This window comes from Paenibacillus sp. FSL H7-0918 (assembly GCF_038007025.1).
Taxonomy (GTDB): domain Bacteria; phylum Bacillota; class Bacilli; order Paenibacillales; family Paenibacillaceae; genus Paenibacillus_AQ; species Paenibacillus_AQ odorifer.
Genome location: NZ_JBBOWJ010000006.1, coordinates 230,158 through 287,068, shown reverse-complemented (window position 1 = coordinate 287,068; position 56,911 = coordinate 230,158). Strand labels below are relative to the sequence as shown.

44 protein-coding genes and 1 pseudogene (1 of these 45 cut by a window edge) are annotated in these 56,911 nt (G+C 45.8%); 10 read left to right on the top strand and 35 right to left on the bottom strand.

What is annotated here, in order from left to right:
* Nucleotides 1-775: 775 nt before the first annotated feature.
* Nucleotides 776-1,519, bottom strand: coding sequence for an IclR family transcriptional regulator (locus tag MHI15_RS30040; protein ID WP_341165224.1), 744 nt, complete (start codon nt 1,517-1,519; stop codon nt 776-778).
* Between the two features lie 295 nt (nt 1,520-1,814).
* On the opposite strand from MHI15_RS30040, the gene MHI15_RS30035 reads away from it, so the two are divergent.
* Nucleotides 1,815-2,855, top strand: a complete 1,041-nt coding sequence (locus MHI15_RS30035; protein WP_341165223.1) for an alpha/beta hydrolase — start codon at nt 1,815-1,817, stop codon at nt 2,853-2,855.
* Here the strand turns inward: MHI15_RS30035 and MHI15_RS30030 are convergent, their stop codons facing one another.
* Entirely contained in the window at nt 2,856-4,232 is a 1,377-nt protein-coding gene (locus tag MHI15_RS30030; protein WP_076279664.1) for an MATE family efflux transporter, read from the bottom strand. It abuts the gene before it with no gap.
* Between the two features lie 256 nt (nt 4,233-4,488).
* On the opposite strand from MHI15_RS30030, the gene MHI15_RS30025 reads away from it, so the two are divergent.
* Entirely contained in the window at nt 4,489-5,667 is a 1,179-nt protein-coding gene (locus tag MHI15_RS30025; RefSeq protein ID WP_076138416.1) for a Fe-Mn family superoxide dismutase, read from the top strand.
* Between the two features lie 118 nt (nt 5,668-5,785).
* Here the strand turns inward: MHI15_RS30025 and folE are convergent, their stop codons facing one another.
* The 5 genes and pseudogenes from folE to MHI15_RS30000 all read right to left on the bottom strand — a co-directional run bounded on the left by folE (nt 5,786) and on the right by MHI15_RS30000 (nt 9,256).
* Entirely contained in the window at nt 5,786-6,379 is a 594-nt protein-coding gene (gene folE / locus MHI15_RS30020) for a GTP cyclohydrolase I FolE (RefSeq protein ID WP_036676830.1), read from the bottom strand.
* Between the two features lie 45 nt (nt 6,380-6,424).
* Nucleotides 6,425-6,676 carry a YneF family protein gene (locus MHI15_RS30015; RefSeq protein WP_036676828.1) on the bottom strand — a complete coding sequence of 84 codons (252 nt, stop codon included), beginning with the start codon at nt 6,674-6,676 and terminating at the stop codon, nt 6,425-6,427.
* A gap of 129 nt (nt 6,677-6,805) precedes the next feature.
* Nucleotides 6,806-8,002 (bottom strand): annotated as a pseudogene (gene queG / locus MHI15_RS30010) (tRNA epoxyqueuosine(34) reductase QueG); the annotation flags it as partial.
* 35 nt (nt 8,003-8,037) lie between these two features.
* Nucleotides 8,038-8,646, bottom strand: coding sequence for a signal peptidase I (gene lepB / locus MHI15_RS30005; protein ID WP_076101394.1), 609 nt, complete (start codon nt 8,644-8,646; stop codon nt 8,038-8,040).
* Nucleotides 8,647-8,836: 190 nt separating this feature from the next.
* On the bottom strand, nt 8,837-9,256 hold the full coding sequence (locus MHI15_RS30000; protein WP_036676822.1) for a GNAT family N-acetyltransferase: 420 nt from the start codon (nt 9,254-9,256) through the stop codon (nt 8,837-8,839).
* 482 nt (nt 9,257-9,738) lie between these two features.
* On the opposite strand from MHI15_RS30000, the gene MHI15_RS29995 reads away from it, so the two are divergent.
* The gene (locus tag MHI15_RS29995; protein ID WP_036676820.1) at nt 9,739-10,347 is read left to right on the top strand and encodes a superoxide dismutase; all 609 of its coding nucleotides are present in this window, start codon (nt 9,739-9,741) and stop codon (nt 10,345-10,347) included.
* Between the two features lie 835 nt (nt 10,348-11,182).
* Here MHI15_RS29995 and mutY read toward each other — a convergent pair.
* Together mutY and acpS are read right to left on the bottom strand one after the other, a co-directional pair.
* Complete coding sequence (gene mutY / locus MHI15_RS29990; RefSeq protein ID WP_341165222.1) at nt 11,183-12,466, bottom strand: A/G-specific adenine glycosylase; 1,284 nt, start codon at nt 12,464-12,466, stop codon at nt 11,183-11,185.
* Between the two features lie 37 nt (nt 12,467-12,503).
* On the bottom strand, nt 12,504-12,902 hold the full coding sequence (gene acpS, locus MHI15_RS29985) for a holo-ACP synthase (RefSeq protein ID WP_076124398.1): 399 nt from the start codon (nt 12,900-12,902) through the stop codon (nt 12,504-12,506).
* Between the two features lie 209 nt (nt 12,903-13,111).
* Between acpS and MHI15_RS29980 the strand changes: the two genes are divergently transcribed.
* Complete coding sequence (locus MHI15_RS29980; protein ID WP_076193769.1) at nt 13,112-13,939, top strand: alpha/beta hydrolase; 828 nt, start codon at nt 13,112-13,114, stop codon at nt 13,937-13,939.
* A 95-nt stretch (nt 13,940-14,034) separates the two neighbouring features.
* Here the strand turns inward: MHI15_RS29980 and nadE are convergent, their stop codons facing one another.
* The 3 genes from nadE to MHI15_RS29965 form a co-directional block, all read right to left on the bottom strand.
* Nucleotides 14,035-14,844 carry an ammonia-dependent NAD(+) synthetase gene (gene nadE / locus MHI15_RS29975; RefSeq protein ID WP_076124401.1) on the bottom strand — a complete coding sequence of 270 codons (810 nt, stop codon included), beginning with the start codon at nt 14,842-14,844 and terminating at the stop codon, nt 14,035-14,037.
* 168 nt (nt 14,845-15,012) lie between these two features.
* Nucleotides 15,013-15,447: a BrxA/BrxB family bacilliredoxin gene (locus tag MHI15_RS29970; protein WP_036676813.1), complete on the bottom strand. Its 435-nt coding sequence runs from the start codon at nt 15,445-15,447 to the stop codon at nt 15,013-15,015.
* A gap of 120 nt (nt 15,448-15,567) precedes the next feature.
* A complete protein-coding gene (locus MHI15_RS29965; protein ID WP_179089472.1) occupies nt 15,568-17,136 on the bottom strand; it encodes an ATP-binding protein in 1,569 nt (522 codons plus the stop codon).
* A gap of 328 nt (nt 17,137-17,464) precedes the next feature.
* Here MHI15_RS29965 and MHI15_RS29960 point away from each other — a divergent pair, with 328 nt between their 5' ends.
* Nucleotides 17,465-18,733: a BaiN/RdsA family NAD(P)/FAD-dependent oxidoreductase gene (locus MHI15_RS29960; protein ID WP_076279660.1), complete on the top strand. Its 1,269-nt coding sequence runs from the start codon at nt 17,465-17,467 to the stop codon at nt 18,731-18,733.
* A gap of 449 nt (nt 18,734-19,182) precedes the next feature.
* Here MHI15_RS29960 and MHI15_RS29955 read toward each other — a convergent pair whose 3' ends face one another.
* From MHI15_RS29955 to MHI15_RS29945, 3 genes are all read right to left on the bottom strand, one after another.
* Nucleotides 19,183-20,442 carry an ABC transporter permease gene (locus MHI15_RS29955; protein ID WP_076279659.1) on the bottom strand — a complete coding sequence of 420 codons (1,260 nt, stop codon included), beginning with the start codon at nt 20,440-20,442 and terminating at the stop codon, nt 19,183-19,185.
* Nucleotides 20,439-21,179: an ABC transporter ATP-binding protein gene (locus tag MHI15_RS29950; protein WP_036676805.1), complete on the bottom strand. Its 741-nt coding sequence runs from the start codon at nt 21,177-21,179 to the stop codon at nt 20,439-20,441. Before MHI15_RS29950 ends, MHI15_RS29955 begins: the two co-directional genes overlap by 4 nt.
* A 160-nt stretch (nt 21,180-21,339) precedes the next feature.
* Complete coding sequence (locus MHI15_RS29945; protein ID WP_076193757.1) at nt 21,340-22,683, bottom strand: MFS transporter; 1,344 nt, start codon at nt 22,681-22,683, stop codon at nt 21,340-21,342.
* A 349-nt stretch (nt 22,684-23,032) separates the two neighbouring features.
* Here MHI15_RS29945 and MHI15_RS29940 point away from each other — a divergent pair, with 349 nt between their 5' ends.
* Nucleotides 23,033-23,500, top strand: a complete 468-nt coding sequence (locus MHI15_RS29940) for a MarR family winged helix-turn-helix transcriptional regulator (protein ID WP_036676802.1) — start codon at nt 23,033-23,035, stop codon at nt 23,498-23,500.
* A 726-nt stretch (nt 23,501-24,226) separates the two neighbouring features.
* Here the strand turns inward: MHI15_RS29940 and MHI15_RS29935 are convergent.
* From MHI15_RS29935 to MHI15_RS29920, 4 genes are all read right to left on the bottom strand, one after another.
* Nucleotides 24,227-24,403 carry a hypothetical protein gene (locus MHI15_RS29935; RefSeq protein ID WP_341165221.1) on the bottom strand — a complete coding sequence of 59 codons (177 nt, stop codon included), beginning with the start codon at nt 24,401-24,403 and terminating at the stop codon, nt 24,227-24,229.
* A 68-nt stretch (nt 24,404-24,471) separates the two neighbouring features.
* Complete coding sequence (locus MHI15_RS29930) at nt 24,472-25,980, bottom strand: MDR family MFS transporter (RefSeq protein WP_076124409.1); 1,509 nt, start codon at nt 25,978-25,980, stop codon at nt 24,472-24,474.
* Between the two features lie 30 nt (nt 25,981-26,010).
* Nucleotides 26,011-26,565: a GNAT family N-acetyltransferase gene (locus MHI15_RS29925; RefSeq protein WP_076279657.1), complete on the bottom strand. Its 555-nt coding sequence runs from the start codon at nt 26,563-26,565 to the stop codon at nt 26,011-26,013.
* A 185-nt stretch (nt 26,566-26,750) separates the two neighbouring features.
* Complete coding sequence (locus MHI15_RS29920) at nt 26,751-27,032, bottom strand: hypothetical protein (RefSeq protein ID WP_036676794.1); 282 nt, start codon at nt 27,030-27,032, stop codon at nt 26,751-26,753.
* A gap of 228 nt (nt 27,033-27,260) precedes the next feature.
* Between MHI15_RS29920 and MHI15_RS29915 the strand changes: the two genes are divergently transcribed.
* The gene (locus tag MHI15_RS29915; RefSeq protein WP_341165220.1) at nt 27,261-27,740 is read left to right on the top strand and encodes a GAF domain-containing protein; all 480 of its coding nucleotides are present in this window, start codon (nt 27,261-27,263) and stop codon (nt 27,738-27,740) included.
* Between the two features lie 81 nt (nt 27,741-27,821).
* On the opposite strand, the gene MHI15_RS29910 is transcribed toward MHI15_RS29915, so the two are convergent.
* From MHI15_RS29910 to MHI15_RS29900, 3 genes are all read right to left on the bottom strand, one after another.
* Nucleotides 27,822-30,254, bottom strand: a complete 2,433-nt coding sequence (locus MHI15_RS29910; RefSeq protein WP_341165219.1) for a glycogen/starch/alpha-glucan phosphorylase — start codon at nt 30,252-30,254, stop codon at nt 27,822-27,824.
* 100 nt (nt 30,255-30,354) lie between these two features.
* Complete coding sequence (gene glgD / locus MHI15_RS29905) at nt 30,355-31,458, bottom strand: glucose-1-phosphate adenylyltransferase subunit GlgD (RefSeq protein ID WP_036676786.1); 1,104 nt, start codon at nt 31,456-31,458, stop codon at nt 30,355-30,357.
* Between the two features lie 122 nt (nt 31,459-31,580).
* Nucleotides 31,581-32,744 (bottom strand): glucose-1-phosphate adenylyltransferase, encoded by a 1,164-nt coding sequence (locus MHI15_RS29900; protein ID WP_038568594.1) that lies wholly within the window; start codon nt 32,742-32,744, stop codon nt 31,581-31,583.
* Nucleotides 32,745-33,219: 475 nt separating this feature from the next.
* Between MHI15_RS29900 and MHI15_RS29895 the strand changes: the two genes are divergently transcribed.
* The 3 genes from MHI15_RS29895 to MHI15_RS29885 all read left to right on the top strand — a co-directional run bounded on the left by MHI15_RS29895 (nt 33,220) and on the right by MHI15_RS29885 (nt 36,178).
* Nucleotides 33,220-33,903 carry a response regulator transcription factor gene (locus tag MHI15_RS29895; RefSeq protein ID WP_038568592.1) on the top strand — a complete coding sequence of 228 codons (684 nt, stop codon included), beginning with the start codon at nt 33,220-33,222 and terminating at the stop codon, nt 33,901-33,903.
* Entirely contained in the window at nt 33,900-35,483 is a 1,584-nt protein-coding gene (locus MHI15_RS29890) for a sensor histidine kinase (protein ID WP_076124414.1), read from the top strand. The genes MHI15_RS29895 and MHI15_RS29890 overlap by 4 nt, the downstream gene beginning before the upstream one ends.
* Before the next feature lie 128 nt (nt 35,484-35,611).
* The gene (locus MHI15_RS29885; protein ID WP_076124415.1) at nt 35,612-36,178 is read left to right on the top strand and encodes an FAD-dependent oxidoreductase; all 567 of its coding nucleotides are present in this window, start codon (nt 35,612-35,614) and stop codon (nt 36,176-36,178) included.
* 390 nt (nt 36,179-36,568) lie between these two features.
* On the opposite strand, the gene galU is transcribed toward MHI15_RS29885, so the two are convergent.
* From galU to MHI15_RS29820, 13 genes are all read right to left on the bottom strand, one after another.
* Nucleotides 36,569-37,489 (bottom strand): UTP--glucose-1-phosphate uridylyltransferase GalU, encoded by a 921-nt coding sequence (galU, locus tag MHI15_RS29880; protein ID WP_175617382.1) that lies wholly within the window; start codon nt 37,487-37,489, stop codon nt 36,569-36,571.
* Between the two features lie 18 nt (nt 37,490-37,507).
* Nucleotides 37,508-38,494, bottom strand: coding sequence for a glycosyltransferase family 2 protein (locus MHI15_RS29875; RefSeq protein WP_076138397.1), 987 nt, complete (start codon nt 38,492-38,494; stop codon nt 37,508-37,510).
* A 78-nt stretch (nt 38,495-38,572) separates the two neighbouring features.
* Nucleotides 38,573-40,702 carry a glycosyltransferase family 39 protein gene (locus MHI15_RS29870; RefSeq protein WP_340033913.1) on the bottom strand — a complete coding sequence of 710 codons (2,130 nt, stop codon included), beginning with the start codon at nt 40,700-40,702 and terminating at the stop codon, nt 38,573-38,575.
* A gap of 206 nt (nt 40,703-40,908) precedes the next feature.
* On the bottom strand, nt 40,909-41,454 hold the full coding sequence (locus MHI15_RS29865; RefSeq protein WP_340033912.1) for a DUF1697 domain-containing protein: 546 nt from the start codon (nt 41,452-41,454) through the stop codon (nt 40,909-40,911).
* 28 nt (nt 41,455-41,482) lie between these two features.
* Complete coding sequence (locus tag MHI15_RS29860; protein ID WP_341165218.1) at nt 41,483-42,301, bottom strand: phosphotransferase family protein; 819 nt, start codon at nt 42,299-42,301, stop codon at nt 41,483-41,485.
* Between the two features lie 14 nt (nt 42,302-42,315).
* A complete protein-coding gene (locus MHI15_RS29855; RefSeq protein ID WP_036676767.1) occupies nt 42,316-42,612 on the bottom strand; it encodes an antibiotic biosynthesis monooxygenase family protein in 297 nt (98 codons plus the stop codon).
* A gap of 18 nt (nt 42,613-42,630) precedes the next feature.
* Entirely contained in the window at nt 42,631-43,257 is a 627-nt protein-coding gene (locus MHI15_RS29850) for a hypothetical protein (protein WP_076279653.1), read from the bottom strand.
* Nucleotides 43,258-43,280: 23 nt separating this feature from the next.
* The gene (locus MHI15_RS29845; RefSeq protein WP_076124426.1) at nt 43,281-43,799 is read right to left on the bottom strand and encodes a DJ-1/PfpI family protein; all 519 of its coding nucleotides are present in this window, start codon (nt 43,797-43,799) and stop codon (nt 43,281-43,283) included.
* Between the two features lie 241 nt (nt 43,800-44,040).
* Complete coding sequence (locus MHI15_RS29840) at nt 44,041-45,153, bottom strand: GerAB/ArcD/ProY family transporter (RefSeq protein WP_076124427.1); 1,113 nt, start codon at nt 45,151-45,153, stop codon at nt 44,041-44,043.
* 239 nt (nt 45,154-45,392) lie between these two features.
* Entirely contained in the window at nt 45,393-46,550 is a 1,158-nt protein-coding gene (locus MHI15_RS29835; RefSeq protein ID WP_076278130.1) for a Ger(x)C family spore germination protein, read from the bottom strand.
* Complete coding sequence (locus MHI15_RS29830) at nt 46,547-48,097, bottom strand: spore germination protein (protein WP_139330151.1); 1,551 nt, start codon at nt 48,095-48,097, stop codon at nt 46,547-46,549. The genes MHI15_RS29835 and MHI15_RS29830 overlap by 4 nt, the downstream gene beginning before the upstream one ends.
* Nucleotides 48,098-50,105: 2,008 nt before the next feature.
* Nucleotides 50,106-56,570 (bottom strand): S-layer homology domain-containing protein, encoded by a 6,465-nt coding sequence (locus tag MHI15_RS29825; RefSeq protein ID WP_341165217.1) that lies wholly within the window; start codon nt 56,568-56,570, stop codon nt 50,106-50,108.
* 19 nt (nt 56,571-56,589) lie between these two features.
* A protein-coding gene (locus MHI15_RS29820) for a carbohydrate ABC transporter permease (protein WP_081386388.1) crosses the window boundary here: on the bottom strand, nt 56,590-56,911 show its final stretch. 557 nt of this gene lie beyond the right edge of the window; the window shows 322 of its 879 coding nt (coding positions 558-879); the start codon falls outside the window, past its right edge — the gene reads right to left on this strand; the stop codon is at nt 56,590-56,592.

Sequence of the window (56,911 nt, the reverse complement as noted above, 5' to 3'; positions counted from 1 at the left end):
GTGTTCCTAGGTTCGGTGAGTTCGTGGGTTTCTGCGTTCCTGGGTTCATGAGTTCGTGGGTTTCTGTGTTCCTAGGTTCGCGGGTTTGCACGTTCGCGGGAACCCGGGTTCCTGGGCTCGTGAGTTCGTGGGTTTCTGTGTTCCTGGGTTCGGTGAGTTCGTGGGTTTCTGCATTCCTAGGTTCCTGGGTTCGTGCATTCGTGGATTCTAGCCTCCCCTCTCTGTGGCTCTGCCTTTCCGCCTATCTAGACCCGGGGTTCAAACGCTCGAGCCTCAGCATTACGAGTTACTGAGGATTCCAAAGAAACGTATATTCACTGAAGCTCACCAAACCAACGCAAGGTAGGGGAGCCGTTAGCCATTAGCTAGCCGTCAGTTAGCTGTTGATTACCCATCAGTTAGCCGTTAATTACCCATCAGTCAGCCGTCAGTTACCCATAAGTCACTCATCAGTCACTCATCATTCACTCATCAGCCACTCGTCAGTCACTCATCATTCACTCATCAGCCACTCGTCAGTCAGTCATCATTCACTCATCATTCACCCATCAGTCACTCATCAGTTACCCATCATTCACCCATCAGTCACTCATCAGTTACCCATCATTCACCCATCAGTCACTCATCAGTTACCCATCATTCACCCATCAGCCATCAGTTTTCAGCCACTTACCCACAATAGGCTAGTCCCTCCCCAAAACAGCAAAGCAGCGATCCTCCAATAACGGAGAGATCGCTGCTTCGCTGTTTAACAAGGTATGTCTCAGCCAGCGAATTAAGGAATCATCATGCCCATTTCACTAGCCGCTTCCTTCAGTACCGCGGCATATTCCACTAGCGTATCTCGGGATAGGCGACTAACTGGGCCGGACAGTGATAACGCCGCAATCACATTTCCACTGCGGCCCGTAACAGGCACCGCCACCGCGGCCGCGCCGGGCTCGCGTTCCTCGAAACTAGTGGCATATCCGAGCCGGATAATGTCATTAAGCTGCTCTTGATAGACACCCTTCTCAACGTAGTCCGGCCATCCCGAACTCTCCAGCAATTCTTTCAGCACCTCTGGAGGAGCATAGGCTGCCAGCACTTTGCTTGATGCCCCCACAGATAAAGGCAATCTCGCACCGATCTGCGCCACTCGCCGGATGGCCTGCTGGCTCTGAACCGCCTGAATCCGCACACGTTCTATGCCGTCGCGTAAGTATAAACTAACGGTCTCCCCTAGCCGATCCCGCAGCCGTTCCATTGACGGCAATAATACCGCGGCCGACTCATCAAAAGCAGGCAAATGCGTAGACAATTCCCAAATTCGTATACCCAAGCTGTATTTCTCAGTGGCCGGATTACGAATGAGGAAGCCCTTTTCCTCCAAGGTTGCCAGTAGCCGATGGACGGTACTTTTATGTAAATCAATCTTTGAAGCGATCTCCGTCAACCCTAAATCTCTGTCCTGCGTAAAACAAAGCAATATATCAAGCGCACGTTCTACCGCACGCACTGTAAGCTTTCGGTCCTCCATGATAATCTCCCCCTCGTGTTTCATCAAATGAAACTCGGTTACATTATAACTAACTCTATCTTAGTGCAAAACTCTATGGTAAGTCCAGTATATTCACTCCGCCGGAGTTGTGCCAAAAATGTGCCGGAAAAGGTTGGGCCGCACTTTACAGTTACATTACAAAAGCGTCTAATTCATTGACTTTGTAAGGGCTTTTTCATACGATTAACATATTAAATTATCTACTGATGCTTTAGAATCATTTTTACAAATTCTTCTAGGCACTAGTACTCACATCATTCTAGGAGGGGACCATATGGATCTGGCAACTCGCCAAACCGGCACAACCGTCTCCCGTCGACCTAAACTACCTAAACAAGGCAGTTCGTCCCGGCTATCGCTGCGGATGATTCGTGTGAAGCATATTATCGTTGCACTGCTATTATCTATTTTTTTCTTCTTAGCCTTCTGCTTTGTCTCACTTCATGGCTATATCGCCTGGGTATTATCTAATCCAACGGTCGCACCTCTGTATTCCAATCCCATGCAGGCCAAAGGTCTCGCATACGAGGATGTGACGTTTCCAGCTAAAGATGGAAGTCGGATGATGAGCGGCTGGTATATTCCCTCCGAAGGGGCTACCAAAACTATCGTGTTCAGCCATGGCTATGGCGCCAACCGGGAAGAATCTTGGGTACCTATGTACGATCTCGCTCACTATGCACACAGTCTGAATTTCAATGTCGTGATGTTTGATTACGGCTTTGCTGCCCAAGGCAACAAGGATATTGCAACCGGAGGTAAAAAAGAATCCCAGCAGCTTCTAGGCGCTATTGATTTTGCTAAGGAACGTGGAGCTGAGGAGTTAGTGGTATGGGGCTTCTCCATGGGAGCAGGCACAGCACTGCAAACAGGATTAGTATCAGAGGACATTGACGCGATGATTCTGGACAGCACCTTTTTGTTAGAGCCAGATACGCTGTATCATAATATTAAGCAAAATATTGATCTGCCCCGCCAGCCTTCCCTGGCGATTATGGAAATGCTGTTCCCAGTTCTAAACGGTACGGGGCTGAATCAAATTCCTTATGCGAAGGTCAAATCCGAAGATTATCCTTTCCCTATTCTACTCATGCATGGAACCGAAGATGATAAAGCTCCTTATCCTATTGCCGAAAAGCTGGCCGCGAACCAAAGCAATCCGTTCTCAGATTCCTGGGTCGTAGAGGGCAGCCATCATGAATTGCTATTCCGTGAGCACCCGCGTGAGTATTTGCGGCGAGTCTCTGCTTTCTTAGGAAATGTTCAACTAGCCAAAACCTACAATGGCAACCAGCCGGCGATCGCAAGTAACTAGTTAAGCACTACAATCCGCCTCTGTCCCCTGATGGGTCAGCTGCTTCAACCATTTACCACGGCGAAAACGCACGTAACCTATAACCAATCGAACAGCCTCTTCCAGGGACAGAAAGAAGTATACCCAGGGAAGAGGCTGTTTCCATCCCCATGACAACAGTAGCCCTAGAGGCACCCCAAGTAACCAAGTTGTGGAGCCTTCCATAATAAAGACGAATTTACTATCGCCACCACTCTGCAGGATCCCTCCCGCAATCATCATATTGCCCACCTTTATCCATAAAAAAAGAGCAAAAAAACAGATAACGGAAGTGGCCATTCGGCGTTCTTCCACTGTTAAGTTAAAGGCTGAGACGTAGAGCGGGGCAAGAACAGCAATAAGAACACCAAGCAGCAATGAAATCCCTACTCCTATTCGAACAAAAAAACGAGCATACTGAAAAGCACCTGCATTATTATTCTCTCCCAGCTTATGTCCGACCATAATGCCAGCTGCACCAGAAAGCCCTGCCAGAAGCCCAATCGTCAACCCCTGCAGCGGAAAGGTCACTGTCATAGCGGTCATCTCTGCTGTGCCCATACGGCTATATATTACGGAATAACAAGCCTCCCCTAAGACCCAAACCAATTCCGTTAAAACAATAGGTGCTATCGTTCTTAAAAAAGGTATGCACAGCGCTTTCGAAAACGAACTGAGTTCCTTAATACCCCCGGCACCCGGCAGCTTTCCACGATATATGGCTCCGACAATCAAAGCACTTTCGACTATACGTGAGATTAACGTTGCATATGCCGCACCTGCAAGTCCAAGCTCTGGAAATCCCCAATGCCCAAAAATAAGCGCATAGTTTAAAATAATATTCATTCCTACAGCAGCTATGCTAACAATCATTGGATACTTTACATGTCCTGAACTTCGTAGAACCGCCGAATAGAGCATCGTCAACATCGTTGGAATATAACTGAGGGCAACGATTTTCAGAAAAATGTACCCATTCTCCAACACTTCTTTATCCGTTGTAAAAATAGACAGACATAGCCGAGGGTTGAAAAAAACAAATATCGTAAATGAACCCGACAAGATCAGGCCAATTCCAAGACTTAATCCCAGTAGTGGTGTGATGCTCTTTCGGTCTTTACTCCCCCAATATTGAGCCGCGTATATAGCAAGACCCGTAGCAAGACCCGCCAGTACCACTGAAATCACGCTATAGATTTTACTAGCCATCCCAACCGAAGCGATTGCTACACCCCCAAGCTGCCCTACCATCAATTGATCTACTAAATACAGCACCGCCATGACTAGACTTTGGAGGGATATCGGTACCGCTAATTTTAACAGCTGATTATAAAATTGCTTCTTCTCAAGCTTGTTCATACCCTCATCTCATTTCTCAAAGTTTTTCTACTACCCCATAGGATTTCATTAATCGGTCCACACGACAAAAAAAAGGTACACCCTCCTTTTCGCGAGGTTGTACCTTTCGGTATCATTGCCTTTATTTTCCTGTATTATTTCACCATATCAAACGGTTGTCAACGATATTATTATCGCGTTCTTATGCTCTTCATAAGCTATCATGAGCACACATATAATGGACTGATGAAGACATATCACGGGAGGTTTTCTTGGAATGTTATATGTATACGGGCCGATGCTGCCAGTACGTATTTTAGAAGAAATCGTATTCTGGAAAACACAAGAGAAAGAGCATACCGAGGTTATCAAAGCAATCGTACCTAACCTGGAGGAACCCTATGTTAAACTGCTGGATGAATGGGCAGTGGTCTTCGGTGCCACAGAGATGGCCGCTCAGCAGTTATTGAATTCTGCCCTCTCTGCTTCTCCACCAAGTCAGGCTGAACTCACTGCGGAAACAGAAAAACTGCTGCATATCTCCTGTACCCAATCCCAAGAATTTGTTCGGCAGCTTTTTGCCATTATGGAAAGTAGCGCAGCCGTCAAAGCCGTCCCCCTTGCTACCACTGTGATCCTGCATATTATTCGCGAATCAGAGTATTTCCTTGCCGTACTGCACACTCTGAGCTCGCCCGGACAGCTCACGCAAATTATGAGAGATTATACAGCAGCCGACTATGTCGTAAGAACAGAAGAGGACAATGTCACGCGGAATGAGGGACTTATTCCTTCTACAGATACTATCCTAGATATTCGTGAAATGAGTGCTGTGCCAATTGGCGGACATACGCTGCCTCCATTGCCTTATGCTTATAATGCGCTGGAACCATACATCGATGAGAAAACCATGCGGATTCATCACGATAAACACCATCAAAGTTATGTAGATGGACTAAATAAAGCGGAGAACAAGCTAGCTGAGGCTCGCAAGAAAGGAGATTTCGATCTCGTTAAGCATTGGGAGCGGGAGCTAGCCTTTAATGGGGCAGGCCACTATCTCCATACAATCTTCTGGAACGTAATGTCTCCACAAGGTGGCGGGCGTCCAACTGGAGCCTTACTGGAAGCCATTGAACAAAGCTTCGGCAGCTATGACAGCTTCAAGAAACAGTTCACAGAAGCTGCGAATAAGGTTGAAGGTGGCGGCTGGGCTATTCTCGTCTGGAGTCCACGCAGTCATAGACTGGAGATTTTGACTGCGGAGAAACATCAGAACCTGTCACAATGGGACGTGGTTCCGTTACTGGCTCTGGATGTATGGGAGCATGCCTATTACCTTAAACATCAGAATAATCGGGCCGATTATATTGAGGATTGGTGGAAGGTCGTTAACTGGCCTTACGTCTCAGAACGTTATGCTGCTGCCAGTAAACTGGCCTGGAAGCCTTTTTGATATTATTTCAATTCACAGTGAACATCACTCTTATTCCCACACCCTGACCAAAAAGGACCCATCATTCACATTACGTGAACGATGGGTCCTTCCAATTTCGAGGTATGCACCCCGATATTTATTCCTTAATCAAGCTTAGAAACTCCGCACGAGCGGCGGCATCCTCACGGAAGACCCCTCTAGTAGCCATAGTTACCGTTTTGCTGCCTGGCTTCTTCACTCCGCGTGCACACATACACAGATGTTCTCCCTCCACAACAACCATAACACCGTGGGGGCCTAGCACCTCCGTCATAATATCAGCAATTTGCGCCGTAATGCGTTCTTGAACCTGTAGACGCCGGCTTACTGCTTCAACAAGCCGAGCTAATTTGCTGAGTCCAGCAATACGTCCGCTCGGAATGTATCCTATATGCACTTTACCAAAGAAAGGAGCCATGTGGTGTTCACATTGGCTGTAATAGACGATATCCTTAACAATCACTAGCTCTTCATGAGACTCATCAAAAGTAACGCCGAGCGCCTCGCGGGGATCTATCGAATAACCGCCGAATATCTCCTCGTACATCCGCGTAACACGTGCCGGTGTTTCCAGCAGTCCCTCGCGGCCGGTATCTTCACCGATTAATTCTAATATTTTCTCAACGTGATACTCGATTTGCTCACGGTTCTCTGCAACTTTACCGTTCACATATTCCTTGATGTTCCCCATGATGTCTCCCCCTTCCGCACCCGTATACATGTTATCCGGACCCGGTTACTTACTTCTACGTTTATTCCCTTTAGCTGCTCCTGGGCGCGCACCTGGCTGTCCCTGAGTCTTCATCATTTGCTGGGCACGCTGCATTTGCTTCCCGTTCAGGTTATAACCCATTTGCTTTGCAACCTTTTGCAGCATTTCAGGATCATTCTGCATGTTTGTCATTTGTTTGCGCAGATAATATACACCGATGAAAAAACCACCGATGAGACCTACGACCAATGTAATAATAGGTAATGCGATACTCATCTAAAGCCCACCTCTACACTCTATTGTCTGCATCGCCATATGGCACGCGAATCTATCATAGCATTTCAGGAACTGGACAGCAATTGGCAATATGCAACCTGTCTATGAACTTTTTCCTCCATTAATATCGCTGTCCTCTCGTGCCTTCTTCCCAGTAAGGAGCACATCCTGCGCCCGGCTTAGCATTTCCCTCACCGTGCTATCCTCCTCGCGCTCTAAACCCGCTTCTACAGCCGCTAGAGCCTCATCACCGCCAATACGTCCAAGCGCCCAAGCAGCAGTGCCCCGCATCTCTGGCCGCGGCTCCTTCAGAACAATCTCTGATAGCTTTGGCACAGCCCCGGCTTCCTTAAAATTGCCTAGGGCAATGATCGCATTTCGCTGCATCGGCTTTTTGCCTCTCCAGGCTGCTGAGCTATTGCCGAATTTCTCTTTGAACTCACGATTGCTAAGATCAAGGATCGGCAGCAGCAGCGGCTTCACAATTTCAGGATCAGGTTGCATCTGAGGGCGATGATTCCAGTTCTTACCTCTATTCTTGGGACATACAATCTGGCAAGTATCACAGCCGTATAGACGATTGCCGATCTTGGTCATATACTCCTCGCTGAGGAACCCTTTAGTCTGCGTCAAAAAAGAAATACACGCCTGTGCGTTAAGCTGACCCGGACCCACAAGCGCTCCGGTCGGACAAGCATCAATGCACTTAGTACACTCCCCGCATCCTTCTTCAACAGGTTCATCCGGAGCAAAAGGAATGTTCGTAACCATTTCCCCAAGATAAATCCATGATCCCCATTTGGGTGAGATGATAGAACAGTTTTTGCCGCTGAAGCCTATTCCCGCTCTTTCCGCTACCGCTCTATCTACTAGAACACCAGTGTCCACCATACTTTCCAGCACAGCCTCTGGTACACGCTCGTGAATAAATTCCTCTAGCTTACTTAAGGCTTCCCTCAGCACATGGTGATAATCCCTGCCCCAAGATGCCCGGGCGAGGATGCCTCTACGTGCACCCGGCTCAGATTTAGGAGGGTTCTCCATTTTAGAAGGGTAAGCCACTGCAATCGAAATAATAGATAACGGCTTGTCTCCAGAAGACAATGCTGGAACAGTCCTTTTATCCAGATCAGGTTCCTCGAAGCCAGATTCATATCCTTTGTCCCGGTGGTCTTGCAGTATATTTTTTAAATATAAAAAAGGTTCTGCTGTTGTAAACCCGATATCATCAATACCGAGTGATGTCGCAGCCTCCTGAATCTCTGCTTTAAGCTGTGCCCACCTGGAAGGCGGGGGAGCATACGATGACTGAAATGTATTGGTCATTTCCGCCTTCTCCTTTCATATCTTCGCTGACTTTCTTATAATCTATTCAGTTTTGACAGAGGCCACCATATATAATCAGCCCTGCCGACAATCATATCCTGTGAAATAGAGCCGAAGTAACGGCTGTCCTTGCTGGCTGAAGCATGACGGTTATCGCCCATTACAAAATAATTGCCACTTTCCACGGTTAACGCTGCAAAATCCGGATCTTCAATCTCAGTATCGATATAGGGCTCATTCACTATTTTTCCATTCACGTATAACTGATGATTCCGTACCTCTATGATATCTCCAGGTATGCCAATCACTCGCTTCACTAAATACTCCTTATGACTAGGTCCAGTACTTGGATCATGAAGAATGACAACATCACCATGTTTTGGATTTACGAAGAGCAATGAAATTTTATTAATGAAGAGCCTCTCACCCTCCCAGAGCGTTGGCTGCATAGACTGACCTTTAACCGTTGATATATTGAACACAAAAACATTAAGAACAGACATCACAGCAAAAACAATCACAGCTGTAAGCAGCCAATCCTTCATTTCCGAGACCAAACGACCGCCCAGGGTAGTCTTGGATCTGGAGGATCTATGTCTTTGTTTCCTATTTCTCGTGTAATCTACTTGGGGCTCCTGATTCAATATGTCACCTCTGTTCTCAATAATTGAAGTCTATACTTGCAGATATTATAACAATAAAAAAGCATATCTCCCAGCCATTAGCAATGGACTTCTGGAAAATACGCTCGAGTATGAATGAAACAGACTATATCGTCAGCTATAGTTCTTTTTTCTAGAAAATGTTTCCGCTTTCGCAGCTGAGTGATCAAAATTACCCAACAATGCTCAGCTTCCGGACAGATTTGAAGATTTGATTCTCGCTATATCCCATAGCTTCATACAATGGCAAAGCAAAAGAATTATGCTCATCGACGGCTACATAGATACCACTGACTTTACGAGCTTGAAACCTGGATTCCATAGCTGATACCAGACTTCTACCGACTCCTCTGCGGCGATAATCAGGATGTACAGCAATCCGGAAATAACAACCGTGGTTTTTCTCAATTGTACCAATCAGTGCTCCAACAATTTCTTCTTCATCTTCCGCAACTACAATGAGATCTGAATCCCAAGAAAGCTGCCTGGAGAAAGGCTCGATAGTGTTCTCGAAACACTCTTCCGATAATGCGGTTTGCAGCAAATCAGTCACAGGGCTAACGTCGCTTAATTGAAAGGAACGAACGTGCATTCTTTAAAATCTCCCTTGTCTATGGCTTATGAATTTAACAAAAAGAAGGGGTTCCCTTAACATAGAGAAAATAAAAAAAAGCATCAAATATCGAGGAATACCTGCTTTTAAATCTATTAAAGCACACTTTTCTCGTGATATCATCATTTTTCTTTTGAAAGCGCTTAATATCAAGCGTTTACATTTCGGATGGGGTTCATTTCTTCATTAAAAGGGTATTAATAAGGATATATGTCTATAGGTTAGGGACTATTTATTTTAACATTCTAAATACAATTGTAAAACCCTTTCCCTCTCCAATTATACTTTATAAACATTTATGTTTGTTTAGTGTTGCATTATTGGTCTAGATACGGTTTAATTAAAGTATCCTATTGGGCGAAACCCTATAGTACATATTTACAATAAAGGATTTTGACGTTAGTTCGCCAGAATTCTTTATCTATAACAAAATTCTAATATAACTCAGGAGGGATTTTTCCATGGCATTTCAATTACCGGCACTTCCTTATCCGAACAACGCACTCGAACCACACATCGACGCATTGACGATGGAAATTCACCATGACAGACACCATAACACATATGTAACTAATCTGAATGCAGCTTTGGAAAAAGCACCTGAATTGCAAAGCAAAAGCATTGAAGAGCTTCTTACAGATCTGAACGCTGTACCTGAAGCTATCCGTACTGCTGTTCGCAACAATGGTGGCGGACACGCTAACCACACTTTGTTCTGGGAAGTTATCGGACCAAACGGCGGCGGCGCACCAACTGGCGCATTGGCTGAAGCTATCGATAAAGAACTGGGCGGATTCGAAAAATTCAAAGAAGATTTCGCAGCAGCAGCAACTACTCGTTTCGGCAGCGGCTGGGCTTGGCTAGTTGTTAAAGATGGCAAACTGGCAGTAACAAGCACACCTAACCAAGACAACCCAATCAGCGAAGGCGCTACTCCAATCCTCGGACTGGATGTATGGGAGCACGCTTACTACCTGAACTACCAAAACAAACGCCCTGATTACATCAAAGCGTTCTGGAACGTAGTAAACTGGGAAGAAGTTGGCAAACGTTACGAAAGCGCAAAATAAGAAATTCCATTTGGCTTATGCCATTTAACTAAAAAAGAAGGTATCTCAGAGCCGAATAGGCTAAGGGATACCTTCTTTGTTTAGGTTGGAGATATAGAGAGATAAAGATAAAGACAGAGATTGACTGATTGATTGGTTGAGATCCTCCCAGACACCGCATTTCACGCCGCTTGCGTCGCTTAAATGGATGCAACTGGATCGGTATAGATCAGAATAGATCGGTATAGATCAGAATAAATCGGTATAGATCAGAATAAATCGGAATAAATCGCAATAAATCTATACTCGGCTTACGAGAATCTGCGTTTGGAGTAGCTGAGCAATAGATTAGGGAATAACTCCCTAAAATTCTGCGATATACTCCATAAACACGAGTAATTAGGGAAATACTCCCTAAAAATCATCCTTTTTGGGCATAAAACTGATATTTCCCCAATTATTAAGGAGGTTTTCCCTAAAATGATCAATTACAAGCCAAATCGACCTATTTTCAGGGAAGAATTCCCTAATTAAATCTTTACCACTCTCGTAGCCATAGAACACCAGAAGAATTTAGTTGGAACAAGACTGAACTAATCTGAACCAAATAAACAAATATTTGCTACGAAGAGACTGAAGCATACGACCCTACTTAGGCGCATACGACCATACTTAGGTGCATATGACCCTATTTAGGCGCATATGACCATACTTAGGTGCATTTGACCATACTTAGGTGCATACGACCCTACTTAAGTGCATACGACCCTACTTAGGTGCATATGACCATACTTAGGTTACACCAAACTCAGGTTTTGTACATTTAGTACTTTAGCAACGCAACACGGCGAATCTCCTACTTCTCTAGCTTCGCCCGCTCTTCCTGCTCATCAAAATAAAGGTTCAGTAGCTTCAGAAAAACGTTAGGGAACGCATAGTTAGCCATGTCTTCGCGGCTGATCCAGCGCACTGCTCCGCCATCCTCTGGACTAGCGGTCCCGTCCTCAAATCTCTCGATAGGCATGCTGCTGTCGATCCCCGAGAATAAGTCCGCATCCGCGTTGTACACCGCCCGTCCTTCTGCCGCTATCGGCAGCGGAAGGGCGTCCTCTTCGCTGCAGCGGTACACCTGCAGCGTCCACACGATATGGCTGAAGATATGCTCAGCAGCCATCCAGTGCTTCTCAGGCCGGGCAGAGATCCCGGCCTCCCGCAGTGACCGGCGCAGCCGGTCCAGCGCCGCCGCTTCCGGCAGCCGCGCGCCTTTGGCGCCGCCTTCCACAGGCGGCGCCTGCCAGTGCGGCAGCTCCCACATGCGGGCTAACAGCCCGCTTTGTGGCCGCTGCCGGATGAGCACTTGGCCCGCGTGGGCACCGCGGCCCTCGATTAAGGCCGCCAGCCGCTCCTCAGGGCGCGGCGGCTTGGCCTTGGTCTTGACGGGCAGCGAGGTCTCGCAGCCCGCCAGGCGCGCGGCGCAATGCTCCATCACCGGGCAGGTTAAGCAGCGCGGTGATTTAGGAGTGCATACGAGCGCCCCGAGCTCCATCAGCGCCTGATTAAAAGATGCCGCTTCCCCCTCCGGGATCAGTTCAGCTGCCAGGCGCTCCATTTTTACGCGGGTGGGTCCCTTGGCGATATCATCCTCTATCAGGAAGTATCGGGACAACACCCGCATCACATTGCCGTCGACCGCTGGCTCCGGCCGATTGAACGCAATGCTAAGGATAGCCCCTGCCGTATAAGGTCCCACTCCCTTTAAACTGAACACAGCCTCGCGATCATTCGGCACCTGCCCGCCATACAGCTCTTTGACCTGTTTGGCCGCATGCTGTATATTGCGAGCACGAGAATAATAACCTAAGCCTTCCCAGCACTTAAGCACGTCCTCTTCTGGTGCATCGGCGAGCGACTCCACGGTAGGAAACCTTTCGATAAACCGATTGAAATACGGGATTACCGTATCCACCCTTGTCTGCTGCAGCATTATTTCAGAAATCCAAATATAATAAGGATTGCGGTGCCGACGCCAAGGCAAATCCCGTTTCTGCCCTTGATACCACTCCAGCAAATGATAGCTGAAATATTGCTTAGCCTCCCGCAGCTCCTGTTCGTCTTGAACTTGTATATCTTGTTGTGTCATTATAACGCTCCTTGCCCTTCTATAATCAGGGTTCAATTTATGAACCTGGCCCTTCCACGACAGCAAAAGCCGAAGCCAAATCACGACCATGTGTTATCGTAAGATGAATGGTGTACCTCTGTCCATTTGGCAGATCTAGTCTGCTCCAAGCTTCACACGATAAAGTTACCTCTGGTTTTCCTTTAGCATCAGGCAATATCTCAATATCCTGAAACCCAACTACATTGCCGATGCCACAGCCTAAAGCCTTCACAACTGCTTCCTTGGCAGCAAAACGTCCGGCTACGAACTCAGCCAACCTCCCGCTTCGCTCTTCAGCAAGTTGATATTCTTGCTCTGTTAAGACCCGCTGGTTAAATTTCTTACCCAGTCCTCTATTTATTACCTCTGAGATTCGTTCAATTTCTAACACATCATGTCCGATTCCGTAAATCAACACTTCACGCTCCTTATGGACGTGTATCCCATTTTGCTTCAATAATGGTATGATCAATCATATGAAGTATTATTAAAAGTAATAGTCCTGCAAGATTCTTTCTGCTATCTTAAAAGAAAATGCGCTCTAAGTCTAATAAGACTATCCAGCGACTTCACGATAGACTAGCTGATTTACTTCATTTTTATATATGGAGAGGGGATTACCCTATGAATCATCGTAATTTTGAAATACCTGCCGGAGACGGAGCTGTTCTCCGCTGCTCACACTTCCCAGCCCAAGGCAAAGCCAAAAGCGTTATAGTTATAGCCCATGGCTACAAAGGTTTTAAAGATTGGGGAATGTTTCCTTACATAGCCACAACTCTCAGCCAAGAGCATGAAGTAATTACTTTTAACTTCTCTCATGCTGGCATCGGGGAAGATCTGCTGCATTTCACTGAACTTGAGAAGTTCGCCCGCAACACCTATCGCCGCAGCTTGAAGGACATGGAAATCCTGTTGTCCTATCTTAGTCAACACCCGAAATTCGGCAGCCTGCCGTTATTCCTTCTCGGCCACAGTCTCGGAGGGGGAATTTGTTTGGTCTACACGCTTGATCATCCCAATGAGATCAGCGGAGTAATCTCCTGGAACGGGGTTACGAAACTCGATTTGCTGACGGAAGAACAAAAGCAGCAGATGAAGGAAACAGGAAGAACCTATGTCCTTAATGGACGTACTGGCCAACAAATGCCGCTGGATGCTGTAATTTTAGAAGATATGGAGAACAACAAAGAACGCTATAACATCCTTGAACGCATACAGAAAGCGTCCTTCCCAGTTGTCCTTATTCAAGGCAGTCAAGATGGAGTACATCTCCGCCAAGGATCTGAGCATCTCATCAAACTTCGGCCAGATATTAGCTGGGTGCAGGTTCCTGAGGGTAATCATACGTTCAACACTGTGCATCCTTTTGCTGGCACGACTCATCAATTAGAGTTCGCGATTGCTGCGACAACTAATTTTATCGATCAGACACTTACGCTTACAGAATAATTATTCTTCTTAGTCTATCCAGCTATCCAACTCACAAAAACCGCCACGAGCTCTGCTGCTACGCAGACCCGTGGCGATTTCTAGTTCAACCTATTCTAAATCCCCGGAATAACATTACGCTTATGTGCCGTTCTCCGGTAATAATTCTCAAGCTTTTCAGCTACTTCAGGGTTAACCTGTTTACCTTCCAGATAGTCGCTGTTATCGTCATAAGTAATGCCCAGCTCGGTTTCATCCGTCTGACCCGGCCATAAGCCCGCCGTAGGTGCTTTTGTGACAATATCCGCAGGCACACCGATATGTGCAGCCAATTGACGTACCTGACGTTTATTAAGTGTGGATAGTGGTGTAATATCTACAGCGCCATCGCCCCACTTCGTGTAGAAGCCGGTAATCGCTTCAGAAGCATGATCCGTTCCTACTACAATCAGATTGTTCTCAAAAGCGAGTGCATATTGCATAACCATACGTGTTCTGGCTTTAACATTTCCTTTGCCTTGATGCGTCATATGGCGGTGTTGGCCTATTGATTTCAGACCATGCTCAACTTCAAGGGCAATTTCATTTACCGCTTCCTCAATGTTGGTCTCCACAGTATGAGTCAGATTAAAAGCTTTGGCAACATCGTAGCTGTGCTGAATATCTTCCTGAACCCCATAAGGCTGGAATACTCCAAGCGTCATATACTCTGTGCCTTTTTCTGCCGACAGCTCGTCCGTAGCCTGTTTACAAAGACCCGCGGCTACCGCACTGTCCACTCCACCACTAATGGCGATCAATAATCCTTTAGCCCCTGCGTTCAGCACGTACGACTTTAAGAAATCAACCCGTTTTCGTGCCTCAACCTCTACATCAATCGTTGGCTTCACGCCAAGATCAGCAATAATTTCTTTCTGTAAACTCACCAAACACACCTCGTTCCATCAGAAATGGTTCCATATCCATCAAAATATCCACCCAAACGAAGCTCATGCTTCTAAGCATATTCTATCCCATTATTGCTCTTATATTTTGAAAAATCCCGCATGCAGCCGATTTGCCGGCTGATGCGAGATTATATGGAATAACTGTTTTTACTGGCACAAACGATTGAAGACTTCTTTCAATTCAGCAGCAATTTCAGCAGCCGAACGATCTTCTACGCCATGACGTTCAATAAAGTGAACGAGTTCTCCATCCTTCATCAGTGCGATGGAAGGTGAGGATGGCGGATAAGGAGCAAAATATTCACGTGCTTTAGCAGTAGCTTCTTTCTCTTGACCTGCAAACACTGTGAACAAGTGATCCGGAGTGATTTCATTTTGCAAAGCCTGAGCTACACCTGGACGACATTGTCCAGCAGCACAACCACAGACCGAATTTACGACTACAAGCGATGTTCCTTTTGCGGTTGGAAGAGTAGCTTCCACCTCTTCTGGAGTCATAAGCTCCTGAAACCCGATACTTGTCAGGTCATCACGCATAGGCTGAATTGAATCTCTCATATATTGATTAAAAGACATGGACATTTCTCTGCACTCTCCTTCACTTTTCAACTGTTTGTCAGATAATATTACAGCAGTACTTACTAACTTTATTATACATTCATACTCTGTGAAAGCAAGAGATGCTGTAGAGGGTGATTCAATCTAAGAGCGAACCTCGCTGGGTTCCTCCTTATTCAATGGGAAGGAGATCGTAAATACCGTGCCCTCTCCTTCTACAGACTCTACATTTATTTTACCGTTATGCCGCTCCACAATACTAAGACACAAGGATAAGCCTAGACCTGTTCCCTGAATTTTCGTCGTAAAAAAGGGTAAAAACAGCTTCTCGCGTTGACTCTCTGACATACCAACACCGCTATCGGTGACAATCAACTCCACTTTATCATGAGTACTGCGTGTCTCCAGCGTCAGCACCCCCTTGGGTCCCATAGCCTCCATACCATTACGTCCTAAATTGAGAATAAGCTGCTTGATTTCCCGGACATTTAGCTCCAATTCATGCAGTGATGGGCTCAGCTTCAGTTCCACACTTTGACCGCGAAGATTAGCATCAGCCCACAGCAATGGACTAACTTCTTCTATAATATGGTGCAGCAGCACCTTCTCTTTATCAGAAACCCGGCTCTGTGCCAAGGATAAAAAATCATTAATAATACTATTAGCGCGGTCCAGCTCTTCCATCACAATCTGATAATAAGAATCCAATTCTTGAGCACTCTTTTCTCTCATCAGCTGCAAAAAACCCCGAACTACCGCCATAGGATTACGAATCTCATGGGTAATTCCAGCAGCCATCTGCCCGACCAAGCTCAAACGTTCCACATGATCCAGCTCTACACGTAGTTTTTCCTCATTGGTCATATCCTGCACAATAATTACAGCACCACTTGTTACCCCTGAGCTCTTATGCATTAACGGCGCTGAATAAATCTGATAGATGCGCGACTCATGAATCATTTTTTCACTGGAACGCCGTTTAGAGCGGATATTATCACTTACCCGCATATATGCCTGTGTATCCACTGAGCTGTGAAAAAACTTTTTTACCGGTTCGTCAATAATATCCTCTTTTCGCAAATTGGGATAATGAGTCCTCATCATTCCTAACATACAATCATTAAGATCAGTTACAACTCCGTGTTCATCCAGAGACATAATACTCAGAGGGACTACATTGGTAATCTGCTGCAGCTTCTCGGACTCCCACTGGAAACTTTCACTGATACTCTCCATTTGTACTTTATCCCGCAATCTACTTCTAACCATCTCAACAAAATATACAAAAACACCACCTAGCGCGATGGTAAAAAACAGATACACCGTAATCAGAAATGCTTGTACGGAATTTGATTCATATATATTTTCCCCGCCTATAATCGGGACTAACGCAATAAATAGCATGCTTGGACAAAGAATCATCCATAACATACCGATCTTCTCAACTACTGTACCTTTCTTAAAAGGTTTGGCCAGTCCAAACAGTAGCGGATATAATAAAACCCCTGAATTCAATATCACGTTACTGATTCCTGTAGGCTCCGCAATGATTACATTGCAGATAAGCAAGAAAATGGACAGCAAAATGCCCGAACGGGTAGTTCCATATAAAATACCAATATACGCAGGGATTAATCCTAAATTCAAATAGGCTACACCAAACAGAGTTGTCGAAAGAAGAGAGCACAGGATAAGACTAAACGTACATGCCAAAATTAAAAAGGTCTGATCATTTGGGAGCTTCCCCTTTTTCCGAGTCACAAATCTACGGTCCACCCACCATTGAAAAAGAAAAAGAAAGGAGCATGCTGCCGATATTTGCAATAAGATATCCTTAACCGCACCAATAATTACAATCACACCCCAAAATGGACAAATTACCCTACATGCTTAGATTAAAGCACAGGATTACTCTCCTGACAACGATAATCACCTAATGATTGGACAAGACTGGTTACATGTGAATCAGAATGGTATGATTCCGTTAGGAATACCCGCGGAAATCGCTTCCGTGTCTTAACATGTAAAGGAGTAAAATTTCATGAGCAATTACGATGTGATCGTCATTGGAGGCGGCCCTTCGGGTCTAATGGCAAGCGTGGCCGCTGCAGAACACGGGGCATCCGTTCTGCTAATCGACAAGGGAGCAAAACTAGGCCGAAAGCTCGGAATATCTGGTGGCGGACGCTGCAATGTTACCAACGTCAAGGAAAGAGACGAGCTAATCGCCCATATTCCAGGAAACGGGCGTTTTTTGTATAGTGCCTTCGACCATTTTAATAACCAGGATATCATCGCCTTTTTTGAAGGTTTAGGCATTGCATTAAAAGAAGAAGATAACGGGCGGATGTTTCCCGTTTCCGATAAGGCCTCTAGTGTCGTATCTGCCTTAATTAGCAAAGTACGGAGTCTAGGCGTGCAGATTATGACCGACAGTCCCGTCTCAAGAATAATCTATAACGAAGGGGCTGTTAAGGGAGTCCAGCTGAGCTCGGGCAAGACGATCGCCTGCACTGCTGTTATCATCGCCACCGGAGGCAAGTCTGTACCACAGACCGGCTCCACTGGAGATGGCTACCCTTGGGCAGAAGCCGCAGGGCACACGATCACCGAGCTGTTTCCGACAGAGGTGCCGATTCTTTCACGGGAAGAATGGATTAAGTCCGGCGAGCTGCAAGGCCTGTCGCTACGTGATGTAGCCCTCACTGTGTGGAATCCTAAAGGAAAGAAGGTCATCTCTCATCGAGGAGATATGATATTCACCCATTTTGGATTATCAGGGCCCATTGCACTGCGGTGCAGCCAATTTCTGAGACAAGTCCAACGTAAATCCGGCACAGATACGGTGGAGATGTCCATTGATCTCTTCCCTGATCTGAACACACAGGAAGTAGAATCTATGTTGCAGGATAAGCTGGATCAGGAACCTAAGAAAGCGATCCGCAATTCGCTGAAAGGACTGTTGCCAGAACGTCTCATCCCCCTCTTGCTGACTAAAGCTGACTTAGATGGGGATACAACTGGCCATCACGTCTCCAAGAATGGGTTGCTTCTATTAGCTGGGATTTTGAAACGCATGCCGGTTTATGTGCATGGCACCCGTTCCCTATCCGAGGCCTTTGTTACCGGGGGCGGGGTAAACCTGAAGGAGATCGATCCCAAAAGAATGGAATCGAAGCTTATGCCGGGGTTATTCTTCTGCGGCGAGGTACTCGATATCCATGGCTATACAGGAGGCTACAATATAACAGCGGCCTTCTCAACAGGATATACAGCAGGCAAGCACGCTGCTGACATTCGACTGGAATAATCTCTAATGCAACGTGAATATCCTCCAAGCAGCTTACTACTTTGAAAATGGCGGTCTGCGCGATTCTCTCATTAATTGGAGAATCGCTCCTCTGTTTTGGGTTCCTCAGCTGCTATGTGGAGCGTCTGTCCTAATCAGCTACTGCGGCTTCGGACCCAGATGACGTTATTTGCGAATTTATCACCTTATGGGCAGTGTTTCGGACTCCAACGACGCTATTCATTATAACGAGACTCATATATGGTGTTTTTCATGGCAATAGCAACTATGGAGTCCGTTAGCATCCCAAAAGTGGAAAAATAGTATGTTTAGGGGCAGCTGTGACCGATAGGCTAGCTAGGTACCTCATACGTACGTGCGTGCAATAGATCGAATCAAGACAAAAAAAGAAGAGTGCCCCAGCAGCCTTTTCACGGCTTATGAGGCACTCTTCCGTTCTATTTATATCTTTATTTCGCTAAGCGAAATGTTCCAAATATTCTAGAGCTAAACAGTGCAACGATATAACCTAGCGGGATGAACAGGATAATCCCAAACCATCCATATAAGGAAATACAGATCAGCGCAGAACAAATGATTGAAAAAGGAAGCAGTAAGATAGGGACCGCACGCAGCCCCGCTTCGGCTTTTTGTTCCTTTGAAAACGGCAGAATTCCGATGTAATCATCTCCCACGAATAACGACCAGAACGACAACAGCCAATTGGTCATGAGAGAAACTAAAACTATAAAGCCCAGCCATTTGAACCCTGATGGAATGATAAATATCGCTAAAAGGGACACAGCAGTAAACGATAAGTAGAGCTTTAAATGAGCCGGATTCCGTACAAGTGCCTTAATCGCTGCCGCAGAGAAACGGCTCTCGGCAGTTTTTGATTTTAGCAAAGGCTGTGATTTCCGGAAAATCCACGGCTTATGGCGGGTCGGACGTGGCTTATCCAGTACGCCGCGGAGTAATAGGGCCGCTATTTTCATCCGCTGCTTATAATCTTCACGCACATCGTTCATGAATGTCCCACGCATCACCATACGCCGCCGAAGAGCGATTACCGCTACGACTGCAAAGAGTGCTGCAATCAGCAGCATAAAAACTGGACTGTTGTTCCAAAACGTAGCTGCACGGAAATAAATCCCACAAGGAACGGAGACGGCCAGAATCAGCCACAGCCAGCGCCGCCAGCCTTGCTTTTGTACTTTTACAATATGCCCCAGTAATTTAATGCACCAGCTACATGCCAGAGTCAGAGCGAACAGCGCCCATACCTCGGATGACAGCATTCCATATCCCCGAACCAGAAAAGGTAATAACAGCACAAAAGCTACACAGAACTTCAACGATGTTACGATCAGGCTGTACAGCAACCCGCGAAACATAATCGTATTTATCCATCGCTGCCGTTGTCTTAGAAATAATAGATCGCCTTCCTGCAATAATAGCACCAGTCCCCCTCTACAGAGCAGGAGCACTAATAATGAAGGAATGAGCATAAACGGCAAATCTCCACTCCAAGCTGGCAATGCCTCGTTCCAGAACCCGTAATATAACCGTCCTCCCAGAAATCCCCCGGGAATCAGTATATATAACAGCACAGTCCAATCGGCAGCCGTACGGATAATAGCAGATTGCTCACGCCAATGAGAAAATAATCGCCGCCAGAATAGCTTTTTGGAGGTAGGAAAAGCAAACCCTCGCTGCTTCTGCTTACTCATGTCAGTTCGTCGAAGCAATCAAACAACGACGCCTCCGGCAACCCAGCATAATCACGTATATCTTCGAGCGTTCCAGCAGCGGCAACCCTGCCACCCGAGATCAGCACAAAATCATCGCAAATTTTCTCAGCAGTATCCAATACATGCGTAGACATTAATACACCAGCTCCGCGCTGCCGCTCCGCTTCCAGCAGCCGCAGGAAATCTTTAGTGGCCCGAGGATCCAAGCCGATAAAAGGCTCGTCCACAATATAAACATCCGGCTGTACCAAAAAGCCAAGCATCAGCATCATTTTCTGTTTCATACCCTTAGAGAAACCAGCTGGAAGATCATCACGGACATGATTCATGCCGAACTGCTTCAGTAACCTCTCCGCCGTTTCTTGAAACTGCTCATATTTTAGTCCATAAGCAGCAGCAGCCAAATCTAAGTGCTCCCATAAGGTCAAGTCCTCATAAAACACCGGCTGCTCCGGTACATAAGCATAGGATTTATTAACTCCATTAAAGGAGACCTTAGCTTTGGTATTCTTAAGCAAACCGAGCAGTGTTTTGATTGTAGTACTTTTTCCCGCACCGTTTGGTCCGATCAGTCCGAGCAGCTGTCCACGCCGCACCTGAAATGAAATATCGAATATGCACGGGGCACCTGCTTCATAGCCTGCTTCATCGATCTCAACATCGAGTACAATCTCTTCGTCGCTCTCGGTATCCCCTGTTATTTCTACATTCTCCATATTCGCCAACTCCTAAATATTTCTAATGAATATTATTATCGAAATTCCAATCCAGAAAGATAGCTTCTCTAATCGTACTATATATACTTTCTCCAAGGAAGCAAACTGATTTTTTCACAGCTCAGAGAACTACTCTCCTATTTAAAAAAGAAACCTCCCATTAAAGAGAGGTCTGTCCGAGAAGCTCTAGGTTATTTGTTGCTGAAATTTCTTCTTCACGTTTAATTGCCGCTTCATCTCTACGCTCGATTTTACCACGCAGCATTAACAGTAACACTCCGAGCAGGGCTGTAAGCAAACCAGAGAGAATGAAAGCCGGGACAGGTCCTGACGCTGTAACTAAAGCCCCACCGGCTACAGGTCCCAAGATAACAGCCGCACTTGTTAGACTGCCTATAGTCCCAAATACACGGCCCGTGTATTCCGCAGGGGTCCGCTGTTGCAGCATTGAATTGAAGGGAATGAACGCAAGACCTGCCCCCACACCAGCAAACATAAAAGAACCAAACAAAGCGATGTTCATCCATAATCCGGCCTGACCGTGGGCAGTTACAATTCCTGCACTTGAGAAAACAACCCCCATAATTACAGCTCCCAATCCCATGAAGACGAGCGTATGTTTACCACTGCCTATACGGCTTACAAGCAGGGCTGACAGTAAGGTGCCAAGACCACTGGCTGCCACACACCAACCCAGCAGATCACCGTTCACACCCGGAATTTCCCGGAATAACGTTACAATCTGCGAATCACCAATTTGCAGCATTAGCAGCACCAGTACCAGCATAGCAATCCCGCAAAGTACTACTGGCATTCCCACGATCACCTGCAGACCCGCCGACATTTCTTGGCGAAAAGACTTCCGAGCACCATTCTCCCCTGTGCTATCCTCTGCTGCATCTTTCTTCAGTGCAGCCGCACGCGGCAGTCCTATTAAGATGACCGCCGATAAAATGAAGGTAGCCGAGTCAATCACATAACAAGCGGCAATACCAAATGCGGCAACCAGCAGTCCACCTAGAGCAGGACCTACAATTTTGGTTATTTGTTCGATAGATGAGCTAAGCGCCATGGCTTTATCCATCTGGGCCGCAGGGACAAGCTCCTTGAGCTTTCCGCTTTTGGCTGGTGAAAAGAGTACATCCATGATCCCTTTAGCCACCAGCAGGACATATACCTGCCAGAGAGAACCTGCAAATACCAAACAAACAACGATTCCGGCACGAGCTAGATCCGAACCAATCATCAGCGCCTTGCGGTTAAAACGATCACTTAAATAACCTGCGAACGGTCCTCCTAAGAGCAACGGCACAGCCATACATAAAGATATAGCCGTAATTTCCCACGGTGTCGCATTCCATTTAAAACCTACCATTGTCAGTAGCGCTAGGATATGCAACCAGTCTCCCACATTCGATACAAGCTGTGCGGCAATAAGCAGCATAAAGGGCTTATTCGCCGTTAGCTTTCCTTCTTTTGAATCATGAGCCAGTTGTTCCTCCATCTTACTTCACTCCCCGTTACTATTTCTCGATGAAGTAATAGTAAAATATTGGAGAACATCAATCATCCGTCTGGAGGCGTAAATAGCGCTTGAACCTAAGACTGAAATTCTTATCCTTTCAAAGACTGAAATCAAAAAAACCTTCGTTTTTATCGTATTCAAAAAATTGTTTGATTTTTAATAATTAAAAGTGTGCTCATTGTGACAAATCACATGTTCTTCATTCGCTCTTTCACGTATTCTAAGGTTATCTCAAGGTTCGTTGCACAGGTAACCCGTGCACTAATGACTATTGATTGCAAACTGTGCGATGAGTTCACACATGATTAACGATAGAGGGTGGAGAAGCATGATACAATCTTACGAACGTGATACGCAATTAACACTACATTTGTACCGGGTATTTGCCAAGTCTTTTAAGAGCATTAATGAACATGCTGTTACCGGCAGCAAAATTGAAGGTTTTAATCCGACTGCCTTTGCCGTTATGGAAGTGTTGTATTATAAGGGACCACAACCCATTCAACAAATTGGCGCCAAGCTGCTGCTGCAAAGCGGCAACGTTACTTACGTAATCGATAAGCTTGAGGAACGCGGCTATTTGCAGCGTAAGCCTTGTCCGAGCGACCGCCGTGTGATTTTTGCGGAGCTGACTACGGAAGGTGAACGTCTCATGAATGAGATGTATCCGAAATATTCAGAACGCCTGCATCTTGCTTTCAGCGGTCTGAATGATGATGAGAAGGAACAAATGATTGTTCTGCTCAAAAAGATGGGTCTACAAGCTGAGAAGCTATCCCCTCTTCCTCGTAAGTAAGAGTCGCTTATTTATGTGTTTTAGACAAGCTGTTATTGATTTCTGTTAATGGTAAAAAGAAAACCAATGGGCGATTCTCCGATTTATTTGAGAATCGCCCATTGGTTTTCTTTGTTCTGCGGCAGCTTACTTGAGCAGATGATATAAGTCCTTATGACCTCTCTGAGCAAAATTCGAGTGCCTTTTTACAGCCTCCGTTAGCCGAACATTAGTTGGGAACTGATCAGTTAGGGCAGTAAGTCGATGCCGAAGACGGACCTTGAGGTCCGCTTTTGGCAAACCTCGGATCATAGTCATCCTTATTCGGCAGGACTAGCGAGCACACTTCCGACTGGATTTGGCGTAGCACACCTCCGATTGGACTTGGCGTGCACGCTTCCGATTGGACGTCCCTTCTAGCTGACCGTAACTACCACTCTCAGTAAAATCCACTTTTGATATAAACCGCTATATTTTCAGCGCCCGATCTTGATGGGAACCTGAGCAGTAGCTAAAGGAATAACTGCATTCTATACAGCTATTTCGTATGCAAATCGGATTATTCTAACTTTAAGTGTATTCTGTACAATTAAAAACCAGAAAAAGTACCCCTAGGCGAGTAAATCAAGAAAATAGATGTACTAAATACAGCTATATCCATTGAAGAGTTAACGGCAGGATTATAGTTGTACTAAATACAACTAAATATGTCTAACGACTGCTTCCATCGACGCTCTACTCAAGAGGTTACATCAATCTGGCGTGCCACCCATCCGTTATTCCATGTGTCATTCCATGCGTCACTCCGTGCGTCACTCCATGCGTCATTCCATGCGTCACTCTGTGCGTCTTTCCGTGCGTGATTCCATGCGTCACTCCATACGTCATTCCATATGCCACACCGTCGGTCATTCCATGCGTCACTCCGTACGCCTCTCCAGGGAGTCAATTCGTATGGATCAAGCACATTTAAACGCTATCTACCTATTAAGTTATGCCTTTTTCAAGGACGATGAAGCATCCTCTACTGAAGGCACACCCTTGCGCAAACCCCAGGAAATTATCAGCGACAAAACAGCGAAAACTGCCATTACGATAAATAATGAATGAAGACCACCTTCAAGGGCATCACGCAGACTGTTTGATACTTCCCCAGACAGGTTGGTTCCTGCATGTGATCCAAGCAGCTTATTAATATCATCTCCTGAGATGTTCGAATCCGGTTGTTTTCTTAACAGCTTATCAATATTCAAGTTCAGCCAGGAACCAAAAATAGCCACCCCAACAGTCTGTCCTAAAGAACGCGTGAACGCATTAAGCGCTGTAGATGCTCCCCGTTGCTCATACGCAACAGAGGACTGCGCGATAATCGTAAAGACTGTAGAAGAATACCCAAAGCCAACTCCACAGACCAGCATCAAGCATAAGAGCAGCAGCTGTGAAGACTCCCCTGTTAAGAAAGCCAGACCAATAGCCCCGGCAGCGATCATAATCAATCCAAGCATTGCGGTTCGACGCGAACCCGCTTTTAGAATCATCCGCCCTCCGGCGATCGAACCAAACATCCAGCCTACCGACATCGGCGCCAGTAGCAAACCTGAGATGGCGGCGCTTTTTCCGGATACACCCTGCACCCATAATGGCACATACGTAGAAAGCCCAATAATTAATGTGCTTACCAGCAGGTTAGCCCCAGTAGACACCGCTATGTTGCGGTTCGAGAATAGACCCAGCGGCAACATAGGTTCAGGAGCACGACGCTCCACAAAGAAAAATAAGACTAGCAGGATAACAGCCACACTTAGAGTTGCAATTAGCAGTGGGGATGTCCACTCCAGATTCTGTCCTCCTGTGGAGAGACCGAAGAGTAATGCGCCCATACCAGCAGCGAACAGCAGCACCCCTGCCACATCAATTTGTGCTTTCCGGCGTACCTTCTCTTCCTTCAAATAACGGGCAATAAATACCATTGCTAGTAAACCAAATGGCAGATTAAAGACAAATACCCAGCGCCAGCTTAGGTAATCTACAACATATCCTCCAAGAAGAGGGCCTACCAAAGAGGAAATCCCCCATACAGAGCTAAGTAATCCTTGTGTCTTCGCTCTCTCTTCAATACTGTAAATATCCCCGATAATGGTAAAGGTCATTGGAATGAGCGCACCCGCGCCAATCCCCTGTATTGCCCGGAACAGGATCAGCTGCTCCATACTTTGCGAAATACCGCATAATAATGAGCCTAATAAAAAAACAGCTGCCCCCCACATGAACACAGGCTTGCGTCCAAAGAGGTCACTGATTTTGCCGAAAATAGGAGTAGTAATAGCCATTGCCAGCAAATAAGAAGTGAATATCCAGCTAAGCCACTGCATTCCCTGAAATTCACCTACGATAGCTGGACCCGCTGGTCCTGTTACCGTTCCTTCAATCGCAGCCAGAAAGGTAGCTAGCAGCACCCCTATCAGTATTAATTTACGTTCTAAATCCCCTGTTGACTTCAATGTTCCAAACCCTCTCTTTATGTAATCAAATCATTGCCATTCCCCACGCAGAAGCGCATGCAGAGTCACATCCTGAAAGCCGGAAGGGGTCTGACGATATTGACGCAGTATACCTTCCTTCTGAAATCCGAGCGTTTGAACCAGCCTCTCCGCACGATTATTATCAGGATGACACAGCGCTTCTATCCGATTCAGCCCCATCCTATTGAAGCCGAAGTTGAGCACTAAACCAAGCGCTTCTTTCATATATCCAAGCCCCCAAAAGGCAGGCGCCAGATCGCAGCCAATTTCCCCGCGGTAAGCTCCCTGTAACTGCCAATAGTTATACCCGCAGCTCCCTATAACTTCACCTCCGGGTCCTACAATACTCCAGCGTAAGCTGTCCTCTTCCTGAGCCATCTGTGATAAAAATGCAATCAGTTGCTTAGTCTCTTCGATAGAGGATAATGCTGGAGCCCCCAGCCAGCGGGTGACCTCTGGATGAGACCAGATCTGATACAATGCTGAAGCATGTTCAGTAGTCATAGCACACAGCTTCACTCTACTGCCGACCAGTGTGGGTATCACTCCATTGCAGATATACAAGTCTCTGCCCCCCTTCAACTTATCAATTATACATCATTCAAGAGTATATCCTTAAGATAAAAGTTCTAAATTCTTTAACATTGAAAAGAACAAATTCTACGCGTTAACGTAAAAAGACGTCTGCAGCAGGGAGCAAACACTCCCTAAATGCAGACGTCTTTTTATTAAACTTAACTACAATGATTTCATTCCGCTTCATGAATAACTTCACTGCATAACACCTGAAGTTTGGCTCGAATATCCTTGAACTCTTCAATTCCAGTCCCCGTAATACTATACCCTTCGGTATGGGCAGTCAGAAAGTTGTCCAGTGTCAGCTTTTCCAATTCCTGTTTCACTTCGCGTTCTCCTACACGATACCCCAGATCTTCAAGTCCGAGCAGCATCTCTGAGATCGTCACATCTTTATCCCGTGCACAATAAAGCATATGAATTCCTATGAACAAGTTCTGTACATCAGCGCGCATATTCCACCTCTTCCGGCTATATAGCCTTCGGTATTTATACTAGCATTACCCTCTGACCGATCCCCGGAAACATTATTGTGGCTGTTCCGCATTTCATGGACTTCAAGGAAGATTCCATATTGTTACAGATTGGTATTGTCGCTTGACGTATTATGTCTAGCTGTACTATGTTGATAATTACAGTTAGGAGTTCATATTTGAATTTAAAGTACAGGAAGGTGATGCTTCATGTTTCAAGCTATGCCTTACGATGGAACACGCAACGAGCAGTTTGAAGCGGTTCTAATCCAACTAGAAGCATTAGTAAAGGACGAACCAAGTGCAATGGCCAACCTGGCCAATGCTTCGGCACTGCTTAAACACGCTATGCCGGATACGAATTGGGCCGGTTTTTATTTATTTGATGGCAAGGAGCTTGTGCTCGGGCCTTTCCAAGGTCTTCCTGCCTGCATCCGCATCCCGTTATCTCGTGGAGTCTGCGGAACGGCTGCTGCGGAACGACGCACGTTAGTAGTTGGAGATGTGCATGCATTCCCTGGACATATCGCCTGTGACGCCGCTTCAAACAGTGAAATTGTTGTCCCGCTGATCAAGGATGATCGTTTGCTTGGCGTACTCGACATCGACAGTCCGCTGAAAGATCGTTTTGATGATGAGGAACGCCGGTTCCTGGAGCGGTTCGCAGCCCTGGTATCGGAAGTTATCTAAAGCAGCTCTATAGAGCATAAGAAATAGGCTGTCTCATCTGTAGGAATCTCCTACTTATAAGACAGCCTATTCTTGTTGAGCCTATAGCCGTACCGGACTGATATTCCAAATCTCCGCGGCGTAGCGGCTAATCGTGTTATCACTTGAGAATTTACCGGAATGACCAATATTTATAACAGACTTTTTCAGCCACTCCTGACGGTTGCGGTATGCCCGGTCAATCTCGACATGAGTCTCGACATAACTTGCGAAATCCTTAAGCACAAAGAATTCATCGTTATTATCCAAAAGAGAATGGAAAATGGTCTCAAACTCCGTACCATGACAGCATATAGGTCCCGGATTAACCAACTGATCCAATACTTCCTTCACACGGCTATCCCCATTGTAGATATCACGTGCGTGATAGCCGCCATGCTGATAATAATCCATTACCTGCTCAGCACGAAGACCGAACAGGAACATATTGTTGTCCCCTACCATCTCATGCATTTCCACGTTAGCACCGTCCATCGTACCTACGGTTAATGCACCGTTCATCATAAACTTCATATTCCCCGTGCCGGAGGCCTCTTTACTCGCAGTAGAGATCTGTTCACTAATATCCGCAGCAGGAATGATCTTCTCGGCCAAGGATACCGAATAATTCTCAAGGAAAAAGATACGGATCTTGCCTTTAACATCCGGATCCTTGTTGACAGCCTCCGCCACAGTATTGATCAGCTTGATAATTCGCTTCGCCAAATGATAGCTTGGTGCCGCCTTTGCTCCGAATATAAATGTGCGCGGTACCATATCCATCGAAGGATTATCTTTGATTTGGTTGTACATATGCAGAATATGCAAAATATTTAGCAGCTGCCGCTTATAAGCATGCAGGCGCTTCACCTGAACATCAAAAATAGAATCGGGGTCTACATGTACCGAATGCTTGCTGTAGATGTATTCAGCCAACTTGAGCTTATTCCGCCGTTTAATGCTGGCCACTTGTTCCTGGAAAGATGCATCCTCACAATATTTAATCAAGCCAATCATCTCTTGCGGATGGCTCATCCAGCGGGTTCCTATCGATTGATTGATAAGGTTAGCCAGATCCGGATTGGCATGCATCAGCCAGCGCCGGTGAGTAATCCCATTCGTCTTATTATTGAAGCGGTGCGGGTACATTTCATTAAAGAGCCGCATTTCGCGTTTCATCAATATTTCTGTATGCAGCGCCGCTACCCCATTGACACTATGGCTCGCCACAATCGCCAGATGGGCCATGCGAACCTGATCGTCATGAATAATCGCCATCTGTGAAATCCGGTCCTGATCACCGGGATAACGACTCATCAGCTCGCCGCAGAAGCGGGCATTGATCTCTTCAATAATAAGAAAAATACGTGGAAGCAAGTCCCTGACCATTTGAATAGGCCATTTCTCCAGGGCTTCGCTCAAGATCGTATGATTTGTATAGGACACCATACGAGTTGTAATACTCCACGCTTCATCCCATCCTAATCCATGTACATCCATCAGAATCCGCAGCAATTCAGGAATTACAAGCGTCGGATGTGTATCATTGATATGAAGTGCAACCTTGTCGGGCAGCGATTGTATAGGGAGTCCAAGCTTTCCAAAGGTTCGCAGAATACTTTGCAGGCCAGCGCTGCAGAGGAAGTATTGCTGCTTCAACCGCAACAGCTTGCCTTCGTATTGAGAGTCATCCGGATACAGGAACTCCGAGATGGATTCTACGGAACGTTTATATTCCAGGAATTTATGATAGTCTGATCCGGCAAAAGAGCCAAAGGTTCTGGTAGGCTGGGTGATGGACTCCGCGCTCCAGTTGCGCAGTGTATTCACATGCCGCCGATCTGCACCAATGATAGGCACATCATACGGAACTGCACGAACGGCCTCATATTGACTATGCTCAAAGATAAGCCGCCCGTTCTCCTCCCGAGTCTCAATCACGCCCCAGAACCTTACTTCTACCTGCTTGTCTTCACGACGCACTTCCCATACATTATCATTTTGCAGCCAGTAATCGGGCAGTTCCACCTGATACCCGTCAACGATTTTCTGCTCGAACAGGCCGTATTTATAACGTATGCCGCAACCATGCCCCGCATATTGCAGGGAGGCCAGTGAATCCAAGAAACAAGCAGCTAGACGTCCAAGTCCTCCATTGCCAAGCCCAGCGTCGGCTTCTACCTCCTCAATATCCTGCAGCGAGAAACCAAGATCGGCCAATCCCTCACGCACGACCTCCAGCACGCCCATATTCAGCAGATTGTTCCCCAGAAGTCTTCCGATCAGAAACTCCATAGAAAAATAGTATACCTGCTTATCCTTATCCGTCTTGTACTTTTGATTGGTATCCGCCCAATTTTTCCCGGCATTCTCGCGAATCATGTTGCCTAATATTTTATAGACATCAGCATTCGAGGCTTCCTCCAAAGGTTTGCCCAATTTACTGATGAGCGTCTCGCGAAACACCTGTTTGAAAGTTTCTTTATCGTTAAACAACAGCAGGTTCCTCCTGACAAAAGCTTTTTTTAGGGATGCATTAGACTATGCCTGTAGATCAGATAGGTTATACTGTTTCGTTTCATCTAATCCAGTTGGTTTATATTTTGCTGCTCTTGGCGATGACAAATGGACGTTTACTATCCCCGACGAGAATTCGATTCTTACTTAAATGTACGTCCTTATCCATGATCACATTCTCAATAACAGCATCTTCCTCTATAATGCACTTCTGCATAATTACAGAGTTGATGATCTTCGCTCCTTTACGTACCTGAACCCCACGAAAGATCACGCTGTTCTCCACCGTTCCCGCTATAATGCAGCCGTTAGCCACCAGTGAATTGCTGACATTTGCGCTCTCTAAATATCGGGTAGGAGCCTCATATTTAATCTTCGTCTGCACTGGACTTTCTTTGAACAGACTAAAGTAATTCTCCTGCTGAAGCAGCTCCAGACTATTCTTATAATAGCTTTCCAATGAATTAATTACGGCATGATAGCCATGATACTCATAAGCAGCGATTTTGAATTTATGGCGGTTTTTCTGGATCACATCACGGAAAAAGTAACTCTCCCCATGTGCAATGCAATGTTCCACCTGCTCCAGGAACAGTTTTTTCTCCATAATGAAGATATCGAGATATAAATTGGGATGATCCTTCTCATGATGGATATTGGTCACATTATTCTCTTCGTCCACTTCAATACGCTGGCATAACTCATGCTCTGGCTGTAATTGCTCTATTTTTTTGTATACTACTGTAACATCGGCACCCTTCTCCAAATGGTAGCTGTACAAGTCCTGGAGATCGATAGTATTAATATGCTGGCTGCCGGAAAACACAATATATTTAGCAGATCCCCGTTTAAAAAGATCCAGATTATTATGATAATGCTGAAGGTCGCCAAGAGAAGTATCGGTGGGATCATTCCAGTCCGGAGGCAAAATAAATAGTCCCCCATGCTTGCGATTCATATCCCAAGATTTCCCGTCACCCAAATGGTCCATTAAAGAACGGTATTTACGGCGAACAAACAGGCCCACGCTCTCCAGATCCGCACGCATCATATTGGAAAGCACGAAATCTATCAACCGATAACGACTGGCAAAAGGTACGGCTGCACCACAGCGGAAATAAGTGAGTTCATTTAATTTATCGAGTTCATGATCCAGATTAATTACACCCATGAGTTGCTTCATCGGAATCCACCGTCCTCTTATAATTTATAAGAAAGTATAAGTTTCACTATATACTTTATCCTTATAAATCTCGCATAAACGCTTACCGTCCCTAGAAGGACGCCGAAGGCGTTTTAGCTTGATTATATGGTTTTGGCCACAGCTGATTTACGTTTTTTGCTTTTATTGTCGATCAGCAGAATTTCGTTCTCGTTCTCCCGCTCGATGCCTATTTCCATATAATCGTCGATTACCGTATTCTCACTAATAATCGCTTTATGAATGCGTACGTTCTTACCAATCTTAACCTTAGGCATAATTACGGAGTCCGTAATCACACTGCCTTCACCTACCTCTACGCCATAAAAAAGAACCGAGTGCTTCACTTCACCATGCACAATGCAGCCTTCATTAATAATGCATCCTGACACTTTCGCCCCAGGTGCAACATATTGAGCAGGTTGATTCGGATTGCGTGTAAATATGCGCCAGCTGGGATCATTTAGATTAAGCGGTGGATTATCGCTCAGTAAATCCATATTCGCTTCCCACAGGCTTGCTACCGTACCAACGTCTCTCCAATACCCTTCAAAAGGGTACGCAAATAAAGAGTTCCCATCTTCCAGCATCAAAGGAATGATATCTTTACCAAAATCGTGAGATGACCCTATATTCTCTCCGTCCTCCAGTAAATGCTTGCGGAGAATTTCCCATTTAAAGATGTACACACCCATAGAAGCTAGCGTGCTTTTTGGCTGTGCAGGCTTCTCCTCAAATTCGTAAATTTTCAGATCATCCTCCGTATTTAAGATTCCAAATCGACTTGCTTCCTCCAGCGGAACGTCAATCACAGAAATTGTGCAATCTGCATTTCTCTCCTTGTGGTATTGCAACATAGCATGATAATCCATTTTATAAATGTGATCACCGGATAGAATAAGAACATGCTCAGGGTCGAACTGATCTACAAATTTAAGATTTCGATAAATCGCATCGGCTGTTCCCCGATACCAGCTGCTTCCATTCTCACGTTCATGCGGTGGCAATACGAATACTCCACCATTCTTACGGTTCAAATCCCAATCACTGCCTACTCCGATGTAAGAATGTAGTATAAGTGGCTCATACTGTGTCAATACACCGACAGTATCAATACCCGAGTTGGAGCAGTTACTTAAAGGAAAGTCGATGATCCGATAAGTGCCCCCAAAATAGACAGCGGGCTTGGCAAGCGATTTGGTTAAACCTTTCAATCTTTTGCCTTGGCCTCCAGCCAATAGCATGGCTACCATTTCTTTTTTCTTCATGGAAAAGCCTCCCTTGACTTATGGGTAATATAAAGTTCAGCAAACCTAGGATGAATGAACAGAATTCCAAAAAGAAGTGAATTAGAAAAGAAATACACCAGAAAGAAATGAGCCTTGATAGGAAGATGACAAAGTTGAAAAAACGAGGAAGGAAATTTTACACGTTCGGATGATCTAACCTAAAATAGGGAGAGCATTCTCCAAAATCAGGAGCCTGAATCAGGAGATTATCCTTATTGTAAAGTGTTCTATATTCTTCGTCAAAACCCTTTATCGCAATTCCGAAAATCCGGAATTTTTAACCCTGTTTGTCATTAAACACGTTAATATTCCTTATAACTAGATTAACCAATTTAAAGCCATGTGAAAGAAATTCACTCATTTATTCTAGAAAAAGAATCATTCGGTCTTCAGCAAACATTCAACCGGATATGGCATAATGAAGCTATCTATCACCGATTTGGAGGAACCTATGATGAAAGCAGTACAAGGAGTTCGACTTCTGCTCGTAGATGATGAGCCTCATATATTACAGTTCCTGGAGCTGGGTCTCCTTAACGAAGGTTTTGAAGTACGAACCGCGTCGGACGGGCTAAGCGCCATTTCGATTGCAGCTGAATTCAAGCCCCATGTAGCTATCCTGGATGTTATGATGCCGGGTATGGATGGATTCGAGGTATGTCACTATCTGCGCTCAGAAGAGACAGAGGTAGCTGTCATCATGCTTACTGCAAAAGACGAAGTGGATGATCGCGTAAAAGGACTATCTATTGGTGCTGACGACTATATGGTCAAGCCCTTCAGCTTTGATGAATTACTAGCGCGGATCCAAGCGCGGCTGCGGAATCAGTTTCCGGGGCTGCTAGGTGAGGTCCGCTGCGGTCCTTTCCGAATTGACAGTCGGCGAAAGGAAATTCGCTTCAGGGAGGAAGTACTTGAACTCTCCCCTACGGAATACGAGTTATTACAGTATCTCGTTATCAATCACGGCCTTGTACTCAGCAAGCCTATGATTCTTGATAAAGTGTGGGGCTATGATTTTGGCGGTGAGGAAAATATTGTTGAGGTCTATATCCGTTCGCTTCGTGAGAAGCTCGGAGATAAGGAGCACCGTATTATCCGTACCCTGCGGGGCGCAGGCTACCGGGTGGATCTATGAGCACTCCCATCTTCAGATGGCTTCGCAGACTGCCTGCACCACGTTCCTTGCGTAAACAGCTGCTTGCCACATCGCTGCTTATTCTATCAGGATTGCTGCTGCTAATTGGAGTCTTACAATATATCCTTATGCGAGATTTTATATACAGCAATAGAGCCGAGTCTATGGAAGCGCAAATACGTTCTGTCCCCCGTGAGATGTTTTTTAACTTTTTTAATTCCTATGACGAGGACAGCACAGGTATAAATGACACGAACAACGAGTTTAACAGCAATTTCCCGTTGGAAAGAGAAGACATGAATAAAATGCCAAGTGGGCTGCGAACTGGCGAGAACCGGCGCCCGCTTCTGCTTGATGCCCATACAACTCTCGCCATGTACAGCTCGGATGGCACCTTCAGGGATTTACAGCAATTAACCCTCTCAGATATAGCAGCACCCAGGCTGACCAATGAGCAATACGATGCGCTGCTGATTCACACCACGGATAGGGCAACAGGAAATTACAAGCTCATCCAAGCTGAAGACGGAACTGAACATCTAGCTATATTCATGAATCTTTATAGACCTGGAAATACTAGATTGCTGCTGCAAATGAGTGTGAGCACAGGGCCATTGACGGATGTGATAATGCAGCAGCTGCTGATCTACGCAGGTTTGTCAGTGATTGCTTTATTGACTGGATTATTCCTATACTTACCGGCCCTGCGAAAGACGTTAGTTCCTCTATCTAATATGGGAGAATCGGCTGAGATCATTAATGCCGGTAATTTGGACATTCGGTTTCCAGTTGACCAAGGACAGGCCGAGATCGACAAGCTTGCTCATTCATTCAATGGTATGCTCGAACGTCTCGAAATATCCTTTCATAATGAACGGGAGGCCAAGGAGCAGATGCGCAGGTTCGCTGCCGATGCTTCCCACGAGCTTAGAACTCCGCTTACCTCAATACACGGTTTTCTTGAGGTCTTGCTGCGGGGCGCCGCCGATAATAAAGAACAGTTATATAACTCGTTGCGAAGCATGCATGGTGAATCGAAACGAATCAATAAGCTGGTCGAGGATCTGCTACTGCTCGCTCGAATGGATGGAGCTCCACAGCTGCAGATGACTGATCTGATTCTCAGCGAGGTGATTCACGAAATGAAGCCGCATCTGCTTTTGCTCGCAGATCAACGGAAAGTTACATTTGATATCTCCTATGGCATCCGTGGTAAATATGATCCCTATAAGCTCAAGCAGGTGATTCTGAATCTGTTCCACAATGCAGTTCAGCATACCGATGCCACGACAGGGAGCATTCATCTCTCTTTGCAAGCGGAAGGAAATCAAGCTCTATTAAGCGTGCGGGATAATGGCTACGGAATTGCCGCGGAGCATATCCCACATATCTTTGATCGATTCTACCGCAGTGATTCCTCTCGCACACGTAAATACGGCGGATCAGGGTTGGGTCTCTCCATCACAAAATCTATTGTCGAGGCACATCACGGCAAGATTAGTGTAAATAGCACCGTTGGCGAGGGGACAACGTTTACGGTTAGCCTGCCTTGCGAGGAAGGATTAGCCAAGGAAGAGTAACAACCGTTATAATTAAGAGGAACTGGAGCGTCGCTCCACAAAACTTAAGCGTATGCTTTCGTTGCCAGTTTTGCTATGTAGTCCATTCTAAGGAGCATCGCTCCACAAAACTTTTAGGAGGTAAATACATGTACGAAATCGCCGTAATTGGCGCCGGTCCTGCCGGTGCAAGCGCAGCCCTGTTCGCCGCCAAGGCGGGCAAAAAAACGCTGCTGATCGACAACGATAAGGGCATGACCCGCAGAGGTTGGTTTGAGAACTTTTATGGAATTTCCGAAGTAGGTGGTCCTGAGCTGGTAGAAACCGGGCATAAGCAAGCCGTTAAATTTGGCGCTGAGCTGGTTTCCGAACAGGCTATCAACCTCACCTCCAGCGGCAATGGTTTTGTCATTGAAACTGAAGATGGAATTATCTATGAAGCAAAACATGTCATTCTTGCCACAGGCGCCCTTACAGATCTAGCTGCCAAAGCTGGTGTGGAGACTAAGGATGGTACAGAGCCAAGAATCAAAACTGTAGTAGCCGTTGATGCTGAAGGCAAAACGAATATCGCAGGTATTTGGGCTGCTGGTACTGTTGCTGGAGTAAGTGTACATGCCATTATTACCGCAGGCGATGGTGCGAAGGTAGCTATTAATGTAATTAGCGAGTTAAATGGTACGCGTTACGTTGATCATGATGTGCTGAAAGCTTAATCTATACTCAAAACATAAATCCGGAGGATGATTCTTAGGAATCGGTCTTTCGGATTTTTTCGTCACCCAGGAGAAACAAGTTACGAAATTTTAAAATAACTGCACTTGATGCAGCTATTTCATACAATAACACCCACACGGCTGTTTTAAGTGTATTTTATGCAACTAAAAACAGGCTAACTGAGCATTCTAGCTAAAATGTAAAGATATAGATGTATCAAGTGCAACTAAATCGATTTGCAGCTGTCCCCCCATACTTTTAATTGTATAAAGTACACTTATTTGCTCGTCCCTCACCGTCCTTTGAACACCACACGCAAAAAAACTGCTTCAAAACCTCATCCCACCACCGAAGCCGATGTTATGATCATTTGAAACAGTTTCTCTCCCTCAACTGTGTATACTCCAATGCAAGGAATCCACTTCTTCTTCTCTTCCCTTAAGACTAGCAGCCAGCTCCTGCAAATACGGAACCAATAATGGGCGCAAATCCTCCCGCATCAAACCTACCTCCAGCGTGGCTTTAATGTAACCAAATTTATCACCAATATCATAACGTTTGCCGATTAAATCCAGCGCCAGCAATCCTTCTTGCCGGCATACCTCGTGCAAAGCATCCGTCAGTTGATATTCACCGCCCGCTCCACGTTTGAGGTTAGCCAGCACTGAGAATATCGAAGGCTCCAAAATGTATCGCCCCATAATGGCGTATTCTGAAGGAGCTGTTTCAGGCGAGGGCTTCTCTACCAATCCTTTTACTTCATGAACTCCATTTAGTGAGCCGCTGGAGGCTATAATCCCATATTTGTTAACCTCCTGCCGTGGCACCTGCTGCACACCGACGATAGTCTGCTCTTCTTGCTCATACAATCTCATCATCTGCAGCAGCGCCGGGTCCTCCGAAACCATAATATCGTCACCAAGCAAAACAGCAAAAGGTTCATCACCGATAAATTGTTCCGCACAAAGGATGGCATGGCCTAGTCCCAGCGGCTCTTTCTGCCTAATGTAATGGATGCTCGCTAGCTCACTGATTAGCTGGACTTCACGAAGTAGATCCTCTTTCCCTTTTTCCAAAAGCGTCTGCTCCAGCTCCACCGATTTATCAAAATGATCTTCAATCGACTTCTTATTGCGGCCGGTCACGATGATAATACTTTCAATACCAGAGCGGACGGCTTCTTCTACGATATATTGAATCGCTGGTTTATCCACAATGGGCAGCATTTCTTTTGGCTGAGCCTTAGTGGCAGGCAGGAAACGAGTGCCTAAGCCCGCGGCGGGAATGACAGCTTTTCTAATCTTCATCATGAATCCCTCCCTTGCAGTTTATTTACGGAGATGGGTCACAGGGTGCTCACGAATGTTCTTTTGCTGCCCCTTACCTTCATAGAACTCTTGGACAATATAAAGCGGACGTCCCTTAGTTTCGTCATAAATCCGGCCGACATATTCACCTAGTATTCCTAGCATAATGAGTACAAATCCGTTGAAGGTCAGCGTAATTCCAATCATCGAAGCCCAGCCCTTAACAACTGAGTCTGTAAAAATCACCAGGTACAAAACATACATAAGGTACAGAAAACCAGAAGCCGACAGCAGTGCGCCCAAATATCCTGCCAGCTTCAGCGGCTTATAGGAAAAGGAGGTGATTCCGTCCAAAGAGAGCTTGATCATACGTTTTAGTGGATATTTAGTTTCCCCCGCCAGACGTTCATCCCGTTCATATTCAATCGCCTTCTGACGGAAACCAACCCAGCTGACCAGTCCGCGCACGAAACGGTTTTTCTCCGGTAGACGTTTGAGCTCTTCGCAGACCCTACGATCTATGAGCCGAAAATCACCCGTATCCACAGGGATAGAAATATCGGTTGAATAACGCAGAATTCTATAAAAGAGGCTGGCCGTCCACTTTTTGAATAAGGATTCACCATTACGCTTCACCCGTTTAGCATATACAACTTCATACCCCTTCTTCCATTCCGCAATCATGTCCAAGATCAGCTCAGGCGGGTCTTGCAAATCAGCATCAATAATGACAACTGCATCCCCAAGGGCATAGTCCATTCCGGCAGTAATAGCGATCTGATGTCCAAAGTTACGTGACAAATCGATCAGCTTCACACTCTCATCCCAGTAGCTATATTCCTCGATCATCTGGGCACAGTTGTCGGTGCTGCCGTCATTCACGAAGATCAGCTCATACACTTCCTCCGTCATTGCCATCACTTTTTTAATACGGCGATACGTTTCCTGAATGACTGCCTCTTCATTAAACATCGGTATAATAATGGAATAGCGCACGTTGATGCTCATGAGCAGCTCCTCCTTTAATTTGAATGCTGAAGCGTGCCTGCAAATGTATTAGCACGCTTCGTACTCTAAAACACTGAACTAGTTAACTGTAACTTTGTATAACGTTCCGCTGTTACCAGCATCGTTTCCTGCCCAATCCGCTGCTGGAACCTCTGTACCATTGTCAGTAATCCAGGTAGATAGCGTAGAGTTCCCTCCACGTCCCCCCCCCATACCGCCGCTGCTCAGCAGGAAGTATTTCACCTTTCCACTCTTTACTAACGCCTCTAGGGTATCTGTGGTATATACTGTGTCCGAATTGGAAAACCCGTTCAGAATAACAACCGATGCCCCCTTATCGACGATATAAGGAGCTGCTGTGCCATAATCCAATACGGCAAACAGATAAGGCTCCCCAGTATTATTTTCCTCCAGATAGGACAACAGACTCTCATTCGCACTTGTGGCGCTATTACGTCCAAAGTTGCTAGAATTGCCGCCCATTCCTCCTCTGCCCTCACTGCTGCCTGGTCCTGCTTCAGGGGTTTGACTGTTCAGGCCATAAGTAATTGGGGTAGCTGCCCAGTAGAGCGGGCCAATTAACAATACTAGTACAGCAACAATACTTGCCGAGAAAACAAATGGCTTCTGTTTGCCTTTAAGAACGACCAGCACCAGAGAAACAACTATACCGGCAGCCAGAATACCAATCGACCAGCCACTGCCAATCGTATCGTCATAAGGATGAATAATGTACCACTGAAAAGCTGCTGTAACCAGCGTTGCAACTGGCAATAGCCATGACAGCCAACCAGAGTGCTCGCGATACAGACTCCAGAGCTTTGACCAGCCTGCACCGACCAGCGCGGCTATCGGCGGAGCCATCATCACCAGATAATATTGATGGAAGAATCCCGCAATACTGAAGAATCCCATCACCGGCACCAGCCATGCTAACCAGAATAGAGCTTCTTTATGCCCTTGCGTAAAGTTCCTTCTCCGCAGATTAGCGAATAATCCAATACAACCAAACAATACAAAAGGCAGCAGCCAGCTTGCCTGACCTGACAGCTCTGATTGGAACAGGCGCAGTGGACCTGCGGTTCCAGTATTGAACATTCCGCCACCGCCGCCATTCATGCCGCCGCGTTGTCCTTGGCCCCCACCTTCACCACCAAATTGCCGGTTTTGATTATCTGTTCCACCGCCGGGTGGTTGCCCTGGAGAACCTCCATCATCGGCGCCATTTTGACTGTCTGAGGTTGAATTTATACCTTGCCGACCCGAAAATGCTCCACGTCCGCTATCCGTACCATTTTCAGCATCTGCCCCGTTCATAGCGGGTCTTTCACCGTTCATAGCTGGCATCTCGCCATTCATGTTCGGCATCTCACCATCATTCATTGAAGGCATTCCACCTCCGCCACCACCTGTCCCCCGATCACCCGTCAATCGGGCGACACCATTATAACCAAAGGCAAGATTGAGCACGGAGTTAGTACCGCTGCTGCCGATATAAGGTCGTTTACTAGCGGGAATTGAATCCACTATCACTGCCCAGGATAACGAGACCACGAGTAATATAGCTGTCGAAGCCGCTAATACTCCGGTTTTCCGCTTCCAGTTCACTTTCGCAGCCAAGACATAAAAGAGATAAAAAGCCGGCAAAACCATATAAGCCTGCAGCATCTTCTCATTAAACCCAACACCGATTAAAGCAAATGCGGCAAGGAGACTGCCCAGCTTATTACTCTTCGTTCCTTTAAATAAAAACCAAACCGCCAACAGTAACGTGAATACTAACAGAGCATCAATGTTATTCGTCCGGCTAACAGCCGCCGCTACTGGAGTTGTTGCCATGGCCAGCGCTGCTAAACGTGCTGCTGCTTTACCAAAGGTGGGTTTTACCAGAAGGTATACGAGCAACACGGAGCCCACGCCCCCAAGCGCCTGAGGTAAAATCACACTCCAGCCATGCAGCCCGAAAATGAGTGCGCTAAGAGTCTGAATCCAAAAGGTGACTGGTGGTTTATCCACCGTGACTGAACCTGCAGAGTCGAGTGAAGCGAAGAAGAAATTATGAAAGTTTTGCAGCATACTTCCCACGGCAGTGGTGTAGTATGTATTCACATAGTGGTCATTCCAAACTCCATAACCGTACAAAAAAGCAGCGAGTATTAAAATGAGCCACAGTATAAGATCCGAGCTTATTTTTCTAGCAAAACTCATCTCCATTTCACTCCTATCCCTTGATCATTCTATATGCCGGCAGTTCTGTAACTCCGGCCCAAGCTTTCCGTAGGTGTATTATTTCATCCATACCTTAACTCTCAATGAGTGCAAGCTGAATGTTTGCTGAATAAATGAGGCTGCCGGCACGCAAAAAAGACCCCACAATGTGGAGCCTTTCGGTACCCTGTTCAATCCAAACTATGTTATTCCATCTTGCCTATGGCAACAAGCTTATTCACCGTGTTCCAGTTGCGTGCGGTAATGGGCATCCCGAGTATTTTGTCAAAAGGGACTTTAAAAAGCGACGATTGGCTCACACTGACCTCATATAATATATACATCTCTCTGCCGTCAAAACGCACTTTATCCGGTCCATTCTCATAAGTGCGCAGTTTATCCAATGCTTCCACTGAAGGCTCGGCTGATAAAAAAGTAACATACCATCTTTTGAATTCCTCTGGCTCGGACAGCTGAAAGGGATCGTTAGCGATCACATTCTCCATTTCTGCTAAAGTACGGATAATAACAGAGACCTCGAATCCAAAAACCTCATGAATCTGACGTTCAATGACTCCGCTAAGCAGGCTCACCGAACCTTCATCACTCTCAAACACGACATTTCCGCTCTGAATATACGTTCGTACATTTGCAAATCCAAGCGCTTGAAACATCGCCTTCAGGTCCAACATTTTAATAATTTTGTTCCCGCCCACGTTAATTCCACGCAGCAGCGCTATATAGGTAATCATAGAATACGCCTCCGTTTTTGTGCCATGATCAGCTTACCTCTGCGGCTAAGGTGTGTAGACGTTTACGAACTTCTTTTACCAGCAGCTCCTTCTCTGGAGGCGAAAGCCCCTCCACCAGACGTGCGGCAGCGATCGGCAAAATCCAGCGGTCTACGTCCTCATAAGTGTGTCCTGATAATCTGAGATACTCTTGAATGTACCCCTTAGTTAATCTTTTTCTTATAAAACCTAACATTAATTTGGAGAAGGCCGAAGCTCCCGGAGGCATAGCTCCCAAACTGAACATCACTACGGAACGCGCAGCATCTCCAGCAGGTTCTCCCACTACACCCGTCATCCAGTCGATCACCCAGAGCTGTCCATCCATAAGCACATTGTCGGGATGAAAATCCCCATGACATAAACGAGTGCCTTCCGGCAGCTTCTCCAGATACTTCAAAATGACGGATTTTTCCTCTTCGCTCAGCATAGGGGCAACCATGATCTGACTTTTCAGCATATCCTTTTGCTGGCCGATTTCCTCTGTAGTTTCAAGCTTATGTAAATCACAATGAAGCCCCGCCATCAGCCTGGCATATTGGGTAACTTTCCAAGGCTTCTCACCCATCACCTTTAGTAAAGAGGGACCCTGAATTTGTTGAAAAACGATACCTTGTCGATTATGTTCAGAAATAAGCTCAAAAGGCTGGGGGGTCCGAACACCCCGCGCATGTACAAACTGGCTGATTTTATATTCCCGGCTGACGTGTTGCTCTGCTATATCCTCCCGGTACAATTTAAGAATCCTCTGATCGTCATGCTGCCAGATCTCCGCTGTTCTGCCTTCCCCAACAAGCTTCGCCTTCATTCGGCATCCTCCATTTAGTCCAGATTAATGCGGGTAAAATGCTCAACTACCGGAAATGGGTCATAGTAATGGTGAAGGAGTGCTTTCCATTCCTGATATTGGCTGGATTCTCTAAACCCAACAGTGTGGTCTTCAAGCGTTCTCCACTTCACCAGCAACAGATACTTATGATCATCCTCCAAGCAATGTTGTAATTCATGGCCCATATAACCTTCTATCGAGGAGATTAAACTTGATGCCTCCTTGAAGCTTTGCTCAAATTCGGTAGTCAAACCAGGCTTCACTTGCAGCATCGCAGCTTCCAAAATCACACTCATCATCTCCTAAAGTTATGGATTTAAAGCATCCCGGAAAAATTCATGATAGAAATTAATGATGACCAGCAGTATTGCTAGTGACTCGTTGACACTGCCTACCTCCAGCGAATGATTGGCATCATCGATTCTATACACCTTCAAATGATTCAGCCCACTAATTTCACCCGAATGCTCTTCACCAAATAAGGGGTCACTGCCTCCATAAATTACAGTCCCCCGACTCCGCTGAATCAGCGGCACCACCTCAGGCAACGGGGTGATATATAGATGAGACGTCTTCTTCTGTATTTCTAGCTCATCAGCTATTCTACCTGCAATAACAGCTCCCATGCTTTTACTTATAAAAAGAAACCTCTTATAATCCGGCAGAGAAGCAATCACGGCTTTACATTCCTCAATGATAATACTCATTTCTTCACGCTTGAAATCCACCCTAGCACTCTGGTAACCATATTCTAAAAGCAGAACATCACAATTATGCTCCCGGGCAGCTTTAGCCGCATAATCCAGAAGAGAGCGATCAGCTGAATAATTTTTACCCGGAAAAATAACAGCCAGCGCTTTGGAACCTTGGGTGATATATTTATGTTTAACCTCTCTACCCCAATAAGAGGACATAATGATATTGCTAACGTTCATACATGTTTCCCCTCTTCTGCTCCTTAGACGGATTTAAAATGTTTAAAGAAATCTATCGTTTCTTGCAAATCTGCCTCATCTTTATAGATACTCATTACTCGCCCAATTTCAAGCGCAAAATCTACATATCCATTCGGCTTAGCGGTAATGATTGTTCCATCGACAACGACGTTAGATACGCCGGATTCATTGTCCACATAAACCTTACCATCCAGTACTCCGGCAGCCTTAAGAATGGATACCCCACCGCAAATGCCCGCGATGACTTTGCCTGCTCGATTCAGGCTTCTGATTAAATCTAATAGAGCCTCCTGCCCTATTAAATTATCTGTTTCCCCACCAGGGATAATCAATAAATCTATGGTGCTAACGTCCACATTTTCAACCAATACGGATGGATTCACAGAAAAACCCTCGCAGGAGATTAACGCCTTATCTTCCAAACCTAAGGTATAAACCTCACCCTTTGTTTTCATAAAATAAGCTGCCAATGTAACCTCAAACTGCACAAAGCTATCATATATAAGAATATATGTATTCAATGATGGATCAGCTCCCCTGTTCTCAAAAAAAGTAACCTCTATTCTATGTATCTATCATTATAGCATCATCGCCCTCTCCTGAAACTTACGGACTCAGAGGACGCTAATCAATAACAACTATGCGCTCCGCTAAGATTCCGAATGTGGGATTTCACCTAATTACTCATAACAAAAAAGGACACAAGCATCCCAACAGCCACCTTTTATGGCTCACGAGACACCTGTATCCTCCTATTTAGAGCTATTGCTGCGACTGCGGTGCTATCTGTTTATTTTTACCTCGGCTCACAACAATTTCAGCGAAAATCCATAATATCAACGGAATAATCACCTGGAAAGGAAAGGCGTATATTTTATAAATATGGTAAGAGAAATAGTACATTTCCATAATATCCTTGTACACAAAATCGGCAAAATAGATCATGAGTAGTCCCATCTGAAGCACAACGGAGCGGTAACTCTTGAGCTTGAATACTTTAGCTACTCCAATGCAAGATACGTAAAGGCATAAACTTCCTTTTATAAATGTTGTGATTACAAAAGCCACTGCCGATGACGCTTCAATTCGGGTCAAAAAATCTCCTACATTAATACGCCCTGCAGACACATAAGCCGGAAAATATAAACTAGACAAGACCTCAGGACCCAGCATCAATAGGTTCCGTAGTGTAGCCATAATAATAATTGCCCCAGCAATCGCTACGCCACCAAATAATACCTTCTTCGCTGAGCTCTTCTTCGATAAATTACCGAATACCCCCAGAAAGACTACAACCTCTGCAAATGGAAAAGAAAATGTGCCCAGCGTATCGTTAAATAATGGCTTCCAGCCTTTATCCAACAGCGGAAGTAAGTGATGATATTCCATTTTGGAAAAAGCTAAGGTGACAATGACTAGATTAACAAATATTGCGAACAGTAATAGAAGCTTAGAACTTCTCCCCAGCACTTCAATCCCAGCCTTAACTATCCATATACACAACAGTCCAAGACATGCCATAGGTGCTATCATTGGTGTTTCGGTTAAAGTAACGGATCTACTGAATTCTCCAAAAACCCTAAGAATTAGTGTCCCTAGATGAAAGGTATACCAAATATAGAGACAAGAAATGATTCGACCCAAGACGCCTCCAAACACGGTAATCAACATATCAAATAGATCCTTGCCTGGTAATAGGATGTGTAGTCTGGCATATATCAGCAGCAGTGGGACCACCAGTACCATGGCTAATAATACGGCGATCCAGTTACTGTTACCGGATTCTCCCGGCACACCCATAAATATTGAAGTCCCCATAATAAACAAGACAGCAATACTAATAGCATGCCCTGTTGATACGATCTCTTTGTTCATACTCTATTCTCCCTTAGGCTTGTCCCCTAAAATAGCATCTTAATCCAGTGTTCTAGGTATGGTGAAGGACTAGGGAGTGACCATCTCATTGCCAATGCAAAAGCAATACAGAATGATACCAGACATAGTGCGGAAGAAACATAAAAATCCCGCTTCATCCCCTGTTTCCATAGACCATAAGGATCACTCAAAACAATTACCGCATAGATAAATATGACCACAACAACCAATTTTATCACCTATTTTTGATGAATCTTGATAGACCTTGACGTTTGTGCACTGCTCTCGATAATCACCTTGGAATTCACTACTATCTCTACGTTGGAAAATTCCTTCCCCCAGTTTTTCTCGATTTTCTCCCAGGTCCGTGGCATTTTCTCATGAAGAAGCTCTCCAAATCCAAAAATATCTGCTTGGTAATCCTTCTGAACCTTATGAATAACGGAGAGAATCTGCTCCTCCAGTTCTTTTTCAGCCCACCTTTCTATAGTCTTCTTGCTGTCCAGATTATTGAATTCCCCCGAAGATTTGACCTCGTCCAGTCCTGCGTGTGTCAGTGTATTAAGCTTTATTTGGAGCTTACCGTTTATCCATACAGGTTTTATTTTTGTACGATTGGATAAAATTTCGAGGGAAAAGGCAGGTTCTCCACTTTCATCCTTTACGATTAACACACCTCCCTGGATTTGATTGTTGGCAAACAACATGTATTTCGTTTCTTCGCCACTGATCATACCGATCATTTTATCCATCCTGAAAATAGCTGTTCCGCTAACTCGTGCATTCTTCGTCTTATTTTGTTCATGAACATAAATTAATGGAGCGATGGCATATTCACCAGAAGCCTCGAGCTTATCTATGAAGTCCCAAATTTCCACAACCGGCGCTGTACTTACATTTTTCTCAGTCCTCATCTGCTGTGCAAGTGCATAGGACATAATACTCTCAGTCGAACTGCTGAGACTTATGATTTCTTGAGCCGACTTCTCTTTAGCGACAAAAATATACACATCCGATCGGGTTTCCGTATCCCTGTTGTACCAATCTATTACTTTGGTGACTCCCTCCCTTGCAATCTCCTCACTAAGGATAATCGCCTTAGAATGGCTCCAAAATAACTTTTTTCCAGTGATCGAGATCATTCCCCTCACAATATCAAACATGGTCTCGCCCGCGAGCGTGATCATTTTGAAGCCAGCCTGACTTGATTTCATTCCTTCCTTTGTATCTACAATCTCTGTTGTCACCAATAACTGACCGTCTTTTTTCCCCTTATCAATCGCGACCCCGGCAACAATCGACATATCGTCAATTTCAAAGTAGTTCCAGCAGCCTGTATTGCAGATCAGAAGCATCATGGATGTAACAATCAGAAGTATCCTTTTCAGCTTGCTCATGGTCTTCTCCTTATTTTATTGGAACCTTTTCTCCTCATATTTCGTGCCCCAATTAACGCCGGACGCAGATACATATGCCACCACGGCGCCCTGATCGCTGTATCTTTAATGTCCTGAGGACGGATTGAGCCTACTCCAAGCATGTATGGAACCCCAAAACTACGCAGACTCATCAAATGAACTACTAAACCAAGCATTCCAAGAAAATAACCATATATCCCTAGAAAAAAACTCGCACCCAGCAGCAATGTTCTTACGATAATTAAAGGACCGGTCAACCTAGGGTTAAGTAGCGTCATGATCCCTGTTAAACCGACTACAATAATCATTGGAGCACTAACTATTCTAGCCTCCACTGCTGCTTGTCCTAACACGAGAGCGCCTACGATACTGATAGCCTGTCCTATATAGGTAGGTATCCGCTCACCCGCCTCTCTTAATATTTCAAATATAGTTAACATGAATAACGCTTCTACTATTGTAGGAAAAGGGACTGCTACTCTTGCAGTAGAAATACTGAGCAACAACATGGTTGGGATCATTTCCTGGCTATAGGTAACTAAAGCTACGTAAAGAGCAGGTATACTGATCGACAAAAAAGCTCCAAAAACTCTCAACATTCGATTGAAGGAACCAAAATAAAAGTTAATGTAATAATCCGAGCTGGCTTGAAAATTCTCTACAAATACATAGGGAACAGTCATTGCAAACGGGCTGCCTTCAATGAGCACGGCAACTCTGCCCTCCATCATGTTACTGACTACGGCATCCGGGCGCTCTGTACTTCCTGTCATTTCAAAGGGCGAATAGGGCTCGTCTCTAATTAATTCCGCCAGAGATGCCGTATCTAGAATAAGATCTATGTCAATCTGTTCCATTCGATTCTGTAATTCTTTGAGAATAGCCGGTGATGCTAACCCCTCCATGTAACAGATACATATCGGTGTTTTGGACCGTGTTCCCAGTGAACTAAAAACAAATTTTAACTCGGAATCTTGTACCCTGCGCCGAATAAGAGTGAGATTTACTAACAGTGATTCCGTAAATCCCTCCCTTGGACCTTTCACACTTTTTTCGGTAACCGGTTCCGCAAGAGCTTTCGTCTCCCAACCCTGTGCACCAATGTTCAGAACACCGGCATAACCGTCCATCAACAGTAAGGTCTTGCCAGCTATAATCGCATAGATCATTTCATCAAAATTCTCAGAGGCAACCACATCGCTAATACTAATGACCTGCGTCCGGATGTTCTCCATCAGCTCGGCTTTATTGCCACAATCCTTTTCGGTAAAATCAAATGCCATGACGGGCTTGATAATCCCCTCTTGGATCATATGTTTGTCAACCATTCCGTCAACATAGACTAATCCAAAGCGAAGACTATCACTAAACATGTTGCTAAACACTCTGATTCTAAGCGTTCCATCGTTCTTGAATATGTCTCTAAACAAAGTCATCATTTCATCCAGTGACGTACTCAGAGTCTGCTCAGATTTTGTGTTTTTTTGAGACGTATTGCTGTTCCCACCTGCTGGCCGTTCCTCCACAGTAGTCACTCCTGTCAGAATTAGGTTTCCTAGAAATTATCCCCCGTCTCTCCAAATCCTATCCGCCAAAATTATACTGAAAAGGGATCAACAAGAAAGAAAATGAGACTGCTCCATAGGCTGGATTCCGCAGGTAAGTCACTAAATCAGCCCTTGGGGTCATGCCAATAGCGACTCACTGCATACATCCTCAGACACTTTCGGCTCAGGCACGCAACACCGCATACATCCTCAGACGCTTTAGATCCTCAGGCGCATACGGATCTAGGTACGATAACACCCACTACATCATTAGGCGCTTGCGGACTCAGCCTCGATAACACCGAATACATCATCAGGCGCTTGCGGATCTAGGACGATAACACCGAATGCATCATCAGGCGCTTGCGGATCTAGGACGATTACACCGAATGCATCCTCAGGCGCTTGTGGATCTAGGACGATAACACCGAATGCATCCTTAGGCGCTTGTGGACTCAGGAGACGTTATTTGCATATTTATCGCCTTTTGGGCACAGTTTCGGACTCCAGCGCAGCTATTTCATCAAAAGTGGCTCAAACCGGGCGTTTTTCATGCCAATAGTGACTTTGGGGTCCGATAGCACACCAAAAGTCGATAAATGCAACGTTTAGGGGCTACTGGGTCCGTTAGCGCCAAAACACCCTCTCCCCGGGGAGCTTACGGACCTAGCACAATAACACCGAACACATCATCAGGCGCTTACGGACCTAGCACAATAACACCCAACACATCATCAGGCGATTTCGGGATCGGCCACGATAACACCGCATGCATCCTCAAGCGCTTTCAGCTCAGCCACGTAATACCGAATACATCCTCAGACGCTTAAGGACTCAGGAGACGTTATTTGCTCAATTATCGCCTTTTGGGCACATTTTCGGACTCCAGTGCAGCTATCTCATCAAAAGTGGCTCTAATCGGGCGGTTTTCATGCCAATAGCGACTATGGGGTCCGATAGCACACCAAAAGTCGATAAATGCAACGTTTAGGGGCTACTGGGTCCGTTGCCGCCGAGTCACACTCATCCTTTGGGCTTACTGACCTAGCGCAATAACACCGGACACATCCCCTGAGGCCTACAGACTCAGACACGATAACACCCAGTGCATCCTCAGGCGCTTACGGACTCAGGAGGCGTTATTTGCTCAATTACCGCCTTTTGGGCACATTTTCGGACTCCAGTGCAGCTATTTCATCAAAAGTGGCTCAAATCGGCCGTTTTTTATACCAATAGCGACTATGGGGTCCGATAGCACACCAAAAGTCGATAAATGCAACGTTTAGGGGCTACTGGGTCCGTAGCGCCGCATCCCAGTCATCCCTTGGAACTTACGGACTCAGTCACGATAACACCGAGTGCATCCTCAGACGCTTACGGACTCAGGAGGCGTTATTTGCTCATTTATCGCCTTATTGGCACATTTTCGGACTCCAGTGCAGCTATCTCATCAAAAGTGGCTCAAATCGGCCGTTTTTTATACCAATAGCGACTATGGGGTCCGATAGCACACCAAAAGTCGATAAATGCAACGTTTAGGGGCTACTGGGTCCGTTGCCGTCGAGTCACACTCATCCTTTGGGCTTACTGACCTCTCACAATAACACCCAACGCATCCTCAGACGCTTACGGACTCAGGAGGCGTTATTGGCTCAATTACCGCCTTTTGGGCACATTTTCGGACTCCAGTGCAGCTATCTCATCAAAAGTGGCTCTAATCGGGCGATTTTCATGCCAATAGCGACTATGGGGTCCGATAGCACACCAAAAGTCGATAAATGCAACGTTTAGGGGCTCCTGGGTCCGTTAGCGATCTCTTGCGTGCAAATTACATACCATGAAGCAAAGTTTGTTTTAAGAGCGTGGTGGATACGAGCATGAGATTAGGCGTTTGGGGTTGGCAGCAAAAAAAACACAGGTGCCCCAGCAGTCATGATCATGACTACGGGACACCTGCGTCTTTTTTATATCTTGTATTGCTGCATGATTATTGAAGCTGCTCAAACAGGCGGAAGATCACGGTCGCTGCTTGCGCTCTTGTAGCCTTGCCGTTTGGTCCAAATTGGTTGGATGTCATACCGTTAATAATTCCACTAATACGCATCGCTTCTACAGCTTTGGCTGCATCCGCAGACAACTGGTTCACATCAGAGAATGCTTCACCAGAAGCCTTAGTTCCGTCGGTCAATGGGATATTAATCGTCTGAGCCAAACGATAAATCATGACCGCCATTTCCTGACGAGTAATCTCCTCGCTTGCACCAAAGTTGCCATCCGCTTTGCCTTTAACAATACCGAGCTTTTGAGCGCTCGCAATCGGACTGGCATACCATGCCCCATCCTTAACGTCTGTAAATGTGCTTACAGCCGTCTCATCTAGTAAATCAAAAGCGTTCATCAATATTTTGATGAATTCTGCACGGGTCACATTTCCACTTGGATTAAAGTGTTCAGCATCCATCCCTTGGATTGCGCCTCGTGCTGCGAGTGCTTCAATGCTGTTTACCGCCCAATTAGCTGTAGCGGTATCTTTGAATGAAACATTCGAGTGAACCACTACATAACTGCCAAGCTGTTGCAAATTTAACTCAAGCATCTGTGTTCCTGTATTAAATCTTCCGTTCTTAACGGTCTCTAGTTGCTGATTACTGTTCAAGTAATAAACCACTACTTTATGAGCTTTCTCACCAGACTTCAGCGTATAAGGAAGTGCCAGCTTGATCCCCGATGTCTTCAGTACATCGCCTGGAATAACCACACCATCTACGCTAAGACTGATGTCTTTAATTGTACCTGCATTCATCTGACTGCTTACCGAAAGTGGCAATCCGGATATATCTCCAGTGCCCACAATAAGCTTAAGTTTGCTGTTCTTAGCATCTTTGTAAGTCTTCAGGAAACTTTCCGGCAGCATTATGCTTGCTGTTCCTGTATCAATCTTGAGGGATTTAACATGCCCCGCCGCTGCCAGTGACTGCAGTGGCAGCTCAACTACAATTTGTTTCGCGTTTCCGGTAGGATTCACGACAATGGACAGCATACCATCCTTTGCATCCTTTGCTGCCTTTTCAACATCTGCGGCAGTGAGTTCAGCCAATGCTTTTCCATCTGCTCCGATAACCATCTGGACAATGATTTTACCATTGCTTACAGCAGGGGCAGCTGTCGCAGACGCGCTAGGCGAAGGTTTTGCCGTGGCTACCGGCACATAAGTACCCGGTGCCTCTGTTGATTTCGGCGTTGACGTTGGCGTTGGTGTCTCTGTCGGTGCAGGTGTTGACGTTGGCGTTGGTGTCTCTGTCGGTGCAGGTGTTGACGTTGGCGTTGGTGTCGCTGTCGGTGCAGGTGTTGATGTTGGCGTAGGTGTTGGCGTAGGTGTTGGCGTAGCTTCTGAAAGCAACTTCAGGCCCGCAACCGCCGCAGTAAGCTGACTTAATGCCTCATCAATGTCTGCCTGAGTAGCAGTTCCACTCTCCATCAACATCACTGCACGTGCTACCTCTTTCTCAAGAGTATTCCAGCTCTCCTCTACATAAAGGCTCTTATCCAGAGCCTCTATTGCTCTAAGCTTCTCCTCCAAGGCTGCCGTTATGAGTGGTGGATTTACAGAAACTAATGTTAAGGTATACGTTCTGGTCGTTGTTTTATCCAGTGCCGTCACAATGACCTTGTAACCCGTTTGAATTTCTCCCGCAATAGTAATGCTATCGGGTTCATACACAGCGAAGGTAACCCCTACCGGAACAGTAAGTCCTTCCTTCAGCTCATCAAGTGTAGTCGTATCCGGTAAAATAATTTCTTTGGCTACCTGATCAATAGATCCGCCCGGAATTGTGATTCCGCTGATCGTTGCATCATGAGCTTCGACAGGCTGTAAGGCTTCAAAGGCATTTTTCAAATTGGAATATGCCACATTAATATCACCATCGGTAGCACCGTCATTTGCATAAGTGGCTTTAGCAGCCTCTAGTGCAATGCGTAGTGCCTCCCATTGCTCAGGCGTTCCGGTATAATTCTCTTCATTTACCGAAGGATCTTCCGCTGTATCAATGGCTGCTTTAAGTTTAGATTTATCGTACCTCACACTGATGCGGCAGCTGGCAGCAATATCGGTGCCCGCCACTTTACCAAATATAGTGAAGTCTGTAGCAATGGTGAGTTTGTTAAGGGGAATTTCCTCCCATACCACACTTGCCAAGCCTGTCGTTTTATCGGCGTAAGTTACCGTAACCTTAGCTGGAAGATTAGGCACGACGTTAACTGTCGTACTCACCGCAATCTGTTCAATGCTTACAATCGCACCATGGTCGCCGGGAGCAGGAACTTCTCCTTCTGGCTTAGACGAAATTGCCCGCCATTCCTTAACGCCTGTCCAAATACTAGTGGACTGCTTATTAAGAATCAAACGGAGTTTATCCGTCTTCACCTCGTCAAAGGTTACCTCGTTAAATGCATTTCTTGCTTTGCCTTTCTCGCTCAAGCCCGTTACCGGCACATATTTTCCGGCATCCTTATCCCAATATTCGAAGCTATAATCTCCCGGTACCTGTACACCGCCTTCATCATCATAGAAGTACACGGAGCTGCCTGACAAAGTCACGGGCTCTTTCCAGGTCAGTTGTAGCCAGTGGCTTTCACCGGGACCGCCCCAGTTCCCATACTGAGTTTCTGCTTCGCTATTGTAAATACTTGCTGAAGTATAAGGGATATAACCATCATTAACGCCATACACAGACTCCCATGCCGAAGTGTAAGAGGCACTAGGCGTAGCCAAAAGGGCAGCATTTCTGTATCTAAGGTTATCCACCGCCATCCGCATTTGATCCGTTGCCACTTTGATCTCTTCCAGTGTATATTCTCCCTGAGCCAGCAATGCCTTGGCAGCAGTCAGTGCAGCTTGCAGCTCTTGCCATGTTGCCGCAGTAAAATCATCCTTGTTCCGGACAAGTCTGCCGGAATCCCGATCCGCAAACTTCGCGATCATCTCTGTCAGTTCTGCAGTAGCTACAAATACGGTGACTGGAACCTTCACGACAGTTTCAAGTTCCCCATCGCTAACAGTCAGGCGGTATTCATATTCACCAGTCGCCTTAAAGGTTGCTTGCAGCATGGCCTTATCAAGCCCTGTCTCCTCTACTTCTCCTTCACCTGAAATCTTCTCCCAGGTATAAGTCAGCTTGCCACTTGGCAATCCATCATCAACGATTTGCGGCATAATCGTCAGAGGCACATTTTGCTCAACCTTCAATGGTGTTTCTAGATAAACCTTTGGTGCCTGATTGGCAGCCGCCTTAACCTCCAGATTATTGTTGTAGATCTGAATCTCCTTGATGGCGGTCGCAAGTTCCAGCGAATGCGTCACATGAATGCGAATCGCTGCAGTGTTAACCTTTTGGAACTCTACATTGTTATAGTTGGAAGCAATATACTCCGGATAGCGGAATTGCCCCTCCACTGGTTTCCAACTTCCATCAGCATCCTGATATTCGACACCGAATGTCTGTGGTGTACCATAACCGTTCAGAAGCCGGTCATTATAGAAATAGACTTTTACATTGTCCACAGCCTGGACTCCATCAAATTTGAACGTAACCGTATCGACGGAATTCGGCGAACCTCCGAATAAAGCTGTGTTTGAGGTATGATTAATCGATGCGATTGTCGAATTGTCCGCCAGGTTGCGGATGTTCGAACCGCTCTTGATATAAGTCGATTCAACAGTAGTGCCTGAAGCAACAGCCAGATTCGTACCGTCATTAACAATATCTACGCCTGCTTTATTAAACATATCGACAGTCTTCTCATTGCTAGCTAGGGATGTTTGATCTGCCGCAGCAAGTGTCGTAGCACTGCCTTTTTCATATAACACCTGTGTCTTCGAGTTATCGCCAACAGCCCCAGTTACATCACCTGAAGGTTTTTCCACCTTACCAGTAGCTGTATCATAAATCAGATGGGACATTTCGTTAGTTGTCATTACGAGTTCATCATTAATGAAGAGCGAATAACCTGCTGGAATACCTTGATAATGAGGATTGTCGCTGTATTTAGCAGGATCCTGCCATACGATAGATAAGTTAGCATCATGATAACGCACGTTATCTACAGCAAAATAGTCATAATCAACATTAATCGGCCATAGCTCGATCTTGTCATCTGTCCGTGGCTGAATACCCGCCATATCTTCAACCACAGTGTAATTCATCATGCCAAGCGTATCGTGGTGAATCCATGCCCGTACCATATCTCCACTAGGGTTAGGAGGATTGTCTTTTGTCCATGGCGTGCCGAAGAAGTAATCCTCCAGCCAGAAAAATTCATTAGAGTCCAGGTGGTCCGTATTGCCCGGCTCCACTGTATGCAACCAAGCGCCCCAATCAAACAGTGTTTTGTAAACGTCACTATTGATGTTATCTATAGGATAATAGCGCAGAGAGGCACGAACGGTATTAATATAGTTGCCGAAGTTACACCATGCGAACTGGTCTGTACCGAAGGCATCCGTCTTGCCATTCTTGAAATCTTCCACCCGCTTCATAATGCTGTTCTGATCCGCTGTAAAGAAAGGAAAGATCGGATAATAATTCGGATCTGCGTAATCAGACAACTGGGATAAATATTTCGCCTCATATCCTTCTTCACCTTCAGTTGGTACTACACCAAAGTTAAAGACAAACATGTTATTATCCCGCCAAGGGTTGAATACATCGGTACCACCCACAACTTTTTTGTGCAAAAAGCTGCCTGTACCATTCGTATCTGCCACACCGTCACCATCAAAGTCAGCCTTGTCGTACCACATCTCATTCAGAATTGAATTCTTAATATTCTGCGCCACAGTGTTCATTTTAGCTGCACCCGCAGTATCCCCAAGCTGCTCGTACATCTTCGCTGTTGCCACTGCATTGGCGTAGGTAGTAGAAGAACCATCCAGCCTAGCATAGTTACCACTGCCATTCCAGTGCATGGATACGGTATCTCCGTCATTACCTGTAATCGGACCATGGTTATAATAAACAAGATTTGGATTAGTGCCTTTAAAATGTTCAAGTGTGCCGGTAACATCAGTGGCGGAAAAATCAGCGAACTTCTTCAATATTTCCTGACCACCACCGTAAATCTTGTAAGCATCCCAGCCTACTTGCGACGTGTTCTGCATCATATCCCAAGTCCAGATGTTAGGACGTCCGGGATTATTTTTATAGTTCTTATTCTCGGAATATTCCCCTTGAGCCAGCCAGGTTCCATACAAGTAGGAAGGATCACGCAGCCATTTCAGATCCTGCATCGCCCAAGGTACACTGACCGTAATCCCGTTGTTGTAGCCAAGAACGCCCTCCATGTTCATCGGGAACTGCCAGTCATTGCCCGGAATGTTGGCATCCAGCAAATTAAAGCGGTTACACCACCAACGATAATAAAGTACCTTCTTCACATTCTCATCGGGAACATCGATATATGGAATGTTCTCTGCCCACCACTCGTTGTACTCCCGCACCTGTGCGGAGAAGGCTGTATCATTGCTGTCAGCAGCCTTAAAGCTCTCATAATGCAGCTTTGAGCCTGGTATTTCATCCGCGAGCCAACCCATGACTACCTTTTGGTCAACGGAGCCACCGGCGGGCACTGTAATCTCTTTAACCAGTTCATTTCCGGAAGGACTCATGCCGTTTCCGCTCAGGTGAACATCCACGTAGGACATTGCTTCAACTACCTTTTGCCCAGCTTTGCCTATCATTAGCGGAGCAGCCACTCTGTAACCCACCAGCTCATCACCCTCAGCCGCTGAGACAAAAGGTGATTTAACCTTTATCGTCAACGTTATATCGCTGGCTGTAGGATTCTTCAATTGAAGCAGCGTTACAGCACTGTTATAGCTGGAAATAAATTTCCGCTGGTTAATCTCCAGGCCTCCGCTTGTGTAGGTCTGATTCTCATGACTCGGGTAGTTCTTCCGCACATTTTTCTGTTCCGCCAAGTCTCCTGTAGAAAGGGTGATGTTATACATCGTGTCCTTGTTCAAAGTATCCGCGTAATGCACTGTTCCCACAAAACCCAGCTTGGTATTATCCTGAGTCTTCATGTACAAAGCGCTTCCCCGGCTGAACAGAGTATTGGCGCTAACTTCGTCGTTGACATCATCCGGAATGACACCTTCGTTAACTAGCAAGGCGTCAAGCCAAGGCAAATCGGAATTATCTTTTGCAAAAGCCTCAAAATCAAAAGCTTCAATCGCTTGCATCATTTCTCCGACGGTGACATCGCTGAAATTAACGCCTTCCTTAACAATAGAATTATCCTTCCACTTCGCCTGCCCGTAATCGGTGCCTACACCTTCATGATAGAAATCAGTCGTGTAGTTAGCCGATACGGGAACAATCCCTGCATTTAATACCACAGCCGCGCATAATGCCGCTACAGAAGCTCTTCTGGGCCATTTATGACTTGTCATTTGGATGAATTCCTCCTTTTTATCCCTTGATTCCTGTTAATGTAATGCCCTCAACAAAATATTTGTTGCCGATCAAGAAAAATACTAGACAAGGAGCTGTAACGACGAGCGCCAGTGCCATGACCTGTTCATAGTTCGGAATGCGCATCCCGTTCACAATATACAAGCCCATAGGCAGCGTATAATCTGCTTCAGTCTTTAAATAAATCATGGTGTAGAAAAATTCATTCCAACAGTTGATAAAGCTGAACAACGCCACAACAATCATTGCGGGACGTATAAGCGGCAGCATGATGCGGGAGTAGATACGGAAGTAACCCGCACCGTCAATCTTGGCAGCT

Bases quoted from the DNA above. Each gene is read 5' to 3' on its own strand.
- MHI15_RS30040 (WP_341165224.1), bottom strand. From the start codon at position 1,519: ATGGAGGACCGAAAGCTTACAGTGCGTGCGGTAGAACGTGCGCTTGAT.
- MHI15_RS30035 (WP_341165223.1), top strand. From the start codon at position 1,815: ATGGATCTGGCAACTCGCCAAACCGGCACAACCGTCTCCCGTCGACCT.
- MHI15_RS30030 (WP_076279664.1), bottom strand. From the start codon at position 4,232: ATGAACAAGCTTGAGAAGAAGCAATTTTATAATCAGCTGTTAAAATTA.
- MHI15_RS30025 (WP_076138416.1), top strand. From the start codon at position 4,489: ATGTTATATGTATACGGGCCGATGCTGCCAGTACGTATTTTAGAAGAA.
- folE (WP_036676830.1), bottom strand. From the start codon at position 6,379: ATGGGGAACATCAAGGAATATGTGAACGGTAAAGTTGCAGAGAACCGT.
- MHI15_RS30015 (WP_036676828.1), bottom strand. From the start codon at position 6,676: ATGAGTATCGCATTACCTATTATTACATTGGTCGTAGGTCTCATCGGT.
- MHI15_RS30000 (WP_036676822.1), bottom strand. From the start codon at position 9,256: ATGCACGTTCGTTCCTTTCAATTAAGCGACGTTAGCCCTGTGACTGAT.
- MHI15_RS29995 (WP_036676820.1), top strand. From the start codon at position 9,739: ATGGCATTTCAATTACCGGCACTTCCTTATCCGAACAACGCACTCGAA.
- mutY (WP_341165222.1), bottom strand. From the start codon at position 12,466: ATGACACAACAAGATATACAAGTTCAAGACGAACAGGAGCTGCGGGAG.
- MHI15_RS29980 (WP_076193769.1), top strand. From the start codon at position 13,112: ATGAATCATCGTAATTTTGAAATACCTGCCGGAGACGGAGCTGTTCTC.
- MHI15_RS29970 (WP_036676813.1), bottom strand. From the start codon at position 15,447: ATGTCCATGTCTTTTAATCAATATATGAGAGATTCAATTCAGCCTATG.
- MHI15_RS29960 (WP_076279660.1), top strand. From the start codon at position 17,465: ATGAGCAATTACGATGTGATCGTCATTGGAGGCGGCCCTTCGGGTCTA.
- MHI15_RS29955 (WP_076279659.1), bottom strand. From the start codon at position 20,442: ATGAGTAAGCAGAAGCAGCGAGGGTTTGCTTTTCCTACCTCCAAAAAG.
- MHI15_RS29950 (WP_036676805.1), bottom strand. From the start codon at position 21,179: ATGGAGAATGTAGAAATAACAGGGGATACCGAGAGCGACGAAGAGATT.
- MHI15_RS29945 (WP_076193757.1), bottom strand. From the start codon at position 22,683: ATGGAGGAACAACTGGCTCATGATTCAAAAGAAGGAAAGCTAACGGCG.
- MHI15_RS29940 (WP_036676802.1), top strand. From the start codon at position 23,033: ATGATACAATCTTACGAACGTGATACGCAATTAACACTACATTTGTAC.
- MHI15_RS29920 (WP_036676794.1), bottom strand. From the start codon at position 27,032: ATGCGCGCTGATGTACAGAACTTGTTCATAGGAATTCATATGCTTTAT.
- MHI15_RS29915 (WP_341165220.1), top strand. From the start codon at position 27,261: ATGTTTCAAGCTATGCCTTACGATGGAACACGCAACGAGCAGTTTGAA.
- glgD (WP_036676786.1), bottom strand. From the start codon at position 31,458: ATGAAGCAACTCATGGGTGTAATTAATCTGGATCATGAACTCGATAAA.
- MHI15_RS29900 (WP_038568594.1), bottom strand. From the start codon at position 32,744: ATGAAGAAAAAAGAAATGGTAGCCATGCTATTGGCTGGAGGCCAAGGC.
- MHI15_RS29895 (WP_038568592.1), top strand. From the start codon at position 33,220: ATGAAAGCAGTACAAGGAGTTCGACTTCTGCTCGTAGATGATGAGCCT.
- MHI15_RS29890 (WP_076124414.1), top strand. From the start codon at position 33,900: ATGAGCACTCCCATCTTCAGATGGCTTCGCAGACTGCCTGCACCACGT.
- MHI15_RS29885 (WP_076124415.1), top strand. From the start codon at position 35,612: ATGTACGAAATCGCCGTAATTGGCGCCGGTCCTGCCGGTGCAAGCGCA.
- galU (WP_175617382.1), bottom strand. From the start codon at position 37,489: ATGATGAAGATTAGAAAAGCTGTCATTCCCGCCGCGGGCTTAGGCACT.
- MHI15_RS29875 (WP_076138397.1), bottom strand. From the start codon at position 38,494: ATGAGCATCAACGTGCGCTATTCCATTATTATACCGATGTTTAATGAA.
- MHI15_RS29870 (WP_340033913.1), bottom strand. From the start codon at position 40,702: ATGAGTTTTGCTAGAAAAATAAGCTCGGATCTTATACTGTGGCTCATT.
- MHI15_RS29865 (WP_340033912.1), bottom strand. From the start codon at position 41,454: ATGATTACCTATATAGCGCTGCTGCGTGGAATTAACGTGGGCGGGAAC.
- MHI15_RS29860 (WP_341165218.1), bottom strand. From the start codon at position 42,301: ATGAAGGCGAAGCTTGTTGGGGAAGGCAGAACAGCGGAGATCTGGCAG.
- MHI15_RS29850 (WP_076279653.1), bottom strand. From the start codon at position 43,257: ATGAACGTTAGCAATATCATTATGTCCTCTTATTGGGGTAGAGAGGTT.
- MHI15_RS29840 (WP_076124427.1), bottom strand. From the start codon at position 45,153: ATGAACAAAGAGATCGTATCAACAGGGCATGCTATTAGTATTGCTGTC.
- MHI15_RS29835 (WP_076278130.1), bottom strand. From the start codon at position 46,550: ATGAGCAAGCTGAAAAGGATACTTCTGATTGTTACATCCATGATGCTT.
- MHI15_RS29825 (WP_341165217.1), bottom strand. From the start codon at position 56,570: ATGACAAGTCATAAATGGCCCAGAAGAGCTTCTGTAGCGGCATTATGC.